At 53.4% G+C, this 44,606-nt stretch carries 45 protein-coding genes; 3 read left to right on the top strand and 42 right to left on the bottom strand.

Going from position 1 to position 44,606, the window contains the following annotated elements; translation table 11 throughout:
* The 11 genes from ACOJWD_RS13475 to ACOJWD_RS13425 form a co-directional block, all read right to left on the bottom strand.
* A partial coding sequence (locus ACOJWD_RS13475) for an MFS transporter (RefSeq protein WP_486993756.1) occupies nt 1-683 on the bottom strand: 683 nt, incomplete at its 3' end.
* A gap of 290 nt (nt 684-973) precedes the next feature.
* On the bottom strand, nt 974-1,681 hold the full coding sequence (gene cobA / locus ACOJWD_RS13470) for a uroporphyrinogen-III C-methyltransferase (RefSeq protein ID WP_486993755.1): 708 nt from the start codon (nt 1,679-1,681) through the stop codon (nt 974-976).
* Nucleotides 1,678-2,268 (bottom strand): precorrin-2 dehydrogenase/sirohydrochlorin ferrochelatase family protein, encoded by a 591-nt coding sequence (locus ACOJWD_RS13465; protein ID WP_486993754.1) that lies wholly within the window; start codon nt 2,266-2,268, stop codon nt 1,678-1,680. Before ACOJWD_RS13465 ends, cobA begins: the two co-directional genes overlap by 4 nt.
* A 1-nt stretch (nt 2,269) precedes the next feature.
* Nucleotides 2,270-3,343: a sulfate adenylyltransferase gene (gene sat, locus ACOJWD_RS13460; RefSeq protein WP_486993753.1), complete on the bottom strand. Its 1,074-nt coding sequence runs from the start codon at nt 3,341-3,343 to the stop codon at nt 2,270-2,272.
* Complete coding sequence (locus ACOJWD_RS13455; protein ID WP_486993752.1) at nt 3,340-4,020, bottom strand: phosphoadenylyl-sulfate reductase; 681 nt, start codon at nt 4,018-4,020, stop codon at nt 3,340-3,342. Before ACOJWD_RS13455 ends, sat begins: the two co-directional genes overlap by 4 nt.
* Nucleotides 4,017-5,696 carry an NADPH-dependent assimilatory sulfite reductase hemoprotein subunit gene (locus ACOJWD_RS13450; protein ID WP_486993751.1) on the bottom strand — a complete coding sequence of 560 codons (1,680 nt, stop codon included), beginning with the start codon at nt 5,694-5,696 and terminating at the stop codon, nt 4,017-4,019. The genes ACOJWD_RS13455 and ACOJWD_RS13450 overlap by 4 nt, the downstream gene beginning before the upstream one ends.
* A 690-nt stretch (nt 5,697-6,386) precedes the next feature.
* Nucleotides 6,387-7,376: a sodium:calcium antiporter gene (locus ACOJWD_RS13445; protein WP_486993750.1), complete on the bottom strand. Its 990-nt coding sequence runs from the start codon at nt 7,374-7,376 to the stop codon at nt 6,387-6,389.
* Between the two features lie 39 nt (nt 7,377-7,415).
* Nucleotides 7,416-7,883: a tRNA (cytidine(34)-2'-O)-methyltransferase gene (locus ACOJWD_RS13440; RefSeq protein WP_486993749.1), complete on the bottom strand. Its 468-nt coding sequence runs from the start codon at nt 7,881-7,883 to the stop codon at nt 7,416-7,418.
* A gap of 155 nt (nt 7,884-8,038) precedes the next feature.
* The gene (locus ACOJWD_RS13435; protein ID WP_486993748.1) at nt 8,039-8,905 is read right to left on the bottom strand and encodes an aminotransferase class IV; all 867 of its coding nucleotides are present in this window, start codon (nt 8,903-8,905) and stop codon (nt 8,039-8,041) included.
* Between the two features lie 48 nt (nt 8,906-8,953).
* The gene (locus ACOJWD_RS13430) at nt 8,954-9,154 is read right to left on the bottom strand and encodes a hypothetical protein (RefSeq protein WP_486993747.1); all 201 of its coding nucleotides are present in this window, start codon (nt 9,152-9,154) and stop codon (nt 8,954-8,956) included.
* Nucleotides 9,155-9,304: 150 nt separating this feature from the next.
* Complete coding sequence (locus ACOJWD_RS13425; protein ID WP_486993746.1) at nt 9,305-10,810, bottom strand: DHA2 family efflux MFS transporter permease subunit; 1,506 nt, start codon at nt 10,808-10,810, stop codon at nt 9,305-9,307.
* A 235-nt stretch (nt 10,811-11,045) separates the two neighbouring features.
* Here ACOJWD_RS13425 and ACOJWD_RS13420 point away from each other — a divergent pair, with 235 nt between their 5' ends.
* A complete protein-coding gene (locus tag ACOJWD_RS13420; protein WP_486993745.1) occupies nt 11,046-12,629 on the top strand; it encodes an Rqc2 family fibronectin-binding protein in 1,584 nt (527 codons plus the stop codon).
* On the opposite strand, the gene pyrE is transcribed toward ACOJWD_RS13420, so the two are convergent.
* The 10 genes from pyrE to ACOJWD_RS13370 all read right to left on the bottom strand — a co-directional run bounded on the left by pyrE (nt 12,626) and on the right by ACOJWD_RS13370 (nt 23,163).
* Nucleotides 12,626-13,210 (bottom strand): orotate phosphoribosyltransferase, encoded by a 585-nt coding sequence (gene pyrE, locus ACOJWD_RS13415; RefSeq protein ID WP_486993744.1) that lies wholly within the window; start codon nt 13,208-13,210, stop codon nt 12,626-12,628. The genes ACOJWD_RS13420 and pyrE overlap by 4 nt on opposite strands.
* A gap of 18 nt (nt 13,211-13,228) precedes the next feature.
* Nucleotides 13,229-13,909, bottom strand: coding sequence for an orotidine-5'-phosphate decarboxylase (pyrF, locus tag ACOJWD_RS13410; RefSeq protein ID WP_486993743.1), 681 nt, complete (start codon nt 13,907-13,909; stop codon nt 13,229-13,231).
* 20 nt (nt 13,910-13,929) lie between these two features.
* On the bottom strand, nt 13,930-14,847 hold the full coding sequence (locus tag ACOJWD_RS13405) for a dihydroorotate dehydrogenase (RefSeq protein ID WP_486993758.1): 918 nt from the start codon (nt 14,845-14,847) through the stop codon (nt 13,930-13,932).
* Nucleotides 14,847-15,626, bottom strand: a complete 780-nt coding sequence (locus ACOJWD_RS13400; RefSeq protein ID WP_486993742.1) for a dihydroorotate dehydrogenase electron transfer subunit — start codon at nt 15,624-15,626, stop codon at nt 14,847-14,849. Before ACOJWD_RS13400 ends, ACOJWD_RS13405 begins: the two co-directional genes overlap by 1 nt.
* Nucleotides 15,610-18,831 (bottom strand): carbamoyl-phosphate synthase large subunit, encoded by a 3,222-nt coding sequence (carB, locus tag ACOJWD_RS13395; protein WP_486993741.1) that lies wholly within the window; start codon nt 18,829-18,831, stop codon nt 15,610-15,612. The genes ACOJWD_RS13400 and carB overlap by 17 nt, the downstream gene beginning before the upstream one ends.
* Nucleotides 18,824-19,909 carry a carbamoyl phosphate synthase small subunit gene (locus ACOJWD_RS13390; protein ID WP_486993740.1) on the bottom strand — a complete coding sequence of 362 codons (1,086 nt, stop codon included), beginning with the start codon at nt 19,907-19,909 and terminating at the stop codon, nt 18,824-18,826. The genes carB and ACOJWD_RS13390 overlap by 8 nt, the downstream gene beginning before the upstream one ends.
* Nucleotides 19,884-21,209 carry a dihydroorotase gene (locus tag ACOJWD_RS13385; protein ID WP_486993739.1) on the bottom strand — a complete coding sequence of 442 codons (1,326 nt, stop codon included), beginning with the start codon at nt 21,207-21,209 and terminating at the stop codon, nt 19,884-19,886. The genes ACOJWD_RS13390 and ACOJWD_RS13385 overlap by 26 nt, the downstream gene beginning before the upstream one ends.
* Nucleotides 21,202-22,155 carry an aspartate carbamoyltransferase catalytic subunit gene (locus tag ACOJWD_RS13380; RefSeq protein ID WP_486993738.1) on the bottom strand — a complete coding sequence of 318 codons (954 nt, stop codon included), beginning with the start codon at nt 22,153-22,155 and terminating at the stop codon, nt 21,202-21,204. The genes ACOJWD_RS13385 and ACOJWD_RS13380 overlap by 8 nt, the downstream gene beginning before the upstream one ends.
* Complete coding sequence (pyrR, locus tag ACOJWD_RS13375; protein ID WP_486993737.1) at nt 22,118-22,648, bottom strand: bifunctional pyr operon transcriptional regulator/uracil phosphoribosyltransferase PyrR; 531 nt, start codon at nt 22,646-22,648, stop codon at nt 22,118-22,120. Before pyrR ends, ACOJWD_RS13380 begins: the two co-directional genes overlap by 38 nt.
* Nucleotides 22,649-22,848: 200 nt before the next feature.
* On the bottom strand, nt 22,849-23,163 hold the full coding sequence (locus ACOJWD_RS13370) for a (2Fe-2S) ferredoxin domain-containing protein (RefSeq protein WP_486993736.1): 315 nt from the start codon (nt 23,161-23,163) through the stop codon (nt 22,849-22,851).
* Between the two features lie 59 nt (nt 23,164-23,222).
* Between ACOJWD_RS13370 and ACOJWD_RS13365 the strand changes: the two genes are divergently transcribed.
* The gene (locus tag ACOJWD_RS13365) at nt 23,223-24,116 is read left to right on the top strand and encodes a mechanosensitive ion channel family protein (protein WP_486993735.1); all 894 of its coding nucleotides are present in this window, start codon (nt 23,223-23,225) and stop codon (nt 24,114-24,116) included.
* Here the strand turns inward: ACOJWD_RS13365 and ACOJWD_RS13360 are convergent.
* From ACOJWD_RS13360 to sigG, 11 genes are all read right to left on the bottom strand, one after another.
* A complete protein-coding gene (locus tag ACOJWD_RS13360; RefSeq protein ID WP_486993734.1) occupies nt 24,077-25,090 on the bottom strand; it encodes an RluA family pseudouridine synthase in 1,014 nt (337 codons plus the stop codon). The two genes, ACOJWD_RS13365 and ACOJWD_RS13360, sit on opposite strands and share 40 nt — an antisense overlap.
* Entirely contained in the window at nt 25,071-25,538 is a 468-nt protein-coding gene (lspA, locus tag ACOJWD_RS13355; protein ID WP_486993733.1) for a signal peptidase II, read from the bottom strand. Before lspA ends, ACOJWD_RS13360 begins: the two co-directional genes overlap by 20 nt.
* Complete coding sequence (ileS, locus tag ACOJWD_RS13350; protein ID WP_486993732.1) at nt 25,531-28,269, bottom strand: isoleucine--tRNA ligase; 2,739 nt, start codon at nt 28,267-28,269, stop codon at nt 25,531-25,533. The genes lspA and ileS overlap by 8 nt, the downstream gene beginning before the upstream one ends.
* Nucleotides 28,270-28,576: 307 nt before the next feature.
* Nucleotides 28,577-29,089: a DivIVA domain-containing protein gene (locus tag ACOJWD_RS13345; protein ID WP_486993731.1), complete on the bottom strand. Its 513-nt coding sequence runs from the start codon at nt 29,087-29,089 to the stop codon at nt 28,577-28,579.
* A 13-nt stretch (nt 29,090-29,102) separates the two neighbouring features.
* Nucleotides 29,103-29,405, bottom strand: a complete 303-nt coding sequence (locus tag ACOJWD_RS13340) for a YggT family protein (RefSeq protein WP_486993730.1) — start codon at nt 29,403-29,405, stop codon at nt 29,103-29,105.
* The gene (locus ACOJWD_RS13335; protein WP_486993729.1) at nt 29,402-29,848 is read right to left on the bottom strand and encodes a cell division protein SepF; all 447 of its coding nucleotides are present in this window, start codon (nt 29,846-29,848) and stop codon (nt 29,402-29,404) included. Before ACOJWD_RS13335 ends, ACOJWD_RS13340 begins: the two co-directional genes overlap by 4 nt.
* A 36-nt stretch (nt 29,849-29,884) precedes the next feature.
* The gene (locus ACOJWD_RS13330) at nt 29,885-30,580 is read right to left on the bottom strand and encodes a YggS family pyridoxal phosphate-dependent enzyme (RefSeq protein ID WP_486993728.1); all 696 of its coding nucleotides are present in this window, start codon (nt 30,578-30,580) and stop codon (nt 29,885-29,887) included.
* Complete coding sequence (pgeF, locus tag ACOJWD_RS13325) at nt 30,559-31,350, bottom strand: peptidoglycan editing factor PgeF (protein ID WP_486993727.1); 792 nt, start codon at nt 31,348-31,350, stop codon at nt 30,559-30,561. Before pgeF ends, ACOJWD_RS13330 begins: the two co-directional genes overlap by 22 nt.
* 141 nt (nt 31,351-31,491) lie before the next feature.
* A complete protein-coding gene (locus ACOJWD_RS13320; RefSeq protein ID WP_486993726.1) occupies nt 31,492-31,755 on the bottom strand; it encodes a YlmC/YmxH family sporulation protein in 264 nt (87 codons plus the stop codon).
* Nucleotides 31,756-31,804: 49 nt separating this feature from the next.
* A complete protein-coding gene (gene spoIIR / locus ACOJWD_RS13315) occupies nt 31,805-32,470 on the bottom strand; it encodes a stage II sporulation protein R (protein WP_486993725.1) in 666 nt (221 codons plus the stop codon).
* Nucleotides 32,470-33,243, bottom strand: a complete 774-nt coding sequence (gene sigG, locus ACOJWD_RS13310; protein ID WP_486993724.1) for an RNA polymerase sporulation sigma factor SigG — start codon at nt 33,241-33,243, stop codon at nt 32,470-32,472. The genes spoIIR and sigG overlap by 1 nt, the downstream gene beginning before the upstream one ends.
* 332 nt (nt 33,244-33,575) lie before the next feature.
* Between sigG and ACOJWD_RS13305 the strand changes: the two genes are divergently transcribed.
* Entirely contained in the window at nt 33,576-34,388 is an 813-nt protein-coding gene (locus ACOJWD_RS13305; RefSeq protein ID WP_486993723.1) for an alpha/beta fold hydrolase, read from the top strand.
* Between the two features lie 109 nt (nt 34,389-34,497).
* Here the strand turns inward: ACOJWD_RS13305 and ACOJWD_RS13300 are convergent, their stop codons facing one another.
* The 10 genes from ACOJWD_RS13300 to ACOJWD_RS13255 form a co-directional block, all read right to left on the bottom strand.
* A complete protein-coding gene (locus ACOJWD_RS13300; protein ID WP_486993722.1) occupies nt 34,498-34,848 on the bottom strand; it encodes a hypothetical protein in 351 nt (116 codons plus the stop codon).
* A gap of 652 nt (nt 34,849-35,500) precedes the next feature.
* Nucleotides 35,501-36,247, bottom strand: a complete 747-nt coding sequence (gene sigE, locus ACOJWD_RS13295; protein WP_486993721.1) for an RNA polymerase sporulation sigma factor SigE — start codon at nt 36,245-36,247, stop codon at nt 35,501-35,503.
* Nucleotides 36,244-37,122 carry a sigma-E processing peptidase SpoIIGA gene (locus ACOJWD_RS13290; RefSeq protein WP_486993720.1) on the bottom strand — a complete coding sequence of 293 codons (879 nt, stop codon included), beginning with the start codon at nt 37,120-37,122 and terminating at the stop codon, nt 36,244-36,246. The genes sigE and ACOJWD_RS13290 overlap by 4 nt, the downstream gene beginning before the upstream one ends.
* A gap of 194 nt (nt 37,123-37,316) precedes the next feature.
* Nucleotides 37,317-38,375 (bottom strand): cell division protein FtsZ, encoded by a 1,059-nt coding sequence (ftsZ, locus tag ACOJWD_RS13285; protein ID WP_486993719.1) that lies wholly within the window; start codon nt 38,373-38,375, stop codon nt 37,317-37,319.
* A 42-nt stretch (nt 38,376-38,417) separates the two neighbouring features.
* Nucleotides 38,418-39,614, bottom strand: a complete 1,197-nt coding sequence (ftsA, locus tag ACOJWD_RS13280) for a cell division protein FtsA (RefSeq protein WP_486993718.1) — start codon at nt 39,612-39,614, stop codon at nt 38,418-38,420.
* Nucleotides 39,615-39,681: 67 nt separating this feature from the next.
* On the bottom strand, nt 39,682-40,041 hold the full coding sequence (locus tag ACOJWD_RS13275) for a small basic family protein (RefSeq protein WP_486993757.1): 360 nt from the start codon (nt 40,039-40,041) through the stop codon (nt 39,682-39,684).
* A gap of 31 nt (nt 40,042-40,072) precedes the next feature.
* Nucleotides 40,073-40,828, bottom strand: a complete 756-nt coding sequence (locus ACOJWD_RS13270; protein ID WP_486993717.1) for a DUF881 domain-containing protein — start codon at nt 40,826-40,828, stop codon at nt 40,073-40,075.
* 594 nt (nt 40,829-41,422) lie between these two features.
* Complete coding sequence (gene murA, locus ACOJWD_RS13265; protein ID WP_486993716.1) at nt 41,423-42,679, bottom strand: UDP-N-acetylglucosamine 1-carboxyvinyltransferase; 1,257 nt, start codon at nt 42,677-42,679, stop codon at nt 41,423-41,425.
* Entirely contained in the window at nt 42,631-43,608 is a 978-nt protein-coding gene (murB, locus tag ACOJWD_RS13260) for a UDP-N-acetylmuramate dehydrogenase (RefSeq protein ID WP_486993715.1), read from the bottom strand. Before murB ends, murA begins: the two co-directional genes overlap by 49 nt.
* Nucleotides 43,605-44,606: UDP-N-acetylglucosamine--N-acetylmuramyl-(pentapeptide) pyrophosphoryl-undecaprenol N-acetylglucosamine transferase (locus ACOJWD_RS13255; protein ID WP_486993714.1), on the bottom strand; the 1,002-nt coding region annotated here is incomplete at its 5' end. The genes murB and ACOJWD_RS13255, both read right to left, overlap by 4 nt.

Genomic DNA, 44,606 nt, shown 5'->3' with positions numbered 1-44,606 from the left:
TCGCGACTGGTCCACCCACTCGATGCCATCGTAGTCATCACCAGTAATATCGCCGAAAGTCCAATGGCCATGGTGACAAATCCACCCACATCTAATCGATGGCGTCGTGGCTCCGAATGTTCACGCAACACCCATAGTGCTAACCCTAGCGCAGCGAGACCAATGGGCACGTTAATGTAGAATATCCAGCGCCAGGACATGAAGGTCGTAATAAATCCTCCTAACAATATCCCTAAGATGGCCCCGACATTCCATCCCACCGCTATAAAGCCATAGGCCTTTCCGCGCATCACCGGCGGAAAAACATCAGCGACCACGGCAGCACTGTTCGCTGTGATTAAGGCTCCACCAATTCCTTGAAGAACACGTGCTAAAATAAGTTCGACCCAACCAGTAGTAATACCACACCACGCCGAACCCAAGATAAAAATCACAAAACCGAGTTCATACATCCTGACCCGGCCAAACATATCTCCAAGACGACCCACCTGAGTGGCCAAAAGAGTGATGACTAAAAGGTAGGCCATCACAATCCAGACGACCGTACCCAATCCCGCATGCAGTGCACGCATCATCGTTGGGAGGGCCAAAATGACAATCGTACTATCTACAGCCGAAATAACCACACCAATGACAATGACGGCGAGCGCTAAGTTCGGCCGGTCCGTCACCTGACTCTTCATGTCAAAACTCCCTTCCAAGACGACAATCCTTTCATTATCCACATAATGATACGACTGCCAATGTCCACCGCAGCCGTATTGCCGTTCGCATATTTGATTGCAAAACAAAAATTACTGGTAAAAGGTATTTTACTAAACTTTAATGACTTCCGCAACTACATCATAGCCGTGCCTCAAGCGCGATATCATCCCACGAATAAGCCATCCTGAACCGCGCCTCCTTCGCGAATCCCCCCTCTCATCGCGCCAACAGCGACGGACCGATTGGCATCGCAAGCGGAATCTCTTTTTTAAAAAGCTCTCGCCACTTCTCCTATCACAATCACCGCGGGATTGCGCAGACCCTCTCTTCGGCAATTGGGGGCCAGTCGCTCGAGCGGTGCGCGCATCAGCCGCTGACTGGAATAGGAGGCCCGTTCAATGATAGCGCAGGGGGTATCCCCTCGCTTACCGCGGTCTAAAAATCCCGTCGCTATCTGCTCGAGACTTCCCATTCCCATCAAGATCACGAGTGTCGCCTGGGTGTGGATCAAATAAGGCCACTCCCAGTTAGCACAATCATGTCCGTTCAGCACCACGACAGAAGAGGCCACCTGTCGAGTGGTCACGGGAATCCCTGCCAACAGCGGGGCCGCGAACGCGGAGGAAATCCCTGGCACTACCTCCACGTCAATCCCTCTCATACGAAGGGCCTGCAGTTCTTCTCCACCGCGGCCAAACACAAAGGGGTCGCCTCCTTTGAGTCGCACCACAGAACGATAGCGATAGGCCGCCGACACCAGGAGCTCATGAATTCCCTCTTGCGAGACACGAGAACCCTGCGGCGACTTGCCCACAGAAATCCTCGGTGTGCTACCAGGGATAACAGCGAGAACGCTGTCATGAATTAATCGATCGTAAAAGACCACATCGGCCTCCTTTAAGAGGCGAAACGCCTTGAGCGTCAAGTATTCAACCGTCCCCACCCCGGCTCCGACCAAATAGACGGTGCCCGTCATTGGCTGATCTCATGAAATGGGGGCCACTCTGCCAATACTTCGGCCTCAGCGATCGCCATTTGACGTTGTCGCTCCGCAGTCTGAGTGATAGTCCGTCGAATGTCGGCACGAGTAAGGGCAAAGCGTTTTAAGCGATCTTCCCACTCGCTATCAAACAAGGGTTCCAAAGCTTGGCGGATTTTTCTTGCCAATCCCGGGGCAAGACCACTAGTGGAAACTCCGATCACGAGCGGCCCCCGCCGCAATTGACTCACCATGATAGCCTGAGACCAGTCTTTGTGGTCCACCCAATTGACCAGCACCCGCGCCTCTTGACATAAGGATTTCACCCGGGCATTGAGGAGATAATCTGGATGTGCCAAAATCGCTAGCACTGCATGGTTCAAATCCTCAAGCTGCGGAAGACGACGATAGCATTCCACCGTACCCTCCTGAAGCCCCTCCCATGAGGTAACAAAAGGATCAAACACCTTGATATCGGCTTGGGCGTCCAAGAGGGCGTGAACCTTGTGTTGTGCCTCGACACCACTACCTACGACCACCACCATCTTTTGGGAGAGATCAAGCATCACAGGAAAATACCCCATGCTACACCTCTCTCCCATGTCGCTGCATCAGCACCTCAGCCACTTCCGGTCGCATGATTTCTTTAGGAGGAGTGGTGCCATCGGCGATCAATGTTCTCACTTGCGTGCCAGACATAGATACCCATCGGTTTTGATGCGGGCATGAGCGCGAGGAGGCCATGGCTTGGCACACCGGGCAATAGCCAATACTATCAAAAGTTAACGGGACAATCCCCATCTCATCGGCACATTGCAAAAATAGCTCACGAGCATCACCGCTGCCATAGAAGTTGCCAACCCCCGCTGCATCGCGGCCCACAATGAAATGAGTCGCCCCATAATTTTTTCGAACCAAGCCATGAAACAGGGCCTCGCGTGGACCCGCATAACGCATGGCAGCCGCAAACGTGCCCAAGAGGATACGATCGTGGGGAAAGTAGTGCTGAATCAAAACGCGGTAGACGTGCATGCGTACATCACTAGGCACATCATCGGCCTTAGTGACCCCTACCAAGGGATGAAGCACCACCCCATCGGTCACCTCCAACGCCAGTTTCAACATGTGCTCATGAGCACGATGGGTCGGATTACGGGTCTGAAAAAAAGTGACGGTGTTCCAGCCACGACGGGCAATGAGACGTTTGGTATCTTCAGGCCAGGCCACTTCCGGATAGGGAGAGTGACTGGGCCGAACCAACGTCACGGGTCCGCCCACACTCCAGGGCGACTCGCGCAATAGCTGCGCCACCCCCGGATGGTCGGGCCGTGTCGTACCATAAACCATTTTGGCCTCGTGTAGCAAGTCGCGCTCGAAAACATCTGTCACCACTATCTTGGCGAACAAGCCATTCTCATGTTCGATCTCCACTTCATCGCCCGGACTCAGATACTGCGATACGCGCGGCTTCACCGCCAAAGTGATGGGCAGGGGAAAGATCTGTCCGTTAGAAAGTCGCATGGTGTCGACCACTGACAGATATTGATCGCGATTCATCATACCGGTTAGTGGGGCATAAGCACCATGACACAGCAGTTCCAGGTCAGCAGCGGTTGCCGCGTTGACTTGAATCTTCAGAGGATGGGCCAGCGTCTTCAATGTAATCCACACTCCTTCTTATCAAATCCCGACCAACGGCCTGAACGCGGATCTTCTCCTGGCAATATCGCTCGAGTACACGGCATACACCCGATACTGGGCATTCCTTGATCATGCAGAGGATTATAGGGCACCTGGTGAAGAGTGAGATAGTCTCGAACGGCGCTTTCTTTCAGCATCACCAACGGATTGATCTTGATGATCCCGTGCTTCTCATCCCATTCCACCACATGGGCATTCGCCCGGGTCGGGCTCTGCTCCCGACGAATACCGGTAATCCAAGCCCGATATCCCTTTAGCGCCTCCCTCAGGGGGACCACCTTGCGCAGGTTGCAGCAGAGATTAGGATCGCGAGACCATAATGCCTCGCCATAGCGGTCGGTCTGTTGTTGGAGACTCAGCGCCGGGGAAATCCGACGCAATGACAGCCGGTAGCGACTCTTCACGGCCTCAATCGTCTGGTATGTTTCATGAAAGAGTAAATCGGTATCAAGATAAAAAACATCCGGCGAGTCCACCTGGCGGGAGAGAAGATCGATTAACATTACATCCTCAAGTCCAAAACTTGATGCCAGAGTCACCTCATGATGAAACGTGTCTAGAGCCCATTGTAATATTTTCGATGGGCTTGCCTCACCCAGTTCTGCCACCGCTTGGGGCACCTCTGTCGCCTTCATGAACGCACCTCCTGTACGTACTGTCGCAATACAGTCACACCTTTCCTTATTACCCAGTCACCAAAGGTTTCCTGGTCAATTCGCGTGCACGCATACCACTCAATCAGAGTTCGGATATACGACGCCAAATCGCTATATTCGACCCGCTCTAGGAAAAGCTCTGCTAATCGGTCGCCCACACGACTACCCCCGAGATAGATGTGATACTTTGAAGGTCCCGATCCAACGAACCCAATTTCCGCCATCTCGGAACGCACGCAGTTATTAGGACAACCGGTCATACGCACAATGAGAGGCTCGGTCTCGAATCCGGCCGCCGTCCATGCAGCGAATATGGCCTCACGCAGCGGTGGGAACACCCGCTCTGCCTCGGCCAAGGCCAGTCCGCAGGTAGGAAGGGCCACACAGGCCATGCCGAGCCTCTCTAGAGCAAACATCTGGTCTGCCCACAGTTTGTCTAAGACTCCGTATCGAATAAAAATTTCTTTCAACTCGTTGTGAATCGTCTCATTCACCCCTAACAATAAAAGGTTTTGCTGAGACGTAATTCGCATATCCAAGCGAAACCGTGTTGCAATGTGCCACAAAGCCGCTTTGACATCCGCGGCAATTCGTCCTTGGGGAATCAACAGTCCGAGCGATCCGTCACCGCCTTTGAGAGCATGAAACCCTAGATGGTCATCGGGGCTATTCCAGATGAGAGTTCCGGATGGCTCCAATACGACTGCTGCCCGACGCTCCACTTCGGCACGGAAGGCCTCCAGCCCCCATTCATGGACTAAATATTTCATGCGGGCAAACTTACGCTCGCTACGATTTCCATAGTCGCGCTGAATCGTGATAATCGCTTCGAGCACTGCCTCCAATTGCGGTGGCTGAACGTCGCCGAGCCGTTGCGCCAAAAAAGGACGAGTGGCCTTAACCCCGTGCGAATGGCCTAAACCGCCTCCCACCAATAACGAAAATCGGCCTATACTGCCATCGGGGTCAACATGCGCGACCACCCCAATGTCATGGGTATAAATATCGGTACAGTTGTCCCCCGAAATAGCGAATCCAATTTTGAACTTTCTCGGCAGATAGGCGTCACCATAAAGAGGCTCAACCTCAGAGTCGACTTGAAAGACTTTCTGTTGGTCAACAAACAGCTCAAGATAAGCCGTACTCTCGGGGCGAAACTTCATAGCCAACCGTCTAACGATGTCCCGCAAATGGTCTCTCGGACCTCCGTGGTCTGGTAGGGGACACGACATCACGTTACGGACCACATCACCACATCCACCGAGACTGGTCATACCGAGGGTCGATACCGATTGCACTAAAGTCGTTAAATCCTTCTTTGTGACCCCATGCACTTGTACCGCCTGACGGGATGTCAGTCGCAGATGACCCTCGCCAATCGTCTCTAAAAGATTCATGATGGCAAGATACTGTGCTGCCGAGATGTCCCCCCCGGGCGTAGCCACACGCACCATAAATGACCATTCGGGACTTTGCTGAGACAGTTTTCGTTCCCGTCTGCGATCACGATTCTCTTGCTGATACATGCCAAAGAATTTCACTAACTGTTGATTGTCAGCATTCAGGCCAGATTCCGGATTGTTGTAGAGATCCTCAAACACCGTACCGCGCAGATAGCGGCTTGCCACCTTGATCGCCTCCACTGATTTCGCCATGAGATTCCTCCCCCCAAAACTATTTTCCCCATTATATTTATCATTTCCCATAAAGTCTATGGATTAACTAGTCTATAAAGAAAGGTTGTTAAGTACCCATTGCTAATCGTCCATTAATATTTACTTCTCTACAGAATATCAATAAAATACTGAGTAGTTTCTACTCTTTATTAATTTTCTGCTTAACTTTTTATCTATGTTTCTTGGGCAGTAGTACTAAAGTTGTAGCGCGACTAGGCCTCTTGCAGGATTTCTTCCGCCCAGGGGCGGCGGCACAATGAATACACACACATCATGGTCATAGCGGTTTTTCAAGCCAAGGAGGTTGTCCACTCAATGAATATGTCATCTTACTCATGACATTCCAACATTGCTTGCCACAAGCACCATCCATTACTGAGCGCCCTAGCGGAACGATTAACCGAGGTGAAATCCGCGATAAACAACCCGTCACGCCCTAAGGCACACCTCAAAATGGTCGCGGTAGCCCCCCGATCCTCCGGCGGAGGACACCGGCGTCAGTCTTCTGGTCAGCAGCGCCCCTATCCGGCGCCACCGCGACCGACTCTACTCTTTTCCGGCACATTGAAGCTATGGATCCACAACTAGAACATGCCAAAGAGTGGTCGATGAACCCTCACTGGGGGAGAACTGTTCTCTGGGGCCGCACCCGAAATTCTGTACTTTTCACTACAGCACGGCCACGACCAGCAAAATGAAGAGGACATAAAAGAGCCCGGCAGCAAATAGCTCCCCCACTTGGAGAATGCCGTCTCGGGAGCGCTGAAAGATCCATAACGCCGCCAACCATGCCAAGATGGCGGTCACCATCTCCCACGTCGAAAATCGCCAGGGGGTAAAGAGAATGCCAATCGCCGGCACCAGGGAAGCCTGAAACGCCATGGCCCCCGTCACATTGCCAACCGCCAGGCGATCTTTGCCCCGACGGATCCAAATCACGCTATTGAGCACCTCAGGAAGTTCCGTGGCAAGTGGGGTGACAATGACCGCCACTAAAAATCCGGCGATATGGATCCATCCCGTCACCTGTTCCAAGGCACTTACAAAAAAGTGGGCGCCTACAATGAGCCCGGACAAGGCCACAATGACTTGGAGTCCGACCATCATCCGATTAGGCCGGGGTGATCGAGAAAAATGCAAAGGAACCTCTGGGGGGCCGGTCAATTCGTCAATGGACTTCTGCACGTGTACCAAGCGCCAGGCATGAATCCCATAACTCATAACCAGGACGAAAGCCATCACTGGATGAATCTTCGCTGGCAAAAATGCGGAAATAATGGCGAGCAAGAAGGCCCCAAGGAAAAATCGCAAGTCTTGCAACATCGCCGGATTAACCACTTTCAGTCCGCTCGCGGCTCGTCCGTTCGCAAAGAGCCCGATGCCGATAATGCTAAATCCCAGTGTTGCCAGCATAAATGGGGCTCCCAATATCGCGCCCAAGCCTATGGCCTCATGCGTCGATGAGGGACGAGCAAAGACAACCGCCATTAAGGGAACCAAGGTTTCCGGGAGCGCTGTGCCCAATGCCGCCAAAAGCGATCCGGAAACCCCTTCTCCTAGTCCCCATTGGTACCCCAGCCATTCCACACTGTTGGTGAAATAATCGGCTGACAGCACGATTAATACCATGCCTAATAGCAACACCACCACGAAGGACATCCTCAACCTCCCACCCTAGTATATGGAAGGCGGTGCCTGTCAGACCTGGCCGAGCGAAGAAAATCCTTCTTGACTTAATGCCGCATAAACCGCGATCGCAACCGCGTTGGAAAGATTTAATGAGCGCACCGTCGTTAACATAGGAATCACGCGACGCGACTCTGGATAGGCGTTCAGGAGCGACTCGGGTAAGCCAACCGACTCCCGCCCGAATACCAGCGCGTCATGCAGTCCGTATGACACATCGGTATAGCGCACTCCGCCATGTGAAGTGAAAAGATGCCACTGACCGACGTCCCCTAATTCCTCGACTAACTGGTTCCACGATGCATGCACTTTCACATCGACCAAATGCCAATAGTCCACCCCAGCTCGCTTTAAGTAGCGATCGTCTAATGAAAAGCCCAAGGGTTCAACCAAGTGCAATGTGGTTCCCGTGGCCGCACAGGTTCGAGCAATGTTGCCTGTGTTGGGGGGGATTTCTGGCTCCACTAATACCACATGCACTACGCGTTCGCCTCCGTTATATTTCGATAGCCATCCGAATAGCCCATAGCGTTCTGCTTATCTTCCAAAAACATCCGCACACTGTGAATCCTCGAAAGACCTCCTCTAAGGCTAACGAGTGTCGTGGGGTCTCGACCGACGTGCGCATCCCTGCATCATGTCCTCTTACCTGAAGCCCGGCTGCTTCCCCTAAACGCCCGTTCATGTAAGAGGGATAAGAGTCGCTGCGCCACGGGACCAGATGTGTCAGCGATGCGTCGACCATCCACGGTCGTAATCGGAAGCACTTCCGTCAATGTTCCCGTCAGGAAGATTTCATCGGCCGCATACATGGCGTCCACCGGAAAAGGTTCCTCGATCACGGTATAACCGTGCTCTCGCGCCAACTCCACAACAACCTGGCGCGTAATTCCGGGAAGGATATAGTTCGACACCGGGGCGGTATAGAGCAATCCGTTTTTTACCATAAATACATTGGCCGACGTCGCTTCCGTCACCATGCCGTCGCGCACAAATATCGCCTCGAACGCGCCGGCTGCTTGCGCCTTCCCTTTGGCTAGCACATTCGGTAAGAGACCAATGGTTTTAATCCATACTTTGGCCCATCGGTCATCCGCCACCGTAATCACCGATATTCCCGCATTGACCATCTCTTGGGAAATCGGTGTCACGCCTCGTATCCACATCAATACTGTGGGAGCAATACTTCCCGGAGGCGGCGGTGCGTGAGTGCGGCGCTGAGTTCCTCGTGTCACTTGGATATAGAGCGCCGCTTCTTCCTCTGCTGCTGAGCTTAACAAATGATCTCGCGCCGATGTTAGCTCCTCAAAATTCACGCCTTCGATGCCAACGCCTTGAAGGCTCCTTTTGAGACGGTTCATATGACGATCCCATTCAAAAGGCTGATGGTGATAAATATGAACCACTTCATAGACCCCGTCGGCAAACAGAAAACCGCGATCGTCAATGGACACAAAAGCCTGGCTTTCGTCAACAAATTTCCCATTTAAGTAGACTAGCACCATTCAATCCCCTTTTATGCAAAATCGGATACCTACCCCGAGGCGGTCCTAAAACCGCCCCATGTGTTCCGCCAGTATTTCGTGCGCCTCTTCTGCCTCACCCTCGGGCACACGGACTTCAATACTTCCGCGGCCGTCCTCGCTGAGCTCGACAACTTTCGTTGTCACTAAAAGGCCTTCCGTTGAGAGCAACTCTTTCACTCGCTCCGCTACCGCCATACTAGGTGCTATGTAGACCACCGTCCACACCGTCGAATGACCTCCTTTGTCCTTCAAGACCCCAGTATCCCAATTTTTGGGGAGTCGACACTCCCCTCAACAGCAGCTCGCCTCAACACGTTGTGAAAGGGAAGTTAGGGATTGTGCGCCTATTTTCCTGCTTTGTTGACCATTTAATTTTTAGAACTCCATCGGAACCTCGATCTTTTCGCCATTTTGTTGCTGCGCTTCGTCTCCCGTCTTCAATATCGACAGCACCGCCGCAATGAAGGCTAATGCTGCCAAGAATAACAGCGCATAGCGAATGGTGGGTACCCACGGTGCCCGTGGGCCGCCGTTCATACGACCCCCATAAGCCAGTAAAAAGCCCGCCATCAGCGTGCTCGACACTGCAGTCCCGAATGCCATTCCTAGGGATCGAGCCATATTGAGAATTCCTCCACCCACCCCAAGACGCGTAGAGGGCAGAGAGCCCATGACAGAACTGTTATTCGGAGGAGTGAACATTCCGAGTCCCACACCCACAAATAATAGGCCTAACACCACCACGATGAGATCGGAATGAATCGAAATGGTAAAGGCGATCAGTGCTGCTCCAAGCGCACTCACGAACATCCCCACAGTGGTCAACATCCGTGGACCATATCTATCCGCCAATCCGCCAGCCTTCGGGGACACTACGGTCATGCCGATGGGTACCGCTGTCAGCAAGAGCCCGACAATGGCCGAGGGGAAAAGACTCACTTTCTCAAAGAAAAACGGCATTAGAAAGAGCACCCCAAACATCACTAGATAGCTTAATAATCCAGTCACATTGCCCATCGTAAAGACCCGAATCTTAAACAGCGCCACGTCCACCAAGGGAGCTCGAAAACGCTTTTCTCGCAGGATAAATGCGGCAATCAGCACCACGGTGGCCAAGAATAACCCGATCACTTCAGGAGAAAACCACCCTAGGGTGGGCGCCTCCGTCACCGCCATCATCAGCGTGACTAATGCCGGACTGAACAAAATGGCTCCCCACCAGTCAAAGGTGGTTTTGCCACCCAGCATCTTGTCCTTAGGCAAAATCAAGGCCGCCATCACGGTGCCAATAATTCCAACCGGCACATTGACATAAAAAATAGCCCGCCAGCCAAAGAGTGCAATCAGTGCACCTCCGACTGCCGGGCCGACAGATAGTCCGACGGCCTGTGCTGAACCTTGAATGCCAATCGCTTTTCCCCTGATATTCGGGGACACCGTGGCGGTAATAATCGCCACCGAATTGGCCTGCAACATTGCTGCCCCTGCCGCTTGAAATACTCGCGAAATTATGAGGAACGTCATGCTGGGGGCAGCACCACAAGCGGCTGACCCGACAATAAACACGAGAAACCCAAAGGTATATAATGGCCTTCTCCCAATCATATCGGCCAAGCGGCCAAAGAGAGTTAATAAAGTAGCTAATGTTAACAAATACGCAATCAAAACCCAGCCGGCCGTGCTCGCTGGCGCTCCAAAATAGCGCGATAACTCCGGTATCGCCACGTTCACAATGCTGGCGTCCACGGCCGCCATAAATGCTCCTATACATACCGTCCCGACAACTAACCAGGTATAGTTTGGGCGGGACGTAAACTTCTCTGACGGCAATGACTGCCATAGAGCGCGGACGCCCGCAGGTCGTGAGGCGTCGCTCGGCATAAAAATCCCTCCCCATGAAGGCAACAAAATAACGAGAACCGAAGCAAATCGGTCCCTATGGGCTCATTATCCCACCGACCGCTCAATAAATCTACCGTTTACCGCCCATCTTCACTGCAGTAGGGCCATTCGATATTCCGATGGCGATGCCTTACTAGCAATGCCTCCGCACATCAGGTAAGCTTTGGGTACTAGAAGAATTCCCCGACTTAAGTCAGAAAATCCGGAGGGCTTCATGCCATTTGATGCTTTAATGATGCGTGCCATCGAGTCACGCTTTTCGTCTCGCCTGTTGGGTGCCACCTGCGTCAACATCGAGCAAGGACAAGACCGGTGGCTCATGACCATACGTCATCACAATGAGGTGGAACATCTCTTGCTGGTATTATCGCCCGGTGTGCAGCGCTTTCACGCGTCTCGGATGACCCGTTTGGATTCGAAGAAGCCTTTAGTACCGTGGCTAAAACGGCTCTTGCCTTTTAGCATTCTAGATATTTATGTCCCGCCCTTCGAACGGGTCATGATTCTCACGATCGAACATCGCGATGACTGGAACGTCCCAGTGCATTCTAAACTTGTCGTGGAGTTAGCTGGCCATTTGACGAATCTCATTTTGCTCGATGCAAACGACCTAGTCGTCGATGCTTGGCGCAAGATTGCCCCCGGCCGACCGGGCCGAGCAGTCTTTCCTAAGAAACCGTACATTGCTCCACCAATGGTGGCCAATCCCTTAGAGACGCATCATGTTAAAGACCTTCCGCCGTGGGCACATCAATGGATTGGCGAAGGTGGCAGTTGGGATAGGCTCTTAGAGGACTTTTCTCGTGGTTTCCCCGAAGGCGCCTATCTCCATCGCGCGTCAGGACTCGAAGATATCTGGGTCTATCCTCGCATAGGATTCGAGACACAATTTACGGACAATCTTGAATTAAGCCTCGATGCGGTATTTTTCACACGTGAAATTCAACGTCAAGAAGACGCTCTTCGCCACCAATTGGTGGCGCAAATTGACCGTCGACTGCATCAGTTGGCCGAGAAACTGGCAGACTATCAAGTCGACCAAAGTACTGAGGGAGAAGCGTCACGGCAACTCGGCGACCTCTGGCTGACCTATCAGTACGCCTTTAAGAACGATCCGACGCTCCGCCAACTGGAGGTTTTCGACAGTGCCGGACAGTCGATCGAGCTGATACTGCCTGATGACGAACGTCCCAGCGAACAAGCCGCCAAACAATATCGTCAGTTTAAAAAGATTAAGGCTCGACAAGCTGCCATGGCACGCATTGTTCCCCTACTGACCAGCGAGCAAAGTGCTCTCGGATCACTACGGCAAGAGGCGACGACTCAACCACATCCGCTGAACTGGTATAAGGAGATGCTGAAGAGCCAATCCTCCCCATCACAAGCCAATACCGAGCACTTACCATATCGCCGATTTCTTAGCCGGCATGGTCTAGAAATATGGGTGGGCCGCAATCGCGATGAAAATGCCCATCTTACCTTTCGCAAAGCGCGTCCGGATGACTTGTGGTTTCATGCCAAGCAAGCCCCCGGATCGCACGTCATCTTAGCCTCGGGTAAAAGCAATCCCGATTTAGAGGATGTCTTGGATGCCGCTCAACTGGCGGTGTTTTTCAGTAGTGCCAAAGACTCATCCAATGTCCCCATTGATTACACCCGCCGTAAATTTGTCCGCAAGCGCCCGCACGCTGAACCGGGACAAGTGCTCTATCAGCGAGAGAAAACGCTCTATATCACCCCTGATGAAGAGCGTCTCAAACGGCTGGGGGCGATGAGCGAAAAACTTATTGATGGCTAAGATTTTGGTCGCTGCAAAGGAACTCCTTTGGCACATAAGGGGCACTCTTGAGGATCCCAATTGGGGATGCCCGAGATCCGCACCAATGCTTCAAGCGGCTTGTCAAATGCTAGCGGTCCAGACCGGCGATCGACCATCGCCCCCACGGCCTTGACCACACCGCCGGCCGCTTCTACAGCATGAATCACTTTCGCCACTGAGCTTCCCGTGGTCACCGCATCTTCAACCACGACACAGGATTCGCCTGGGGAAAAGCAAAACCCTCGTTTAAAGACCATTTCTGCACCATCCCCTTTCTCCGCGAAAAGCACTCGTGCCGTCGGCCAGTGTCTTCCCACGGCATAGGCAGGGATAATACCGCCCACGGCGGGACCCACTACTGTCCGAGCTTCATAGGGTTCTAACCGTCCCGCGAGCTCGCGCGCCCAAACGTCCAGTACCGCAGGCCGCTCTGTCAGGCGCGCCAACAAAAAAAACTGATCACTATGGCGACCTGTCGTGAGTAAAAAGTGCCCTTTCAAATAAGCCCCTAGATCTTCCAAATGCTGCAGTGCCGACTCCACACTAAAGCCGTTTTCCATGAGTCTCTCACTCCTTTACTATTCTTCTTGCATGGCATATCGAAATCGTTCTAATGTCTCTAAGGGATGGTCAGACTGTGTGATGGAGCGCCCAACCACCAGGTCCGTCGCTCCCCGACGCACCGCTTCCCTGGGTCCGATTACTCGCCGATGCCCTCCGGTAGTCTCATCAGACATGCGCACACCGGGGACCACAATCCTCGCACCGGGCCAGAGATCCCGAATCGTTGGCACTTCATCACCTGCTGCCACGACGCCGTCAATCCCCGCCTCGCGCGCCAAGCGGGTGCGACTAGCGACCAAGTCTCTCGCCGTCTCATGAATCCCACCTTGCATGAGTACAGCATCATCAATACTGGTCAATACGCTGACAGCCACTAATCCCATCGTGCCTTGAGACTGTCGGGCTTCAACCAACATGTCGAGTCCGCCTGCGGCATGGATGGTCAGAAGCTCCACACCCAAATCTCGAACGGCAGCGACTGCCCGCGCTACGGTGCGTGGAATATCATGACATTTGAGATCTAAAAACACGTGGTATCCCCGACGGGATAACTCGCGGACATATTGCGGTCCTAAACGGTAAAAAAGCTCCATCCCAATTTTCACGTCTTTATGGGGGAAAATCCTCTCTAAAAACTGATCACACTCGGCTTGGTCGGAAAAATCCAGGGCCAAAAAGAGTCGTGCCTCGCGCATAGTTATCCTCCTATGTCAATTTAGGTTTCTTGAAGTGCGCTCCCTACCGCTTCCTGGGGGGTTCGAAAGCCATAATGTTCTAGGGTTGCTGGCAATGCCTCAATAATCTCTACCATCCGTTCAGGATGCTGAAAGGTGATGCTCCCCACCATGACGGCGCTGGCACCTGCCATCAGGAACTCCACCACGTCTTCAGCAGTGGAGATCCCCCCCATGCCAATCACGGGTACCTTGATTCGCGAGGCGATTTCATAGACGATGCGCACCGCAATGGGCTTAATGGCAGGACCAGACAGCCCACCGGTTCGCCCTCCTAGGGCAGGGCGACGATGCGGCATATCGATGGCCATCCCGACCAAGGTATTGATGGCAGAAATCATGTCGGCGCCAGCGGCCACTGCTGCTTCGGCGATGACCCAAGGTTCGGCCACATTGGGAGACACCTTCACCATGATGGGTTTGTCGGTCACCTCTCGCACCGCTCGCGTCACCGCAAAAGCGGCCTCTGGATCATGACCAAAACTGATGCCGCCTTCTTTGATATTGGGGCAAGAAATATTGATCTCAAAGGCATCCACACGCGGCTCCTGGGTCAGTCTAAGCGCCACATCGCGATACTCCTCGACTGTATGACCGATAATATTGGCGATCACTGTGGTATCGACCGTATTCAAGAAAGGAATGTCCTCTTCCAGAAATGCTTCCATGCCGGGATTTTGCAAGCCAATCGAATTCAACAAACCCTCTGGAGTTTCCCAAACTCGCGGCGGAGGATTTCCTCTCCATGGTACCGGAGAAATCCCTTTAACACTGACGCCCCCTAAACGATTAATGTCCACATATTGCGCATACTCCGGACCAAATCCAAAGGTTCCCGAGGCGGCCATAATGGGATTTTTCAATACGAACCCCCGTGGTAACTCCACCTTTAAGTCCATCACAGTGCCAACTCCTCTTTCAAAAACACCGGGCCATCGGTACACACCCGACGATATCGGGGACCCGCTTCATCGATAGGTTGCGCCGGAACCACACACGCCAAGCACGCCCCAATACCACAACCCATCCTTTGCTCCAACGCCAATTGCACCCGCCCGCTGTGATCTTCCGCCGCCTCACTTATCGCTTTCAACATCGGAGTCGGGCCGCACGCCATGATTTCTCCATCGGGAAAGCGCTGCATCCATTGCATCACCGGGGCCAATACGGTCCCCGGCTGTCCGAGACTGCCATCATCGGTCGTCACGAGAGGGGTGACCCCGCATGTCTCGAAGTCCTGTTGCATAATGAGATAATCTCGGCTGCGCGCTCCCAAGATGGCCATCGTTGGCCCTTCATGCTCTTCCTGATAGCGTTCGAGAGCCGCATAGACGGGAGGAATCCCCACGCCTCCACCCACCAAGAGCCACGGCCGATGAGACTCCGGAGCCGCAAACCCTCTTCCCAGCGGTCCCAAGACGTTGAGCCGTTCATGGGCAGTCTTCGCGGCCATAAAGGCGGTCCCTCGACCCACCACTTGGAGTAGGATCCCCACCTCATGGGTGACTGGATTAATTCGCGAAAACGAGATAGGACGACGCAATAATCCTGGGGTAAGGACGTGACAAAATTGCCCAGGTTCCGCTTTGGCCAGCTCCGTACTTTTCACAATCAACTCGACGTGGTCTCGCGCCACGGGACGATTTTCGATAATCTCTACCTCAAACGCTTGCGCCATCGTGCCATCCTTTCCGCCACTCGTTCAATGAATGCACCTGAAATGGATTGCGACTACGGCCTTTTAACGCATCAATCGCGGCTGCCACGGTGTCGAGCGAGGTAAAGCACAAAATCCCGCGCTCAACCGCGGTTCGGCGAATGAGAAATCCTTCGCGCTCTCGCTGACCTCCTTGGCTAATGGTGTTGATCACCAGTTCAAACTGGCCATCGCGAATCATATCCACCAAGTGAGGACGCCGCTCTCCAATGCGATAGACCGGAGTGGCAGGGATACCGTGGCTCGATAAGAGGGCGAGGGTTCCGGTGGTGGCATACAGGTGATAGCCCAGTTCCGCTAAACTGCGTAACATTGGCAAGGCTTCCGCTTTATCCACGTCCGCAATGGTCACCAAAATTTTTCCACCTGCCGACAGGCGAAAGCCACCCGCCACCAAGGCACGATAGAGCGCATGTGACACGTCGACATCAATGCCCATAACTTCTCCTGTCGATTTCATTTCCGGTCCTAGCGCCGCATCGACTTGCCCCAACTTGGAAAATGAGAAGACGGGCAATTTGACCGCATAATAGTCAGGCATCGTCATGAGCCCTTCTGGCACGGTATCAGGGAGTTTGCCGGTCAAGGCCACATCAATGGCCCATTCCACTAAGGAAACGTGGGTGGCCTTAATCAAGAAGGGGACCGTGCGACTTGAACGAGGATTGGCCTCAATCACAAACACCTCGTCCTTGACCACCACAAATTGAATATTTAATAGTCCCTGAACTGGAAGTGCCTGACACAACAGCGTGGTAATGCGGACCACCTCGTCAATCACTTTCTTTGAAGCGCGAATAGGAGGGAGCACCGCCACGGAATCGCCGGAATGCACCCCGGCCCGTTCCACATGTTCCATGATGGCAGGTATGACCACCCTCTGACCGTCGCTCACCGCATCCACTTCCAGTTCCAGACCACTCATATAGCGATCGATGAGTAACGGACGTCCCACGGCAATTTCCCGCGTCTCAAGGAGATAGCGCTTTAGCGCTTCGGTATCATCGATAATGCGCATCGCGCGACCGCCCAAGACGAATGACGGTCGCACCAAGACCGGAAATCCCAATTCTTCCGCGGCCTCGAGCGCCTCACTGGTAGTGGTTGCTGTGCGACCCGGCGGTCTACGTATCCCGTGCTCTTCGAGCAATTGGTCAAATTGCTGGCGATCTTCGGCCCGCATCAGCCCCTCCAGAGTGGTGCCGATCAACGGCACCCCATGCTCCGATAAAGACTGGGCGAGATTGATGGCCGTTTGTCCACCAAATTGTACAAATACGCCGTCTGGTTGCTCCACATCCACAATGTTGAGCACGTCTTCCAAGGTCAACGGTTCAAAGTACAATCGGTCAGAGGCATTGAAATCTGTCGACACCGTCTCCGGATTAGAATTAATCATAATGGCGCGATAACCACGTTTTCTGAGGGCATTTAAGGCATATACACTCGCCGCATCAAACTCTATCCCCTGGCCAATACGAATCGGTCCAGACCCTAACACAATCATTTTTGGCCCCTCAAGGGGCATCGCTTCGGTACTTTCATCATAGGCGGAATAGAAATAGGGGGTGACCGCAGGAAATTCCGCCGCGCTGGTATCCACCATCCGATACCCGGGCACCAGGTTCTGGGCGATGCGCTCTTGACGCACGTCGTCTTCAGATATCCCCGCCAGTTCTGCCACCCGGCGATCAGGAATACCTAAACGTTTCGTCACAAGAAGCGTCTCACGCCAGGTCTCCGGATGTTCAAAAATTTGGCGCTCTTGCTCCACAATCCGCGCTAACCCTTGCAAAAACCATGGGGTAATATGCGTCTTTTTGGCCAATTCACGTACAGTTTGCCCTCGCCACAGTGCTTCGGCCAGATAAAAGAGCCGTTGGTCATTGGGACTCACACTCAATTCCTCTACCACCGCGTCAGAGGCATGCCGCTCGTCACCCCCGAGCACATCGATGCGACCCACCTCAAGTGACCTGACCGCCTTCTCTAACGCCGCCTCATAGGTGCGGTCAATGGCCATGACCTCGCCTGTAGCCTTCATTTGTGTCCCTAAACTGCGGTCGGCTTCGGGAAACTTATCAAACGGCCATCGGGGAATCTTCACTACCACATAGTCTAAGGCTGGTTCAAAAGCCGCACTGGTCTTTCCCGTAACCGGATTAGTAATTTCGGGCAAAGTGAGCCCGAGTCCAATCTTGGCCACCACCCGGGCAATCGGATAACCTGTGGCTTTGGAGGCCAGTGCTGAAGAGCGAGAGACGCGCGGGTTCACTTCAATGACCCGATATTCTCCATTGGGGTGTAAGGCAAACTGCACATTACATCCCCCCTCGATGCCGAGGTGATGCACAATGTCCAACGACGCGCTGCGCAGCCGATGATATTCACGATCGGTCAAGGTCTGCGATGGAGCGACAACAATGGAATCTCCGGTATGGACTCCGACAGGATCGAAGTTCTCCATATTACACACCACCACCGCATTACCAGCGCCATCCCGTACAACTTCATACTCTACTTCCTTGTATCCAGCAATCGACTCTTCCACCAATACTTGGGTGATGGGACTTTCCGCCAGGGCTTGCGGCAATCGCTGCAACAACTGTTCCTCGTTATGGGCAAAGCCTCCACCGCTGCCCCCTAAGGTATAGGCTGGCCTCAACACCACCGGATAGCCTAATTCGGCGGCAAATCGCAGCCCTTCTTCCACCGTAGTGACGGTTTTCGAGCGAGCAATCGGATGATGGCGTTCCACCATCAAATTGCGAAACGACTCTCGATCTTCCGCCATTTCAATCGACCGCAAAGAGGTTCCCAGCAGTTCAATCCCCAAGTCTGTCAGTACGCCAGCTCGTGCCAAGGCTGATACCAGATTAAGCCCCATTTGGCCTCCCAATGTGGCCAAAATTCCGTCGGGTCGTTCCTTACCCAAAACATAGGCCAAAAACGAAACCGTCAAGGGCTCGATGTAGACCACATCAGCCACCGAAAGATCGGTCATAATCGTGGCTGGATTGGAATTGACCAAGATGACCTCGACACCTTCTTCTTTCAGTGCCCGACAGGCTTGCGTTCCAGCATAGTCAAACTCCGCGGCCTGTCCAATAATGATCGGCCCCGAACCAATGACTAAGACGCGTTTCAAATGGCTCCTCTTAGGCATGATTCTCCTCCTCAGGCCGTACTTTGGCCAAAAATTCATCAAATAAGTAGAGTGAATCCGAAGGCCCTGGCCCAGCTTCAGGATGGTGCTGTACCGAAAGGATGGGCCGTTCTTTGTGTTCGATGCCTTCGATAGTCTGATCATGCAAGTGCGTCAAGCGCATATCATAACGATCGCTTAAGGATTCCGCGTGGACGGCATATCCATGATTCTGCGACGTGATGAGCACGCGCCGATGGCGATGATCGTAAAGCGGATGGTTGGCACCGTGATGACCAAATTTCAGGGGATATGTGGTGGCCCCTTCAGCCAGGCCAATGAGTTGATGTCCAAGACAAATCCCCAACGTCGGATAGTGGTCGAGCGCATAGCGCACCGTAGGCAGCACCTCGGGAATGCTTTTGGGGTCCCCCGGGCCATTCGACAGCACCACTCCATCAGGCCGACTGTTGCTGAGGTCCTCAGCCGTCGCATTAGCCGGTAATACCGTGATGTGTACTCCCCGGCGAGTCAATTCGCTGAGAATAGAATTTTTCACACCGTAGTCCATCACCGTAATGCGTGGAGCCGCGCCGTCGCCGTCGATGTCATAGGCTTGTGGAGTGGTCACTTGATAGACTGCCCCCGTCAAGTCATAGTCTTGTAGCACTTTAAGCGCGTCTTTTACCTCATGTTGCTCTGATGCCAACACCGCCTTTTCGGTGCCACGGTCGCGAAGGTATTGTGTCAATGCCCGGGTATCCACGCCGATTAAGAGCGGTTTTTTGTGGGTGGCGAGATAGTCCTTTAATGAATGTGCGCTGGGATAGTGGGAGGGCTCCTCCTCTAATCGATGCACGATCAGCCCTTCCGCCCAGGGAAAAAGAGACTCCGATGCTTCATCCAGCGTCCCGTAATTGCCTATTAACGGAAAGGTCAACACCACAATTTGTCCAAAATAGGAGGGGTCCGTCAGAATTTCTTGATAGCCCGTCATGGCAGTATTAAACACCACCTCACCGCGCGCTATGTGGGTCGGATCTCCCACATAACCCCCTCGAAAAATCGTTCCGTCAGGAAACGCTAGATAGCCCTGCATCCTGTACCTCCCCATCGCGCATTTTAAAGTGGCCATCCACCATTGTGGCCACGGCTCGTCCCACCAACCGTTCTCCTTCAAAAGGCGTGTTATGTCCTTGAGAGACAAAGTCCGCACTATGCACCGTCCAGCCGACTTTGGGATCAAAAAGCGTCAAGTCGGCCACCTCCCCGGGTATAAGCCCCCCATAGTGCAGCCCCAACACCCGGTCAGGACCCGTCGTCATTAAGCGGAAGGCGTCAAGCGGGGTCATCAATCCTGAACTGACAAGGGTGGTCATTAAGGTAGCCAAGATGGTTTCGAGTCCACTAATACCAAACGGAGCAGACACGTAAGGGAGCGCCTTCTCGTCACGGTGATGGGGTGCATGATCACTGGCCATTACTTCGATGAGTCCGCGTTTGACGGCTAAAAGCAGTTGCTGTCGCGTCGCGTCCCCCCGCAAGGGCGGATTGACCTTGGTGACCGCATCATAGCCAAAACGCTGTAGTGCTTGGTCCGTCAAAAAGAGATGGTGCGGCGTCACTTCAGCGCTGACATGATACCCATGATCGTGCGCATACTGGATGGCCTCAAGACTTTGCACCGCAGAAACGTGCGCCACATGGAGGTATCCTCCGGTCAATCCCGCTAGGAGAACATCGCGCCACACCATAATGGCTTCGGCGGCTTCAGGTGTTCCTGGAATCCCCATCACGTCGGCAAGCTCACCTTCGTGCACACTCGCTCCCGACGAGAGGTCGCGATCCTCAGCATGGTTAATGATGGGAGCCCTCAGCGTGGTGGAATAGGAGAGGGCGGCCCGCATTAAACTACTATGCCTAATCGGCACTCCATCATCAGAAAAAGCGCGCGCCCCTCTCTCCCACATGCGGTAAAGGTCGGCCAACTCTTCTCCACGACTCTGCACCGTCACGGCTCCGATGGGAAATATGCGGGCCAAGCCAATAGCCGCGGCGCGGCTCTTCTGCCACTCCATCCACTCGGGCAAGTCCTGCACCGGATCGGTATTGGGCATGGTGGCCACCGCCGCCACGCCCCCCTTCACGGCCGCTTGACTTCCGCTCAGCATATTCTCTTTGTGGGTTTGGCCCGGTTCGCGAAAGTGTACATGCATATCAATCAGACGCGGAATAATCCATAACCGCTCGGCATCGATCACCTCATAGGGCACTTTCTCTAACTCTCGAGCATGGACAATGCGCCCCTCATATATCGCCACATCCGTGCCGCTTTGGTCTATCCCTCGATAGGGATCGATAAGTCGTCCACCGCGAATCAGTACTCCATGACTATCCATGACGCCCTCCCTCCCCAATGATGGCCTCTAGAACAGCCATGCGAACCGCGACCCCATTTTCGACCTGTGCCATGATGTGCGCCGAGGCGCTCTCCATCACATCGGAATCAATCTCGACGCCTCGATTCTGCGGACCCGGATGCAAGATCAGCACCTCTTTGGAAAGCCCTTCATAGACCTGTCGCGTGATACCCCAGCGTTCCCGATATTCTTCCTGTGATGGCATTCCGAATAGGGATTGGCGCTCTTTTTGAATGCGTAACACTTGCAGTACGTCGACATCACGCAAGGCTTCATGTAGGTCCGCGGTAATCTCCACCTGTGACGACAGAGAGCGGGGCAAAAGGGTGGGCGGTCCAACCAAGGTCACTCGGGCGCCTAACGCGAGAAATCCGAAGAGATCAGAGCGTGCCACGCGGCTATGTAGGATATCTCCCACAATCACTACCTTGACTCCCTCCACCGTGCCCTTGGCCTCCATCACCGTCAGAAGATCCAAAAGCCCCTGCGTCGGGTGTTCGTGAAATCCATCGCCGGCGTTGACGATGGGTACCTTGAGATATTGCTGTAACTGCTGCGGCACACCGGAAGCACTATGGCGTACCACCACCAAGTCGATATCCATGGCTTCGAGGTTTAGCGCAGTGTCATGTAACGTCTCGCCCTTGGTCACGCTGGAGCTAGAGCCTTGAAAGTTAATTACGTCCGCCCCCAGGTACTTTCCGGCCAATTCAAACGATGTTCTGGTCCGCGTACTCGGCTCGAAAAATAGATTCACGAACGCTTTGCCCCGCAGGCTCGAGCCCTTCTTCACCGAATTGTGCAGAATCTCCTCTTTGAGCGTCTTGGCTCGATCGGTCAAGGCCAGAATATCTTGTCGTGCAAGCCCTTCGAGTCCCAACAAGTGTCTAATGAATGATCCCTTCTTTCTCGACGTGCACAGCATCCTCACCATCCACTTCCGAAATCAAGACGCGCACCAGTTCATGTCGCGAGGTCGGAATGTTCTTGCCCACATAGTCAGCACGAATCGGCAACTCGCGATGCCCACGATCCACCAAAACGGCGAGTTGGACCAATTGAGGACGACCTGCGTCGACCACTAAGTCCAAGGCGGCCCGCACGGTGCGCCCGGTATATAAGACATCATCAACCAAAATCAGTTTCTTGCCGTGCACTAAGGCGCCGTCTCCCCAGTCACGTCGTGTCTTGGGATGCTCTCGGTCATCGCGATAGGGTTCAATGTCGATCGGAATGACCTCAGGTTGGCGACCTTCAATTCTCATGAGGTGGACCGCAATCCGTTCAGCTAAAGGCACGCCGCGCGTCCGAACTCCCATTAGCACAACGTTCTCAATGCCGGGATTCTTTTCAGCGATTTGATGCGCCATTCGCACCAACGCTCGTGACATGGTATCGGCATCCATAATCAGCGCCATGACATAACTCCTTTTGCTCATAAAAAAATGCTCTAACCCGCATATGGTCAGAGCGCATACATGCACCGGCTCCTTTCCAGTCTCGCGGGACTGGTATTAAAGGTCAGTGTTCCCGTTCCTAGTGTAGATCACTCTCCGAGACGGGTAAAGGTATAACGACAGATTTCTTGGACCCAATGTACATAGTCGAGGCGGGGCTACTATTCTGTATCTTCTTCGGCGTCATCACGAGCGAAACGAAATACCATCGTCGGTTCTGATGCCGTCTCCCCATCATCATGAATCGCGCGTCGTACGATAACGGCGAGGTGATGACGCTTGACGTTCACGTACCATTGCCCGCCTGGATAGCAGATGGCAATTGGCCCTTTCGGGCAGAGGTGAAGACAGGAAGACCGAATGACGCGCCATCTGAGGTCACGCTCCAATGTTTGGTGCGCTGCTCGGGCCACCCACCGAGATCCTCGCATACGACAGGCCGGGCCAGTGCAAATTACCAAGCGTCGTGGGGTCATGGTCTCATTCCCTCCCAATCTTGACCCTCATGTTACCCTAGAGATATGGGGGGATCCAAATGGCGCCGAAAGGCCGACGACCTTTCACTGCAGTAAAAATCATTGGTATCATCTTGATTGGCGTAGGGCTGGATGTTCTGTTAAACCATCTACCGATAAAGTTTCAGCATCATTACGGCGACCTTTTCAAAGCCGCGATCGTGCTTTTAGTGGGCGGTACACTGTCCTATTTGGTGGAACACTGGCTCGGACGCATCAACGCCAGTAACCGCATAGGTTCGCGCCGGGTGACGTCTCTTCGGTTTATGGCAAGGCTGGTGCTCTACCTCACATTTGCGAGCGCTCTCTTAGCGGCGTTTGGCGTTGGGCTTTCCTCAGTAATCTTTGGTTCCGCCTTTGTGACCGTCATTGTGGGACTCGCGGGGCAAAGTTTCTTTGCGAACCTGATTGCCGGGATTGGCATTGTCATATTTCATCCATTTGAAGTCGGCGACCGGGTCATGATTGTCGCCTGGCAATACCCGCTCTTAATGCCAACTTATCCTCACGAAGCCATTAAACCAGGGTATTCGGGCATTGTTACCGATATCAATCTCGCCTACACGACATTGGAAACCGATGAAGGAATCCCCATGATGTTGCCTAACGGCATCATTATTCAGGCGGCCATCCACAATCAACAGCGCCGTGAACGACAGCGATTCCGATTCCGATTCGACCTCGACATCGCAATCGACCCCGGCCACCTCATGCCTAAACTGGAAGGCGTCTTGAAAGACCTACCCTATCCGACCGAATTACGGCTAGTCGACGTCGGCGTCGCCACATTTTCGATTATTATCACGGGCGAGACCACGGGGAGACGAGAAGATGTGATTAAAAATGAAATTCTGGAGCATCTCATTCCCATGGTTCAGGCATCTAAGCTGCCGTCATCCTCGTCAACCAACTGATGCAACAATTCAGCGGTGGTGTAGGTGGCGTCTTCAGGATATACGCTCTCCGAGATGATAGCGGCATCTCCCCACCGTTTAATCACCGACCAATCATGCGGAGGACGCGCCCTAAAGCGCAGGATCTCCTCCGTGGTCGGATGTTGAAAGGTGAGATGACCCGCATGCAGTAGTTGGACGTTGGGGATTCCCGGAATGCGTCCGCCATAGGTGGGATCGCCCACCACGGGATGCCCGAGAGAGGCCAAATGCACGCGAATTTGATGGGTACGCCCAGTCTCCAAGGTACATTCCAAAAGGCTGACGTGACCCCAAGTCGCGAGGGTCCGATACTGGGTGCGCGCTTCCCGTCCTCCATAGACGATCGCCATGCGCAGACGATTTTTTGGATCACGTGCCATAGGGGCATCAATCCATGCGCTGGGCTGGACGAGCTGCCCTTTGACCAGAGCAAGGTATTGGCGCCTCACACGACGTTCCCGAATTGCCGTAGACAGTATCTCGGTGGCGCGGGTGGTACGCGCTAAGATTAAAAGCCCCGAGGTATCTTTGTCCAGTCGATGCACCACCCCGGGTCTCACTTCATTATCCACGCGCGGCAGCCACCGCGCCAAACGATGCACCACACTATCATCCCAATGTCCCGCGGATGGGTGCACCACGAGGCCCCTAGGCTTATTCACCACCATTAACACATCATCACAATAGAGCACCCAGGTCGGAAGACGGTCCTTTCCATCGTCATCTTCTTCGGGTAAAACCATGAGCTTTTCCTCAGGGACTATGGCCACGATGTCTTGCCCCACTTCCACCGCATAGCCGGACTTTTGCCGTCGGTTGTTAACGGTAATATCGCCCGACCCAATGCGCCGTTGCCAATAGGAACGGGAAAAGTCAGGCCATATCTGAGTGAGAAACCGGTCAAGCCGCATTCCGGCCAAATCTTCTGAGACTTTAGTTTCCCGCCTTGGCATCGGCCCGGTCCTTTCGCCAAAAGTCCAGAATAATGAGGCCAATCCCTACCACAATAGCGGCATCCGCTAAGTTAAATATGGCCCAATAGCGGAAGTGAATATAGTCCACCACTCGCCCTGCCACCATGCGGTCCCAAAGGTTCCCGGCCGTTCCACCGGCGAGTAGTCCGGCTCCCCAGAGAAAGGTTTTCGACACCTCATGGGCGCGAGCGACATAAATGGCCAACGCGATAAGGATAATAAATGCCACCACAATGAAGATGGGCGTCCCATGGCGAAGAATACTGAAGGCCGCTCCACTATTGGTAATGTAGGTAATCCACAAGACCGGCGGTAGAACCGGGATAGATTCCCCAATCGTCATATGCGTCGACACCAGCCCATTAAAAAAACGGTCCAATCCAAACACGATGATGGCTAAGGGAATCACCCACAGTCTCTTACGCATGAGCTAAAACCACCCGACAACGATGACACAAGGCGTCTTGACCCGATTCCTGACGCACATCCTCGGTATAGCGCCAGCAGCGCTCACAGCGCAGATACTGGGTAGGCGCGGCGACCGCCTCGAGCGTCTTTCCGCTTTGTACGGTCACGCGGGCCGCCAGCACCATTTCCGTGAGAAGCGCCACCTCATTTTCCGCTAATGGCGGATCGTCCGAGGGCAAAGTCAGGGTCACCTCGGCCTCGAGACCGTTGCCAATCACCTTCTCCACGCGCAATTGCTCCATCGATTTCAAAATGATTTCACGATAGCTCAACAGACGATCCATGAGATCGGCCTCTTTGGGTTCGATATCAATAGCGTAAGGCGCCATAAAGCTCGACAGGTGCACCGAGGGTGGCGCATCTGATGGCTTGATGGTGTGCTCATAGACTTCCTCACTCGTAAAGACCAATACCGGAGCGGCCAATTGCGTCAGCGCCCGTAAAATGTAATACAGCACTTTTTGCGTTTCGCGACGCAACTCATCATCGGCGTGTAGCGTATAGAGACGATCTTTCATGACGTCGAGATAAAAGCTGGAGAGGTCGGTGGTCATCAGGCGCACTAACCCGTGCACCATGGTATGAAAGTGATAGGCTCGATAGGCTGTCATGGCCTCATTTAAGAAGGCATTGACGCGAGCCAGCGCCCACCGGTTTAACGGATCGACCACCTCACCAGACGCGGGATGGGCGTCCGGCGTATAGTCATTCAAATTACCCAGCAAAAACCGGAAGGTATTGCGGATCTTTCGATAGCTCTCCGCCAATTGGCGCATGATTTCGTCCGAAATCCGCACATCGCCGCGAAAATCGGAGGTCGCTACCCAAAGTCGCAAGATATCACTCCCATAGGCTTTCACGATATCGAGCGGATCAATGGTGTTGCCGAGCGACTTGTGCATCTCCCGCCCCGACTGATCCAACACCATCCCATGGGTCATAACCATGTGGTAGGGAGCCCGTCCCGCACTGGCGACCCCGGTGGTGAGAAGGCTTTGGAACCACCCGCGATATTGATCGTTGCCTTCCAGCACCAAATCAGCGGGCCACTTAAGGTCCTGCCGTTCTCGCAATACCGCGGCTTGGCTCGACCCTGAGTCCATCCAGACGTCAAACACATCTTTTTCTTGCCGAAACTCACGACCATGACAGTGAGGACAGACGAATCCAGACGGCAAAAAGTTCTCCGCCGGTTGATCCCACCAAATATTTGAGCCCTCTTTCCCAATAAGCTCCGCAACCTGGCGCACTAAGCGAGAATCTAAAATTGATTCGCCACACCCCTCGCAATAGAACGCGGGGATCGGTAGCCCCCATACTCGTTGACGAGAAAGACACCAATCAGCCCGATCGGACACCATCGACCGCATCCGGTCAAATCCCCACTGCGGATCCCAGCGAACCTCGGTGGTGTTGGAAAGAAGTTCGTCACGAATGCCCCCGATATCTAAAAACCACTGACGGGTCGCACGATAGATAATCGGATTTTTACACCGCCAACAATATGCATATTGGTGTTCGTAATCTACAGCATATAAGAGCGCGCCGACTTCAAGCAGTTTGTCCTGCACCACGCTATTAGCCTTTTCGTAAAACAGCCCTTCGACGAGAGGCGTCCCCGAGACATAGTGTCCACGATCGTCCAGCGGCTGAACTACCGGAAGACCATAGCGCTTTGCAACCTCAAAGTCCTCAATGCCGTGTCCCGGCGCGGTATGCACCAGTCCCGTGCCACTTTCATCGGTGACATGCTCGCCCAGGATAAACGGCACCTCATGTCCGAGATACGGATGATGGGTGATGACGCCCTCTAACTCTTTTCCGGTAAAGTGGCCTACATCGCGCACCGCTGACAGAGAAAGGGTATTGAGCACAGTCTCCTTGAGGTTTTCTGCCACAAGAAGGAGGCCCTTTTCGGTGTCGACTACCACATACTGAAGGTCACTATGAAGAGCAATCGCCACATTGGCCGGAATGGTCCAAGGGGTGGTGGTCCAAATCACCGCCCGTGTCCCCTCCGGAAGCGGTCCTCTTCGTCGAGCATCTACGCTAAAAGCCACATAAATAGAGGGCGAACGATGGCCATGATATTCAATCTCGCCTTCAGCGAGGGCGGTTTCACAATGCGGGCACCAATACACCGCCTTCAACTCACGATAGATCAAGCCGCGATCCACCAAATCGGCAAATATTCTCAATTCAGCTTCTTCATACGACGGACTCATGGTCACATAGGGGTGCTCCCAGTCCCCCATCACCCCTAGTCGTTTGAACTGCTCAGTCATCACGCCAATATAGTACTCGGCCACACGAGCGCACTCGCGCCGCAATTCTAGCGGGTCAATCTGATGCTGAGATACCCCTAATTGTTTGAGAGCGCGCATTTCAATGGGTAACCCATGCGTGTCCCATCCGGGCACGTATACGGCATCATAGCCTTCCTGAGACCAATACCGATTAATCAAGTCTTTCAAAATTTTGTTTAAGGCAGTTCCGGCATGAATGTTGCCATTCGCATACGGAGGGCCATCATGCAATACAAACTTCTTCTGGCCGCGGCGGGCATCACGTTGCATAGAAAAAAGCCCCATCGATTCCCACTTTAAAAGACGCTCTGGCTCCTTCAGAGGCAAGTTCGCCTTCATGGGCAAGGCCGTTTTCGGTAAATTTAAGGTATCTCGATAATCCATAATTTCCTCCTCTTTCATTTTACGCGTGAATAAGCGCCCCTCGCTTATTGCAAGGGGCGCTCACGGCGTGGTACCACCCTCGTTCTCTAGAATCTCTAGAGCACTCCAGTACACTATAACGGGCGTACCCGGCTTCGCTAGTCCTGTGCTACACGTTTCACGTTGCTCTCTTGGGTGATAAGTGATCGTTATCCGGATTGACTCGCACCAACCGTCAATTCTCTGATTCCAGGATAGCCCACCCGTCCCAATCATCGATTTTACTTATGAGGCATTATACAATCTCCCTCATCGGAAAGCAAAAAACTTATCCCCTTGAGGAATCAATCGATTCCAGCGAAGATGGTCCACGCAGCTCAGGCAAAGAGGGAGAGGCTAATTCTTCGTGACTTAAAAGGGCGAGTTGTGATTCTAGTAAGCTTCGCACCCGCGCGCGAAATTGTTCCGTCTCACGCCGCAAGCGATCCAATTCACGGTACTGCTGCTCGACGTCGGTCTGAGCTTTCTTGATCAGTTCTCGGGCCCGGGTCTCCGCCTCTCGAACCACCAGTTCTGCTTCTTTTCGGGCCGCCTGTCTCATCTCTTCCGCCGTGGTTTGCGCCACCACTAATGTGCTCTGCAAAGTTTGTTCTATGGCCCGATACTGTTCAAGCTTCTCGCCCATACCCGAGGTGTTTTGCCGCAATTCGTCGTTTTCTCGAACCACCGCTTCATAGTCGCGCATGACTTCATCAAGAAATTCATCGACCTCATCCTGATTATAGCCCCGAATACTATTTTTGAATTCCTTGTTCGCAATATCGAGAACCGTTAGTGGCACAATCGACACCCCCTTAAATTCTAGCCAAATGCAAAAACAATGTATTAAGTAAGAAGGCCGCGATATCAACCAAGAAAAACCCAATCAATGGCGATAGGTCTAGCATGCCCATAAGCGGGATTCTCCGACGAATCGGACCCAGCACCGGCTCGGTCAGTCGCACAGAAAATCCCGCTATCCGGTTCCAAATCCCATCGGCTTTGGGGGGGAAAAACGACGCCACAATCCGTACAATCAGCACCACGTAAAATATTTTTTCCAAGAGCTCTACGGTTTCCGCCAAATGAAAAAATATGGTGCTGAGAGCAGGACTCACTTAGATAATCCCCTCATCCAACCCGGACTTTCCTCTTGTTCCTCACTCGCCACTTCCACGTTACTTGGGGTAATAAGAAAAATGTTATCGCCGACTTTGCGCAATCCACCGTCCAAAGCGTAGGCCACTCCCGAAAGAAAGTTCAACAGACGCTGTCCAGCTCGCTCCTCCGCCAGATCGAGGTTCACAATCACCGGCCGACGTCCCTTGACCTGGTCGGCAATAGCTTGTCCTTCCTCTAATGTCCTAGGATGCATTACGACCACTCGCATGTTGCTGCGCGATGTTGGCAAACTCACCACTCCAGCCCTCTTTCGCTTAGGCACTTCATCCTCCCAGTCGGCAGGGGGACGCGTCGGGTGCTCCGTCTCCGTCTCGTACTCGTCATCTTCGACTTCTTCCAGTCCCACAAAATTAAGAAACTTCCCCATCATACCAGCCATTGAATATCCTCCCTCGGTTCTATCCGATTCACCAAATTATTGCGCGGGACGCGGACCAAAGAGTTCCGTGCCAAGGCGAATCACCGTAGCACCCATCTCTAATGCCCATTCCCAATCCCCACTCATCCCCATCGATAGGTCGTTAAGTGGAGCCCAGGAAAATCCCTCCCTTCGACACATTCGCCACACGTCTACCATTTCCTGCATGTATTGGCGAATTTTTCGCCCTTCTTCGACAGAGTTTTCGCGTCTCGCCGGTAGCACCGTCATCAGTCCAGTCACTTGAAGATGCCTCATGGGCTCCAGGGCTTCGATAAATGTCTTTACCTCGTGGGGCGCCAACCCAGACTTCGTGGGCTCCCCGGCGATATTAACCTCTACCATAACCGCTTGTATTCCCTCACTGCGCTTATCCAACGCGTCCGCCAAATGCTCACTATCTAGAGTATCTATCGAGGAAAACAGCCCTATGCCATATTTTACCTTGTTGGTTTGAACATGTCCAATCGCATGTAGCGGCACGGGTGGTTTATCCTCACCCCACTTCATCCGCGCCTCTTGAATGCGATTTTCACCAATAATATCGGCACCCGCGGCCACCGCCCACAGCCCTTCTTCACGAGAACGGGTCTTCGTCACCGCCATAAGTTGCACCGCATCCCCAGGGCGAATAGCACCCATGCGGGCTTTCACGTGCCCCACCCGATCTTCTATGAAGGCTTTTTGAGACATATGTATCCCCCCATGCGACCGGTCACCCGCTTTTCGACGCGATAAGAAAAGAACAAATCGCGACGACAGCCCGTGCAATAGGGCGCCTCGATAATGTGGTCACTGGACACTCCGACCGCCTCTAGCAGCATCCGATTGGCCAAGTGCAAATCCAACCACCAATGCCCGTCATCCTTGAGCTGAAGCGGAGTCTCGCCGACCAAAGCCCGCACTGCCTCATAGACCGGACGGTCAATTTCATAACAACAGGGGCCTATTGATGGCCCCAATGCCACCAAAACGTCCTGCGGACCAATGCCCATTTCCTGCAATTCTTGCACCATCCGCTGCTGGATCAAAGCGACCGTGCCACGCCAACCGGCATGAAGAATACCGACCACTCTGGCACGCACATCGGTCACGTAAATCGGGACACAATCAGCGAACCCCATCCCTAAGACCACCGTCGCGTCACGGGTTAAGAGACCATCAGTAGCGTCGATCGCGTACCTACCGTCAAAACCTCGTCCACGATGCTCGGTTCCGACCCACTCAATGTGATTGTGGTGCACCTGGTTCGGCATGATCAAGTCCTGAAGGGGGCGCTCTACACTATGAAGCATACGACGCCGATTTTCCATCACCGAGGGCTCCATGTCACCGACGCCAAGCGATAAATTTAATGTATCAAACGGGGGGAAGCTAACTCCTCCAAGACGAGTGGAAAACCAAGCCTGTACCTGTGGATGCAGATCTAGTATCACGCGCCCCTCTGAAACCTGTACTTCCACATTCACACCCCCTCTGCTTTCTCTATTTTATCAAACCCAGCATCAATTTGAGTGCGAAAAAGTGCCAATGGCGCCAACAACGACAAGAGCTGGGCTTGCCAAGGCAAGCACCAGCTCCGCGATTTCTCTCTTTTGTTACGTCTAGGTCACATGGTGGGACTGGTCATAGGAGGCTTGCACCTCAACCAAAATGACATCTTGCCCGATTTTTTGAATTTGATCCCAATCAATCACGGTATCTCGGTCACGTCCAAAGAGGCCCAAAAACCGGCTCGCGCCCGGCACCACGACCGACTTCACCTGCCCACGTTCTAAGTCCAGTTCCAGATCGCCAATCAGCCCCAATCGACGACCGTCTACCACATTAATCACATCTTTCATCCGAAGCTCGGAGGTCTTCACCATGCGGCATCCCCCCATCACATACCTATGAAGCGGACGAGCGCCTCAAGACCTATTCGTGCAAAATAGTCAAAACCTCTCGTAACAACTGCGGCGATTTCCACGTCACGTGGATCGTCCCGGTACTCTTCTTCTGAGAGTGCTCTCTAGAATCTCGGCTCCTCACAGGGGTGGCACTAAGCGGCGTGGCGGGTTCGATAGGCGTAGGAACCGCTAAGGCATTGCCCATATCGATAAAACACAGAGACGGGAACAACACACACCACCAATTGTGTCCCTCCCCCTTCCCCAAGACGATCAAAAGTGCCTGATAGCGCCCGGCCGGCAAAACCCAACTGCCGTACGCTTTGGTCGGGAAGATGGTGCGGGTCCACTCCACCCGCGCCCGATACGATACATGATGGCGCGCTAAGACTCCATTAGCGACGCGATCCAACCGCTGTTTAAGCTCTTCGATTCGCTTGGCTGCCACCGACCGATTTTTGACCCCATTCAAATACGGGTCGAGCGTTTCTAATATTCGATCGCGTACCTGTAACTTTATCGCTTGGTCCACGGGGTTATCTGAATTGGCAATCACACGAAAACGAATGACTTGCGGTGTCGAGACGGTAATCGCACTCGTCGAGGGCACTTGACGCGAGGTCGATGAAAGCGGTGCCATCGACCATAGCATGGTCATCCCCAAAAGCCCCACTAACCACTGTTTAAGCCACATTACATATGCTTCCTCATGTGGGTTAAGGCCGCCTTTTCCAATCGAGACACTTGCGCTTGACTAATCCCGATTTCATCGGCCACTTCCATTTGTGTCTTTCCGTCAAAAAATCTCATCGTTAAGATCATCTTTTCCCTTTCACTGAGACGCCTCATCGCTTCACGGATGGCAATCCCCTCGAGCCAAGTCTTGTCCTGATTCTTCTCGTCGGAAATCTGGTCCATGACGAAAATCGGATCGCCACTATCGTGATAAATAGGTTCAAAGAGCGACATGGGCTCTTGAATCGCATCAAGTGCATACAGCACTTCTTCGCGTGGAACAGACAACTCGGCCGCAATTTCACTAATGCTCGGTTCCTTACTGAACCGATGTACCAAATGGTCCCTCACCTGTAGTGCCTTATAGGCGATATCCCGCAGCGACCGACTGACACGAATCGGATTATTGTCTCGGAGATAGCGTCGAATCTCTCCGATAATCATCGGTACCGCATAGGTCGAGAACTTCACATTCTGACCAAGGTCGAAATTATCGATGGCCTTCATGAGTCCAATGCATCCGACCTGAAAGAGGTCATCGGAATGCTCGCCGCGATTTTGAAACCGTTGGATCACACTGAGCACCAAGCGTAAATTGCCATTGATCAATTCATCGCGAGCGCTTTCCTCGCCCGACTGCATCGCCCGAAATAATTCACGCATCTTCACGTTCGTCAACACCGGAAGCTTGGCTGTATTGACACCAGGAATTTCGACTTTGTTCATTGGCATCGCGTGTTGTAACCTCCCGGTCTGGTGGTAACGCTGACACAGAAAGTATCACCAGAACTGGGGAAAGCTATACAAAAATGGGATGGTGCCAGCAGTCAACTGCGGTATGCCATAGGTGGACATCTCTCAAGGAAAATAAGGGGTGCATTACGCCATCGTCCCTGCACGGGTACCGAAATCGTAGCCCCTAGAATTTCACGATCTATCCATTCTGACCGTAAACGTCAACCGGACTTTGACGAATCCCTGTGTTAGAGACGTCGTCGACAGGGATTGCATTTAGTCGTCACGAATACCTCTTACACGAATTTCAAAAAAGAGGGGGATTATCTTTGAAGACGCATGACGTAACGCTAGCGGGTGGCGTGCACATGTTGGTGGAAGAGGCCGGTACTGGGGCAGCCATGATGCTACTGCATGCAGGAGTATCAGAACGGCATATGTGGGATGCGCAATGGGAATGGCTTCAAAACCGTATGCGGGTGCTGCGCTGGGATTGGCGTGGCTTTGGGTCCACGGCGCATGTGTCCGGTCCCTTTAGTTATGCAGACGATGTCATCAGAGTGATGGACGCCTTAGATATTTCCAAAACATGGCTCATGGGCTGTTCTTTTGGAGGAAGCACGGCATTAAATGTCGCACTTGAGCACCCTGATCGTGTCCACGGCTTGGTGTTGGTGGGATCAGGCGTTCCCGGCTATCACGCCGAAAATCCCCCCGAGGTTGAAAAGCTATTTGTGGAAGCGGATGCTGCCTTTGCCCAAAATGACGTTACGCGTGGCCTTGCTATCATGGAACGCATTTGGTTAGTAGGGCCTACGCGCCGCCCCGAAGATCTGGATTCTGCTTATCTGGTGCGTGCACGTGAGCTATTGGCCTTAGCCGACCAGCCTGATAATGGCGCGGTTTCTCAGGACGCTCAATTTGTGGCTGTTGGACGGCTCGATGAAGTTAAGTGTCCCGTATTGGTCATGGTGGGAGATGCCGACGTACCAGACGTCGTTGGCGCAGCGCATTATCTGGACGACCACTGTCTTGATGTAGAACTTCATGTTTTGCACGACACCGCACACCTTCCCAGCTTAGAACTGCCCACCCTTTTCAATAGGATTTTGGAAGACTGGCTCGCGAAACGAGTCTTTTGATTTCGTCGTCTTATGGGGACAGCCTATTGGCTCCACCGGGAAAACAGATCATCAATGGCGGCTGGCACCGCGACCGGGTCCAAAGGAATGAGGGGGCTACCAGCAATCGCTACCGGCACCATCTGATACCGTCCACCTTGTCAGGCCGCGAGCGGCGAAGGACTGCGGCATGCAACGATCTCAGTAAGTGCGGCGTCATCGGCTCGGTTTCACGAGACCAGTGCAGTACGGCGTCCCAAGATTCCGCATGATCAATCGCTTCCAAGTAATCCCAAAGGGGCTTGCCGCCCACCGTCACGCCTTCCAACACGACCTGGGTTTCGGCCAACGTCAGCCGATTCCCCTGGATGGCATTGGACGCACAGGTTATGCGTGGGCGGAGTGCTTGCGCCAGCGAACGACGCGTTTCCGGCGGTTGGGGTCGAAAGTTGTGAAGCCGCTGAACGCGCTGATCCAGCACCGTCAGTCACTGTTCATTCACGACGTTCTCCTTTCCGGAATCCCTCGGAGAATTTATGCAGATTGTACAACAACGCCCACTCTCATAACTACGACAGGGTGTCGCAGAGGACACTCCATTTGTATTTTCGATCAAACGCGTCATCGGATCGGGCGGTGAGGACCATCCCGTCACGAAACGCAATGATCGCCGGTGCATTGTGCTGCGCACAAGATATCGACTCAGTGTCAAGCCTGTTGCTTCACCGTTATGGCGGCCTTGGGTTAGCGTCTTTGTCGAATGACAAGACGACGCGCTTCGGCGGTAACTGCTAAATGAGCACTGGAACGCCATGCCCGTTCCCTCCTCCGGCGATGCCGAGCACCGTATGCATTAAGCGATTGTGAGCGACAGTGGCTTATAACGGACCCTCAGTCACCTAAACCACCTCGTCGAGTCCACGCACCACATCAATCGGTGCACCAGAAGGGGCTCCCCGGATGTAATACGCCGACGTCGATAGAATCCAGGGATACCCTCCGTACAAAGGATTGTCCTCGCAGAATGTTGGTCATAGGATTTCATGACGGCACTTTGTTACGGTTGCACAGTCTCCCCTAGCCTTAGTCCAAGAAAAAAGCCCTCACGAGGAGGGCCCAACTCTCAAAGGCGACTATTCCATCCGACGAAATTCTTTGCGAAGCCGTTTTATAATGCGTTTTTCCAGTCGAGAAATATAGGATTGACTGATACCCAGCGAATCCGCGACCTCTTTTTGGGTCCGTTCCAATCCGTCCATCAGACCAAACCGCAGCTCCATAATGCGTTGCTCCCGTGTGGACAATTTCGCCAACGCGCGTTTCAACAACAGGCGGTCCACCTCTTCTTCAATCGGCTTCGAGATTAAGTCCTGCTCGGTTCCCATGACATCGGACAACAGAAGCTCGTTGCCATCCCAGTCCACATTGAGTGGTTCATCAAATGACACCTCTGATCGTGTCCGAGAATTCCTCCGTAAGTACATAAGAATCTCATTTTCAATGCACTTGGACGCATACGTGGCTAATTTAATTTTCTTCTCCACGTTAAAGGTATTCACGGCCTTGATGAGTCCAATCGTGCCGATTGACACCAAGTCCTCAATCCCTATCCCGGTGTTTTCAAACTTCCGCGCAATGTATACGACCAAGCGCAAGTTGCGCTCAATCAAGACTGAACGGGCCGCCACTTCACCCCTCGATAGATTAGTGAGCAGATGAGCCTCCTCATCGCCAGTCAATGGCGGAGGTAAAGCCTCACTCGATCCCACGTAGTGGACATCACCAAGGTCTGTCGGTCCAAAGATTTCCTTAATGGAGTCACGAACTCTGTCCCACAGCGACCCTTTAGGATCCCATACCACACTTCTGGTTTCAATCATGCTCCCACCCTTTCATTGGGATAGTGAATTAGACTCTTCGGAGTCGCTAACGCACGATAACTCCCATCGCGAGCTATGGGATCTGGTGAAAACCCCACAGCCATTGGCATGCTGTTGTACCACCGACCCGCATAATTACCTCGGACGCGATCAAGCAGTACCACCGGTAAACATCCTTCTCCAGCGATCGTACGAAAGGTCACCATAGATACTTTGCACGCCCATGTCTCTGGCGGTGCTACCAGGGCATTTCCTTCGTGTACCGAGATAATCCACGGAAATAAGGCCTCTGGAATCCAGTCGATCGCTGAGGCCATTTCCAACACTATCACCGGTCGCCTAGCGGACTGCTCCACCAATTCATTGCCGGAATCCCACAGGCAGGGAACCCTAAGCGAAGTACCATTCAGTTCAAGTTGCAATTCCCCATAGGAGTCACGCCCCACCAATTGCCGAAGACGCTCTTTTGGCACCAGGCGCCCCATGACGACCAATAGTGGGGGTACTAAAATGGCCCAATCCAGGTATGGTGTGTTGGGACTGAAAAGTCTTTGCCAACTGAGAGCGGCACTCAACATACCTCCCGCCAAAAGTGACATACTCACAAATAGCAAATACCCTTTCACCCAAAACCTTTTAGAAAGCCCTCCAAGCGCAATAACCAACATCCCTAGCGGCCACACCAGTCCTAATTCCCAAGGAACGGAATAAAGGTTTTGACGCAGTAATACCCATAGTGTGGGAAGAATCCCGACAATGGCGGCCAGTGTGAGGCGAAAATAGGTGGTGCGGTGTCCCAGTACGGTGGCTGTCACCCACAGGAGCGCGAAGTCCATTTCCGCACTATAGGAGAGGGTCGTTACTCCATTTATCACGACACTAGTCCCTCCTCGCACAAGCTTCATCTCGGCACACTATCCATATGGGAGTTCACCTCACGGTATGTCTCCCAACAACGCCATTGTAGAAAGGATGCACGAAGAACTCTGTCATACAAAGGGGGGCAACCCGAGGAAGTTCACGACAAAAAACCCGCTCCTTAAAGGAGCGGGTCCACACCCTGGTTCGACTATGAGCGCCGGCGCAAGAATGCGGGGATATCGAGGTCGTCGTTCGAAAATGGCTTAATCTCCACTTCCTCGTCGGGGCTTTCGACTACACTGCGTCGGGTCCGCTCTCCCGTAAACCCAGTCGCAATCACCGTCACCCGCACCTCATCTTTGAGGGAATCGTCAATCACCGCTCCAAAGATGATGTTGGCTTCGGGATCAGCCGCTTGAATGACAATTTCAGCGGCCTCATTCACCTCAAACAGCGATAGGTCTGATCCACCGGTAATGTTCAACAGTACCCCACGAGCGCCATCGATGCTGGTTTCCAGCAAAGGACTGGAAATAGCGGCTTTCGCGGCGGCCGCGGCCCGAGTTTCTCCCTGACTTATCCCGACACCCATGAGGGCTGAACCCATATCCGACATAATAGTTTTAACATCGGCAAAGTCCAAATTAATGAGTCCGGGGACGGCGATGAGGTCTGAAATCCCCTGCACACCTTGCCGCAACACATCATCCGCTATGCGAAAAGCCTCCACAATGGATGTCTTCTTCTCGACAACTTGTAACAACCGGTCGTTGGGAATAGTGATGAGCGTATCCACTTTCGCCTTCAGATTATTGGCTCCCTTTTCGGCAAAGGCTTGTCGACGCCGCCCTTCAAAGGTAAAAGGCTTGGTGACCACGCCCACCGCAAGCGCTCCAACCTCCTTGGCGATTTCAGCAACCACTGGGGCGGCTCCTGTACCGGTTCCGCCACCCATTCCTGCCGTCACAAACACCATGTCTGCACCCTTTAACGCGTCAGCAATCTGCTCTCGACTTTCCTCAGCGGCCTTTTGTCCAATATCAGGATTGGCACCAGCTCCAAGACCCTTCGTAAGCTTGGTGCCTACTTGCAATCGCGTGGGAGCCATCGACAGAGCCAACGCTTGCGCGTCCGTATTCACGGCAATAAATTCAACCCCCTTGAGGCCTGCCATGATCATACGATTCACGGCATTGGTGCCACCGCCCCCAACCCCCACTACCTTAATTACTGCAAAATTTTCTGCCGCTTGGTCAAAGTCTAGCATCCTGTTTCCTCCCCTATTTCCGGGTCATTCTCAATTATTTTATCAATTCCACAAAGTTAACCAAAATTGTACAGCACGATGCCATAGAGATTCTGACTCTGGTTTGAGACCTTCTAATCGCGAAGCGCGCGCCACTCCTACCACCACCGAATACCCGGGACTGCGTGATAAATCCGACAATCCTCCTAATCCAATCGGTGACGCCATCCGAACTGGCCAACTCCAGCGCTGTTCTAGGTGGGAATTTAACCCCTTGAGTAACGATCCCCCACCTGTCATCACTACCCCGGCAGCCGGACCCTTCGGCCAATCTATCCGACTCAAATGCTGCTCGACCATTCCCGTCCACTCATCGACCCGAGCCAGTACAATTTCTTCAAGCTCCTTCACAGGAATCAGCTTCACGGATTGACCGCTGACGGCGCGTACTTCCAGCATCCCTTCTCGTTCGGCACCGACCACCGCATATTCCAATTTGAGCCGTTCCGCTTGAGTTGTTACCACTCCCAGCCCCGCACTCAAATCAGCGGTAATGGCGTCCCCTCCAATCGGGACCACCCCTAAATACTGAATGTGCCCTGCTCGGTATACCGTAACGCCGGTAGTCCCTCCGCCCACATCGAGGTGCACCACACCAATTTGCTTCTCGTCATCCGCCAAAACCCCGTCCGCCGAGGCACGTGGGGCGGGAATCCACAGCACCGGATTGAGTCCGGCCATTGTGACGACCCGCTTTAAATTACGCAATACCGTGGTCAGTCCTGACACCACCAGTACTTCGACTTGCATTTCCCGTGCCACCATGCCGACAGGATCCACGACGCCTCGAAATCCATCTACGGCAATCCCACGTCGAATGATTTGCACGGTTTCACGGTTCCCATCTTTAACTCCCTGAGCAGCCTTTTGCGTGCAGACCTCGACATCTTCAGGGCGAATAATTCCTCCCTTAATGTGAACCGAAGCTTGTCCCGGCCGGACGGTTAAATGGTCGCCATTCACGGATACCGCGGCATGTGTGAGATCGGTCCCCGCCATACTGTTGGCACGGTTCACCGCATCCCGGATAGCCATCGCCACTCGTTCGACCTCGTACACGAGTCCTCGCCTCATCCCGACCACCGGAGTCGCAGCAACACCCAATACCGCAAGTTCTCCATCGGGTCGCGCCTCACCTACCAGCGCCGATACCTTAGTGGTTCCAACATCCAGTGCTAATATCAGTGGGCGCTTGGCCATGCGACACCTCCCGGAGGCAAAGTTTCTCTTAAGAGAGGACTTCTCCCTGAAATGAATTTTTCCTGCCTCAAAGTGCCTCATCACGCAATTTTCGTCGGGAGATAGTCCACCGGCTGATCAAGGCATGACGGATGGAGCCCAAATTCTGAAATATTCGATAGCCAAAGGCGAATAATGCGGCATCAAAAAGCGGAACCCCCATCTTGTTCCCCAAATAGGTCAAAAGGCCTGCCAAGATGGCATTAGAGACCAGCCCACTCAAGAATGTGACCGGCACAAACCGTCCCTCTAAGCTTGCGCGTATGCCCCCGAAGGCCGAATCCATCGCTGCTAACAGAGCTATCGATAGATAACTCGCAAACGAGGCAGGTAAAACGTTTGGCAAGGCTAGCCCAATCAGCACCCCCATGGCCAACCCGATGACCACAATCCACAAGCAGAGATTCCCCTTTCACCATCTACCGTTCTATATTAACAGGTTTAATCGAAGAAAAGTGGACCGCCCCGCGGTACGCAGCAATTTCTAGATGCGAATCAGGATGGAATTTAATGGATACCAGTTGTGACCAGCCCTCGATATCGGGATTATCCTGTAAAGCAGTCAGCATCGCACCCGAGGGCCCCACGGCATCGACCACATAGGGTGAGGCATAAGGTACTCCATTAATGCGAATCGTGGGCCCAGCACAAAAAATCGCCGTAGTCGCGGTATAGCGCTGACCATCAATCGCAATGGCCGAAGCTCCTGCCGCCGACAGGAGCGACACCACCTGCAAAACATATTGATCGTGGACCAATTCGAGGATGGCTGGCTCGCCAGGAAAAGCGGGTTGAGTCGCATCATGAATTATCACTTGGACCCCAGATCCGGATTGGGCTGTGAGGCCAGCCAACGACTGCGTACGCGTTAAGGCAGCCCTTATTGGGGACAAGGCCGGCGTGTTCGAAGAAGCGGTAGCAAGGCGGGCTTGCATGGCCAGCACCTTTTGACGGCTGAGGAGGTTTGCCTCGTCGGCGCTCGTGACCAGGTGGCTCAGCGTAATGGCCTCTTGAATTTGTGCCGTATGATTAATAAACGCCACAGTGCGAATTTGCTGGGTGAGAAGAAAACCCATCACCACGGCAATCACCACAACGCTCACTTTGACGCTACGCGACATCCCTATATCCACTCCGTCGCCTGGTTTCTTAGCTTCATGCCATCGAATACCCACCCGGTGGTTTCATCACTTGCGCATTCGACCTTTCTTTTCTCCATCATATCACCTCCTAGCCCACGAATCGATGGACAGGACAAGTTTATGAGTACGTGCGGCCGTTGAAGGAAAGAGCAGATATCAGAAGAGTCTTTTGACGCTGGCCCTATCCTTATGGGAACAATACGGTTATCGAATTCTTCAATCGCAAGAGGAATGATATCAGCCACACTTTATCAACATCGCCTACCCATGATTCACTACCAAATGCCCCCCTATCCTAAGACATCGTGGCATCATGTGGGGCTATGTATCTCCTCTTAAAGCATCCCACCGTGAGAGCGGACGGCCTGGCCATCGACGAGGCAAACCCGAGTCGGTAGTCTCCCTTAGGCCATGGCCACATCGCCACGCCAGGTTGGGGGGCTCGTTGCACGTACCCGGATCACGACTGCGACCGCTAACGCGACCCACGCACCGGTAATTCCTACTGCATTTTCCCTTCCATTACTCTACCCGAATCCCATAATCTACGTGTCTACTATCCCTACACTTCGCAGACTGCCTGTGGCAGCTTGAGCTTCTGGACCCCCGTCCCTCAAACCCAAGACCTTATTGTTGCCGAATATCCACTCCAAGGTCACTAAGCCGACGATCTAAGTCCTCATATCCTCTCTCAATGACTTCGCGGCCTTCGATGACGGTTTCGCCGTCCGCCGTAAGGCCGGCAATCACCAACGCTGCCCCGGCTCGTAAGTCCAGTGCCTTCACCCTTGCTCCAGAAAGCGACTTTCCTCCATAAATCAGGGCTACACGCTGATCCGCCAATATCTGGGCTCCCATGCGCCGTAATTCTCGAGCATGACCTAGCCGATTTTCAAAGACGCGCTCGGATACAATGTGCACCCCCGGTACCTGGAGGAGGAAAGCCATAAACTGCGCCTGCATGTCGGTCGCGAATCCAGGATAAGGTCCCGTGTGAATCGAAATCGGGGTGGTTCCATAGCGCTCTTTGCCGAGCACTTCCACCACATCGCCCTCATGCGAAAGAACTTCTACGCCCACTTCCTGCAAACGTCCTAAGAGGCCGGGCAAATGCTCAGCAATGCAGTTTTCCATCACCACGTGACCACCCGTGGCTGCAGCCGCTAACGCAAAGGTGGCCGCTTCAATACGATCAGGAATGATGGTGTGCGTCACCCCCCGCAGTCTTTCCCGTCCCATGATACGAATCTCCGAAGTACCGGCACCACGGACGGTGGCACCCATCTTTTCAAGAAATTGTGCCAAGTCTACAATCTCGGGCTCCATGGCCGCGTTTTTTATCCTGGTTTCTCCATCAATGAGGGCCGCCGCCATCATCATATTTTCTGTGGCTCCCACCGAAGGATAACTCATATGCACCGTGCCGGCCTTTAATGGAGAAGCCGAGAGCGTGGTCCCACTGTCACCCTCCTCGATAGTGGCGCCTAGTTGATGAAACCCATAGATGTGAATATCAATGGGCCGGTCACCAATAGAGCATCCTCCCGGTTGCGCCGCAACCGCGTGGCCCAGCCTTGCCAACAGAGGTCCAATCACAAATATGGAGGCCCGCATTTTGAGCATAAGATCTTCAGGAATCACATATTCATCAATACCCGTAGGATCGATCACCATGGAGTGGCCGTCCCACGTCACATGCGCGCCCAACCGGGTTAATACATCAATCATGACATCCACATCGCGCAAGTGGGGAACCCCCACCAAGGTGACGGGTTCAGATGCAAGAATTGAGGCAGCCATAATTGGTAGAGCGGCATTTTTGGCTCCGTGAATTCTTACGGTTCCTTCAAGCCTTCGTCCGCCGCGAACCACAAATTCTCCCATGTTGAGTCGGCTCCTCCTTCTCCCGGACCTATCCATCGTACTTCCGGCCTTAAAATAATCCCCCGCTGTTGGTACACTTCGCGACGCAAGCGTCGCATTAAAATCAACACATCGTGAGCCGTCGCCGTGCCGGTGTTAATGATGAAATTCGCATGAAGGTCAGAGACGGCCGCGTCTCCCTCACGCCACCCCTTAGCCCCAATGGACTCAATCAGACGTCCTGCGAACTCCGGCAAAGGATTTTTGAATACGCTTCCCGCATTCGGTTCCCCTACCGGCTGACTGCGTTTGCGATAGTCCATGTTGTGTACCATCGTCTCACGAATTACGACCGGATCTCCCGGTTTAAGTAGCAATTTCGCTTCGAGCGCAATCCATGGTGTATGCATAAACCGACTTTGCCGATATTGAAACTCGACCTCAGATGCGGATACCTCGCGTACCCCATCGATGGGATCCCATACCAGCACACTTTCGACCACTTCCACCATGGATCCCCCGTGCGCTCCCGCATTCATAACCAATGCTCCGCCCAAGGTGCCCGGTATACTAATGGCAAATTCGAGACCGGTCAGCTGAGCTCGTTCCGCGAGACGACCCAATTTAGTCAGAAGAATCCCCGACCCAGCCCGAATGCGCGGTGGGGTCACTTCGGTTTCTTTCAGTCCACGCGATGTGGAAATGACCACCGCATCTAGCCCTCGGTCAGACACCAAAACATTGGTTCCCTGCCCAATAATGAAATAGGGAATCCTTTCTCTTGACACCCAATTCAGCACACGTACCACGCCATCGAGATGAGATGGTTCCACAAATACGCGCGCTGGACCTCCAATGCGAAACGAGGTATGTCGAGCGAGTGGTTCATCGATTCGCACCGCACCGATATCCATCGTACGCAATGCGGTGTATATGGGCTCCACCTTCACCTCGATTTCCCTCCCGACGTCGCGACTGCATCCAATACGGTCGAGACAATGCGCGATAGCGCGTCTTCGTCAAACATTTCCTTCATCCTATGCCCCATCTCTTCAGTGCGCGTAGGATTTGTTAAAAGGCCAATAATATCCGTCGCTCTTGTTGACACTTGCGGTTCCGGTATCGCGAGTCCTGCCCCCCGCGCCTCAATCACCGCAGCATTTTTGCTTTGATGATCTTCACTGACGTTGGGCGATGGAATGATGACCATGGGCAGTCCAAAGGCCGCACAATCCGTGAGACTCATTGCCCCACCTCGCCCAATGTACAAATTGGCCGCTTGATAGATCATCTGAATCTGGTAAAAGTATTCGTGGATTTGAATACGACTTGTGTCCAATGTGTTTCCGTAGCGGTTCTGAACCTGATCCATAACCTCTGCATGGTAACGCTTGCCGGTCGCCCAAACCAGTCCTAATCCGGGATTCTCTTGAAAGTATGGCAACAAATCAAACAACACCTGATTCACCTTTAGAGCTCCTTGACTTCCACCCGTGGCCATCAAGATGCGCAAGTCACTTCTCATCCCTAGACGACGGCGGGCCTCCTCCTGGGTCAACTGCTCCTTGGAGAGAGTGATAGGGTTCCCCGCAATCACGACTTTGGCATGCGGATCAAGACGCCCAATCGCCTCTTCGAACGGAACACACACCGCGACTGCCCTTCGGGATAGCTGGCGATTCGTAAACCCCGGCCAAGCATTTTGCTCTTGGATGACCAGTGGCACGTGCAACCAAGAGGCCGCCAAACCCAGCGGTCCTGAGACGTATCCGCCGGTTCCAATCACCACATCGGGGCGGTATTGCCTCAAAATTCGCACTGCGTCAACCACTCCGTGAATAGCCGTCATAGCCCCGACAACTTTCCCGCGTATGCCCTTCACCAAGAGAGCTCGCGCATGAATGGTATCAAAGCGAATTCCCGCACGAGGAACCAAATCCTTTTCCAG

It is taken from the genome of Sulfobacillus sp. TH-112, from assembly GCF_057473405.1.
The sequence above is the reverse complement of the archived record's forward strand: the minus strand, read 5'-3'. Positions and strand labels throughout refer to the sequence as shown.

Excerpts from the sequence above, each read along its gene's own strand:
- cobA (WP_486993755.1), bottom strand. The coding sequence starts at position 1,681 with ATGACGGGCACCGTCTATTTGGTCGGAGCCGGGGTGGGGACGGTTGAA.
- ACOJWD_RS13400 (WP_486993742.1), bottom strand. The coding sequence starts at position 15,626 with ATGGCGCAAGCGTTTGAGGTAGAGATTATCGAAAATCGTCCCGTGGCG.
- ftsA (WP_486993718.1), bottom strand. The coding sequence starts at position 39,614 with ATGGCCAAGCGCCCACTGATATTAGCACTGGATGTTGGAACCACTAAG.
- ACOJWD_RS13385 (WP_486993739.1), bottom strand. The coding sequence starts at position 21,209 with ATGGATAGTCATGGAGTACTGATTCGCGGTGGACGACTTATCGATCCC.
- ACOJWD_RS13450 (WP_486993751.1), bottom strand. The coding sequence starts at position 5,696 with ATGGCGAAATCAGTGGAGGCGATCAAGGTGGCAAGCCGCTATCTGCGC.
- ACOJWD_RS13335 (WP_486993729.1), bottom strand. The coding sequence starts at position 29,848 with ATGGCTGGTATGATGGGGAAGTTTCTTAATTTTGTGGGACTGGAAGAA.
- ACOJWD_RS13330 (WP_486993728.1), bottom strand. The coding sequence starts at position 30,580 with ATGTCTCAAAAAGCCTTCATAGAAGATCGGGTGGGGCACGTGAAAGCC.
- pyrR (WP_486993737.1), bottom strand. The coding sequence starts at position 22,648 with ATGGCGCTGATTATGGATGCCGATACCATGTCACGAGCGTTGGTGCGA.
- ACOJWD_RS13425 (WP_486993746.1), bottom strand. The coding sequence starts at position 10,810 with ATGCCGAGCGACGCCTCACGACCTGCGGGCGTCCGCGCTCTATGGCAG.
- ACOJWD_RS13445 (WP_486993750.1), bottom strand. The coding sequence starts at position 7,376 with ATGTCCTTCGTGGTGGTGTTGCTATTAGGCATGGTATTAATCGTGCTG.
- ACOJWD_RS13360 (WP_486993734.1), bottom strand. The coding sequence starts at position 25,090 with ATGCCAAGGCGGGAAACTAAAGTCTCAGAAGATTTGGCCGGAATGCGG.
- ACOJWD_RS13405 (WP_486993758.1), bottom strand. The coding sequence starts at position 14,847 with ATGGACTTAAAGGTGGAGTTACCACGGGGGTTCGTATTGAAAAATCCC.
- ACOJWD_RS13365 (WP_486993735.1), top strand. The coding sequence starts at position 23,223 with ATGGCGCCGAAAGGCCGACGACCTTTCACTGCAGTAAAAATCATTGGT.
- pyrF (WP_486993743.1), bottom strand. The coding sequence starts at position 13,909 with ATGCGCGAGGCACGACTCTTTTTGGCCCTGGATTTTTCCGACCAAGCC.
- pyrE (WP_486993744.1), bottom strand. The coding sequence starts at position 13,210 with ATGGAAAACGGCTTTAGTGTGGAGTCGGCACTGCAGCATTTGGAAGAT.
- ACOJWD_RS13390 (WP_486993740.1), bottom strand. The coding sequence starts at position 19,909 with ATGCAGGGCTATCTAGCGTTTCCTGACGGAACGATTTTTCGAGGGGGT.
- ACOJWD_RS13465 (WP_486993754.1), bottom strand. The coding sequence starts at position 2,268 with ATGGGGTATTTTCCTGTGATGCTTGATCTCTCCCAAAAGATGGTGGTG.
- murA (WP_486993716.1), bottom strand. The coding sequence starts at position 42,679 with ATGGGAGAATTTGTGGTTCGCGGCGGACGAAGGCTTGAAGGAACCGTA.
- sigE (WP_486993721.1), bottom strand. The coding sequence starts at position 36,247 with ATGATTGAAACCAGAAGTGTGGTATGGGATCCTAAAGGGTCGCTGTGG.
- ACOJWD_RS13320 (WP_486993726.1), bottom strand. The coding sequence starts at position 31,755 with ATGGTGAAGACCTCCGAGCTTCGGATGAAAGATGTGATTAATGTGGTA.
- lspA (WP_486993733.1), bottom strand. The coding sequence starts at position 25,538 with ATGCGTAAGAGACTGTGGGTGATTCCCTTAGCCATCATCGTGTTTGGA.
- carB (WP_486993741.1), bottom strand. The coding sequence starts at position 18,831 with ATGCCTAAGAGGAGCCATTTGAAACGCGTCTTAGTCATTGGTTCGGGG.
- ACOJWD_RS13380 (WP_486993738.1), bottom strand. The coding sequence starts at position 22,155 with ATGCTGTGCACGTCGAGAAAGAAGGGATCATTCATTAGACACTTGTTG.
- ileS (WP_486993732.1), bottom strand. The coding sequence starts at position 28,269 with ATGGATTATCGAGATACCTTAAATTTACCGAAAACGGCCTTGCCCATG.
- ftsZ (WP_486993719.1), bottom strand. The coding sequence starts at position 38,375 with ATGCTAGACTTTGACCAAGCGGCAGAAAATTTTGCAGTAATTAAGGTA.
- ACOJWD_RS13370 (WP_486993736.1), bottom strand. The coding sequence starts at position 23,163 with ATGACCCCACGACGCTTGGTAATTTGCACTGGCCCGGCCTGTCGTATG.
- sigG (WP_486993724.1), bottom strand. The coding sequence starts at position 33,243 with ATGCCAATGAACAAAGTCGAAATTCCTGGTGTCAATACAGCCAAGCTT.
- ACOJWD_RS13420 (WP_486993745.1), top strand. The coding sequence starts at position 11,046 with ATGCCATTTGATGCTTTAATGATGCGTGCCATCGAGTCACGCTTTTCG.
- spoIIR (WP_486993725.1), bottom strand. The coding sequence starts at position 32,470 with ATGTGGCTTAAACAGTGGTTAGTGGGGCTTTTGGGGATGACCATGCTA.
- ACOJWD_RS13455 (WP_486993752.1), bottom strand. The coding sequence starts at position 4,020 with ATGAAGGCGACAGAGGTGCCCCAAGCGGTGGCAGAACTGGGTGAGGCA.